Genomic DNA, 56,379 nt, shown 5'->3' on the forward strand with positions numbered 1-56,379 from the left:
GGCGTGCTCGGCGCGGTCACCCGTCATCGCCAGCGCCTGGCCGAACTCAAGCCGCGCCTGCTGTGCCTGCAGTTCGGCGGCGCCTCCGGCAGTCTGGCGGCGTTGGGCGACGCCGGCTGGGCCGTCAGCGGTGCGCTGGCGCAGGAGCTGCAATTGACCCTGCCCGAGCAGCCCTGGCACACCCAGCGTGATCGCCTGGTGGAGTTCGCCAACCTGCTGGGCATGATCGCCGGCAGCCTGGGCAAGCTGGGCCGCGACCTCAGCCTGTTGATGCAGACCGAGGCCGGCGAAGTTTTCGAGCCAGCGGCGCCCGGCAAGGGCGGTTCCTCCACCATGCCGCACAAGCGTAATCCGGTCAGTGCGGCGGTACTGATCGGCGCCGCCACCCGCGCGCCGGGCCTGGTGGCGACGATGCTGGCCGCCATGCCGCAGGAGCACGAGCGCAGCCTCGGCCTGTGGCACGCCGAGTGGGACACCCTGCCGGAGCTGTGCTGCCTGGTCTCCGGCGCCTTGCAGCAGGCGCTGGTCGTGGTGCCGGGGCTGGAGGTGGATGCCGCGCGCATGCGCGCCAATCTGGAATTGACCCAGGGCCTGGTGCTGGCCGAGGCGGTGAGCATCGCCCTGGCGCAGAAGATCGGCCGCGACGCCGCCCATCACCTGATCGAGCAGTGCTGCAAACAGGCGGTGCGCGAGGGCGTTCATCTACGCGCCGTACTCGGCGCCAACGCGGAGGTCAGCGCACAACTTTCCGCTGCCGAGCTGGATCGCCTGCTCGATGCGGCGCATTACCTGGGCCAGGCTCGCCGTTGGGTCGAGCGGGCCGTTGCCGAACACAAGCAATTTTCGCCTTAGGAGTCACTCATGCCTGCCTTACGTCTCGCCGATGGCGATTTGAACTACCTGCTCGAAGGCCCGGCCGCTGCGCCAGTGCTGGTGCTCTCCAACTCCCTGGGCACCGACCTGCACATGTGGGATGCGCAGATCCCGGCCTTCACCCAGCACTTCCAGGTACTGCGCTACGACACCCGTGGTCATGGCGCCTCGCTGGTGAGCAAAGGCCCGTACAGCATCGAACAGAACGGTCGCGACGTGCTGGCCCTGCTCGATGCGCTGGGCATTGCCAAGGCGCATTTCTGTGGCCTGTCCATGGGCGGCCTGATCGGCCAGTGGCTGGGCATCAACGCGCCCGAACGCATCGAGCGCCTGGTGCTGTGCAACACCGCTGCCAAGATCGGCACGCCGGAGGTGTGGAACCCGCGTATCGAAACCGTGCTCGCTGGTGGCGCGCAGGCCATGCGCGATTTGCGCGATGCGTCGATCTCGCGCTGGTTCACCGCCGATTTCGCCGAGGCCAACCCAGGCAAGGTCGAGCCCATCGTCGGCATGCTGGCGCAGACTTCGCCCGAAGGCTACGCGGCCAACTGTGCGGCGGTGCGCGATGCCGATTTCCGCGAGCAGCTTGGCAGCATCGTCGCACCGACGCTGATCGTTTGTGGCAGCGGCGACCCGGTGACCACTCCCGAGCATGGCCGCTTCATGCAGGAGCGCATCGCGGGTGCCGAGCTGGTGGAGTTCCACGCCGCGCACCTGTCCAACGTGCAGGCCGGTGATGAATTCAGCCAGCGCGTGCTGGATTTTCTGCGCGCCTGAACCTGCCATGGTGCGCACGGCGCACCCTACGGTTCCACGCACACCGTAGGGTGCGCTATGCGCACCGCTTCTTTTTTCGGAGTGATGCTATGGACGAGAAACAACGCTACGAAGCCGGCATGCAGGTGCGCCGCGCGGTGCTGGGCGATGCCCATGTCGACCGCAGCCTGCAGAACCTGACGCCGTTCAACGAAGAGTTCCAGGAGATGATCACCCGGCATGCCTGGGGCGATATCTGGACCCGACCGGGCCTGCCACGCCATACCCGCAGCCTGATCACCATTGCCATGCTGATCGGCATGAACCGCGAGGGCGAGCTCAAGCTGCACCTGCGTGCGGCAAAGAACAATGGGGTGAGCCGCGAAGAGATCAAGGAAGTGATCATGCAGAGCGCCATCTACTGTGGCATCCCGGCGGCCAACGCCACCTTCCACCTGGCCGAAGCGGTGTGGGATGAGCTGGGTGTGGAATCGCTGGAAAGCTGAGGGCATCAAGCGGCAGCAAGTGCTCAACTTCGTTGATCATGATGCCTTCGTCAGGTCGGGAAATTTCTGCTTGGCAAGGCGTTGCTCGATGCACTACTCTCCGGTGACCGGGCTAACGAAGTGGAACAGGCAGGACGCCGGCCCCATGCACTTCGTTAGCTCGGTACTCATTCCTACTCGAAGCCCTCCTCATGAGGGCTTCGTCGTTTCAGCGCGCTACGCTGACCCCTTCCAGGCTGGCGAAGGAAGTGTCCTTGGCCGTGAGCAGGAAGTCGCGCATGAAGGGCGCATCGAGCATGTCGGTGCGGATCGCAGCGTACAGCGTGGCGAACAGCCCTTTCTCCCCCAGGCGCTTGGCGCTGACATAGCCACGCGAGCTGTACTCGTGCAGCGCCCAGTTGGGCAGGCCGCACACACCACGACCGCTGGCCACCAGTTGCATCATCATCACCGTCAGCTCGGATGTGCGTACCTGCGCCGGCTCCACGTCGGCCGGTTCGAGAAAACGGGTAAAGATATCCAGGCGGTCGCGCTCCACTGGGTAGGTGATCAGGGTTTCCGTGAGCAGGTCATGTGGCTGGATGAAGGCCTTGTGTGCCAGGCGATGCTGGTTGGCCACGGCGAGCATGGCCTCGTAGGTGAACAGCGGCACGTAGGTGATGCCGGCCAGCTCTACGGGGTCGGAGGTCACCACCAGGTCGAGGTCGCCACGGGCCAGGGCTGGCAGCGGGGCGAAGGAGAAACCCGAGGCCAGATCCAGCTCCACTTCCGGCCAGGCGTCGCGGAACTGGTCGATGGTCGGCATCAGCCACTGGAAACAGCTATGGCATTCGATGGCCATGTGCAGGCGGCCCGCCGTGCCGCCGGCCAGGCGCGCCAGATCACGCTCGGCGGCGCGCAGCAAGGGCAGGGTGGCGTCGGCCAGTTGCAGCAGGCGCAGCCCCGCACTGGTGAAGCGCACCGGCTTGGTCTTGCGCACGAAGAGCTGCAGGCCGAGGCGTTCCTCCAGTTCCTTGAACTGGTGCGACAGCGCCGACTGGGTCAGGTGCAGGCGCTCGGCGGCCTCCACCAGGCTGTCGGTTTCGCGCAGGGCATGCAGGGTTTTCAGGTGGCGTAGCTCGAGCATGGCGGGTCTCTGGAAAGGTTTCACTCATCCAATATCGGGGTTGGATGAAAGTGGCTCATACAGCCTACATGAGTAATTTTGTAGATCAAGACGAAAATCTTGAGTTTGTCTCACTCGCTACCGCTGCCGAGAATGGCGCCATCTCGATTGATTCTGGAGTTGCTCGTCATGGCCCTGACCCATTCCCTCGGTTTCCCGCGCATCGGTCGCGACCGCGAACTGAAGAAAGCCCTTGAAGCCCACTGGAAAGGTGAGCTGGACGAAGCCGGCCTGCGCGCTGTCGGCCAGCGCCTGCGTGCCGAGCATTGGCAAGTGCAGAAGGATGCCGGCATCGACCTGCTGCCGGTGGGCGACTTCGCCTGGTATGACCAGGTGCTTGGTCATTCCCTGGCCTTCGGTGTGATCCCCGAGCGCTTCCGTTCGGCCGCTGGCAAGCCGACGCTGGATACCCTGTTCGCCATGGCGCGCGGCGTCAGCAATGACTGCTGTGGCGGCGCCCATGCACAAGAGATGACCAAGTGGTTCGATACCAACTACCACTATCTGGTGCCGGAATTCAGCGCCGATCAGCACTTCGCCCTGAGCTGGGAACAACTCTTCGAGGAGGTGGACGAGGCCCATGCCCTGGGGCATCGGGTCAAGCCGGTGCTGATCGGCCCGCTGACCTACCTGTGGCTGGGCAAGGTCAAGGGCGGCGACTTCGACCGGCTGGAGCTGCTCGAGCGCCTGCTGCCGGTCTATGGCGAGATCTTCCAGCGTCTGGCCGCGCAAGGCGTGGAGTGGGTGCAGATCGACGAGCCGATCCTGGTGCTGGACTTGCCGCAGGACTGGAAGAACGCCTTCGAGCGCGCCTATAACCTGATCCAGCGCGAGCCGTGCAAGAAGCTGATCGCCACCTATTTCGGCGGCCTGGAAGACAACCTCGGGCTGGCCGCCAACCTACCGGTGGATGGCCTGCATATCGACCTGGTGCGGGCGCCGGAGCAGTACCCGACCATCCTCGACCGTCTGCCGGCTTACAAGGTGTTGTCGCTGGGCCTGGTCAACGGCCGCAACGTCTGGCGCTGCGACCTGGAAAAGGCCCTCGACCTGCTGCGGCACGCTCACGAGCGCCTGGGCGAGCGATTGTGGGTGGCGCCATCCTGCTCGCTGCTGCATAGCCCGGTGGATCTGGCCCGTGAAGACCAGCTCGATGCCGAGCTGAAAAGCTGGCTGGCTTTCGCCGTGCAGAAGTGCCAAGAGGTGGCGCTGCTCGGCAAGGCTCTGGCTACTCCCGAGGCTGCTGAGGTGCAGGCTGCACTGCAGGCGAGCCGCGCGGTGCAGGCCGCACGTAATGCCTCGACGCGCATTCACAAGCCCGAGGTGCAGGCGCGCCTGGCCGCGATTCGTCCGCGTCATGCCCAGCGCCAGTCGCCGTTCGCCGAACGCATTGGCAAGCAGCGCGAGCGCCTGCAATTGCCCGTGCTGCCTACCACCAGCATCGGCTCCTTCCCGCAGACCTCGGCCATTCGCCTGGCACGCCAGGCATTCAGGCAAGGCAAGCTGAGCCAGGCCGACTACACCGAGGCCATGCATGCCGAAATCCGCCATGCCGTGCAGGTGCAGGAGCGCCTCGGCCTGGACGTGCTGGTGCATGGCGAGGCCGAGCGTAACGACATGGTCGAGTACTTCGCCGAGCAGCTCGACGGCTACGCCTTCACCCGCTTCGGCTGGGTACAGAGCTACGGTTCGCGCTGCGTCAAGCCGGCACTGATCGTCGGTGACCTGAGCCGGCCCAAGGCCATGACGGTGGAGTGGATCCGGTACGCCCAGGGTCTGACCGACAAGGTAATGAAAGGCATGCTGACCGGCCCGGTGACCATGCTGATGTGGTCGTTCCCGCGCGAGGACGTGTCCCGTGAGGTGCAGGCCAGGCAACTGGCGCTGGCGATTCGCGACGAGGTGCTGGATCTGGAGGCGGCCGGTATCCGAATCATCCAGATCGACGAGGCGGCGTTCCGCGAAGGCCTGCCGCTGCGCCAGGCGGCCTGGCCGCAGTATCTGGACTGGGCCACCGAGGCCTTCCGCCTGTCCGCCAGCGGTGTGCGCGACGAAACGCAGATTCACACCCACATGTGCTACAGCGAATTCAATGACGTGATCGAGTCCATCGCGGCGATGGATGCCGATGTCATCACCATCGAAACCTCGCGTTCGGACATGGAGCTGCTGGAGGCCTTTGAGCGCTTCGCCTACCCCAACGAAATCGGCCCTGGTGTGTACGACATTCACTCACCGCGTGTGCCCGACAGCGCCGAGATGGCCGGGCTGCTGCGCAAGGCGGCGCGGCGCATCCCGCTGGAACGGCTGTGGGTCAATCCCGATTGTGGGCTGAAGACCCGCGCCTGGCCGGAAACCGAAGCGGCGTTGGTGAACATGGTGGCAGCGGCCAGAAAACTGCGTGCCGAGCTGGCCTGATTTCAGCCCTGAGGCTGACCCATGTTCAAGCACTCCGCGTTACTTCTGGGTTACCTTAGGTTCAGGCGCGTGCAGAGCCCGCCCAGGAGGGCGAACGGAATCGTTGTGGAAGAGGTTGAGCGACATGGATGTCGCGAGAGCCGTGATGGGCCAGGGATGGCCCTTCGCGGCGGGCCTCTGGAACGGCGATGGAGTGAGCGAACCCTCGCGCAGCGAGGGCCGGATGACCGGGCGGAGGGTTTTGGTTACTTTTGCCCGTCAAAAGTGACTCGCCCGGGAGGGCGAAACAGGAGCTATCAGCAGAACGCCGATAAGCGGCTTGAGCATCGAAAATACCCCACGCACTCACACAAGCTTGCCAATCCGGTGTCAACCAAGCACTCCCCCTAAGATGTGACTCACCATGAAAAAGGCCGCCCGAGTGGGCGGCCCTGTTCGTGGGTGTCGTGGTCAGTTGGTATACACCGGGCCAACCCCCAGCCCCCAGAGGATCACCGAGCTGGCGATCATCGCCACCAGCACCACCAGACCTACCGCCAGCACTGAGCTGGAGAACATGAAACCCTCGTCCTCGGGGATGTTCATGAAGGTGGGGATGCCGACATACAGCAGGTACACCGTGTAGCAGATCGCCACCGTGCCGACGATCATGCCCAGCCACAGGTGCGGGTACAGCGCCGCCAGGCCACCGATGAACAGCGGCGTCGCGGTGTAGGCGGCGAACACCACGCATTGCGTCAGGTTGGGATTGGCGTCGTAGGTGCGCGCCATCCAGTGGATGAAGGCACCCATTACCGCCACGCCGGCGAGCATCGCCAGATAGGACATGAACGCCATGCTCATCGCGCTGGCTTCGGTGAGCATGACGGGTGGTCGGTCGCCGATGGCCCAGCCGACCTGAGTGGTACCAATGAAGGCCGAAATGGCCGGGATGGCTGCAAGCAGCAGTACGTGGGTCAGGTACATGTGGCTGATGCTTTCTTCCTCGCCACGGATTTCCTGCCACTCCTGATCGGGATGGGTGAAGAGCCCCCAGACGTGATGGATCATGCCAAACACCTCCTCTTGTAATGACGGTCGCTCCCATAGCGCCCGGCGCGCATGACCAGCGCCACCGGGTACCCAGGTCGAGTCTGTGCGACCTTATGTCGCAGTATAGGATGGGTCTGCAGGGGGCGTAGTGCCTGGCTTTAGAGTGAATCGCTCTCTACGGCTCAGTTGTAATAGCGGGTCAGAATTTCCATGGCCTTGTTGATCGACTGCAGGCGCTGCGTGCTGCCGCCTCGATCCGGATGGTGCAGGCTGACCAATTGCCGATAGCGCTGCTTGATCCGGGGCAGGTCGAGCGGCTGGTGATCATCGAGCTCGAACAGTTGCAGGGCGGCGAGCTTTTCCTCGCCACCTTGCATGCGCGTCCAGAAACTGGTCAGCAGGCGTTCGACGTCCTGCTCGTCGGTTTCGCGCAGGTGGCCCATATCCAGGTAGTAGTCGCGCAGCGCATCGCGTTCGCTCAGGGCCGCGTCGCCCGCATGGTAGGGCAGCAGGCGAATGCACAGCGGACTGATCTCGAGCAAGTGGCTCTGCTGCTGCCAGAGCGTATCGCGCAGGCGGTAGAGGGCGTTGAACAGCAGGAAGTGGGTGCGAAACAGCACCAGCTTGTCGGTCAGCGGCAGGTTGGGCAGGTGGCCACTGTGGCGGGCCTTGAGCTGCTGGATCAGGGCGTATTCGGCCAGGCCGTCTGGCGCGGCCTGGAGCAGTTGCAGCACCTGTTCGGCGAGATCCTGGCTGGGGTCTAGGTCGTCATTCATCGGCCCAGACTAGCATTTCATTGCGGGCGGGGTAGGGGCGCGGCGCCATTGTGCGTAAAATGTCGCGCTTTCGTTCCCACTCCCTCGGATTTCGACGCACCATGGGCACCCTTTCGGTCAACCAGAACAAACTGCAGAAGCGCATTCGCCGCCTGGCCGGCGAAGCCATCACCGACTTCAACATGATCGAGGATGGCGACAAGGTGATGGTCTGCCTGTCCGGCGGCAAGGACAGCTACACCATGCTCGACGTGCTGCTGTATCTGCAGAAGGTGGCGCCGATCAAGTTCGAGATCGTCGCGGTGAACATGGATCAGAAGCAGCCAGGCTTCCCCGAGCACGTGCTGCCGGCCTATCTGGAATCCATCGGCGTGGCCTACCACATCATCGAGAAGGACACCTACTCGGTGGTCAAGGAGAAGATCCCCGAGGGCAAGACCACCTGCTCGCTGTGCTCGCGCCTGCGTCGCGGCACCCTGTACACCTACGCCGACGAGATCGGCGCGACCAAGATGGCCCTGGGGCATCACCGCGACGACATCCTGGAAACCTTCTTCCTCAACATGTTCTACGGCGGCACGCTCAAGGCCATGCCGCCCAAGCTGCTGTCCGACGACGGTCGCAACGTGGTGATCCGCCCGCTGGCCTACTGCGCTGAGGCCGATATCGAGGCCTACAGCCAGCTCAAGCAGTTCCCCATCATCCCGTGCAACCTCTGTGGCTCGCAGGAGAACCTGCAGCGCCAGGTGGTCAAGGAGATGTTGCAGGAGTGGGAGCGCAAGAGCCCGGGGCGTGTCGAGATCATGTTCCGCGCCCTGCAGAACGTGCACCCCTCGCAACTGGCCGACCGCAACCTGTTCGACTTCAAGAGCCTGAAGATCGACGACAGCGCCACGCCGCGCTTTCTCGATGTGATGAGCCTGTAGGGTGGATCACGCTTTACCGATCCACCGTGCAGCGGATTGGTGGATGTAAAAGGCGACATCCACCCTACGCCCCACTCACGGGTTCGAGCCACTCGTGGGAGGGGCTTTAGCCGCGACGCTTGCCAGGCCACAAACGCCTGGAGTAAGGTTCGGCCATCGCTTTGGAGAATTCCATGTCCGCCAGCCTCAACCTCCTGTCCATGCTGCAAGCCGGTGCCACGCGCGCCGCGTTGGCGCGTGCGCAGTTGCTCGTGGCTGCAGCGTATTACTTCTTTGGGTATTGGTTTAGCCACAGGCGCGCCTGATACCCCACAGGCGGCCTGAGATGACAGGGTCGCCACCAGAGACGTTTTGCAGAAAACCCCCGGTCGGCAACCCGACCGGGGGTTTTGTTTTTTCCGGCCGAAAACGGCCACAGATCGAGGACTTACAGATGAACCGTTATTACCGCAACTACCGCTACGACTGGCGATTTAGCAGCGTCACCACCGCCCTGACACCTTTGCCACGAACACTCAGCTAGCGCCGCCGCGGCAACGACCGCGCCGGCCAAGGAACCGCCAGATCATGAATGCATCCGTCTCCGCTCAACTCGCTTCCAGCATCACCCCCATTACCCGCCGCAGCGCCCAGCCGCTGCCCAGCCCTGCCGTACTGCGCCAACGTCTGCCACTGTCCGCCGCACTGGCCGAACGCATCGCCGTCGACCGTGACGCCATCCGCGCCGTGCTCGATGGCACCGATTCGCGCCTGCTGGTGGTGGTCGGCCCCTGTTCCCTGCACGACCGCGCCAGCGCCCTCGAATACGCCGAACGCCTGGCCGAACTGGCGCCGCAGGTGAGCGACCAACTGTTGCTGGTGATGCGCGCCTACGTGGAAAAACCGCGCACCACCGTGGGTTGGAAGGGGCTGCTGTACGACCCGCATCTCGATGGCAGCGGTGACATGGCCGAAGGCTTGCGCCTGTCGCGGCAACTGATGCTGGACATCCTCGAGCGCGGCCTGCCGCTGGCCACCGAGTTGCTGCAACCCATGGCCGCCGGTTACTTCGACGATCTGCTTGGCTGGGCCGCCATCGGTGCGCGTACCAGCGAGTCGCAGGTGCATCGCGAGATGGTCAGTGGCCTGGATCTGCCGGTGGGCTTCAAGAACGGCACCGATGGCAGCATCGGCATCGCCTGCGACGCCATGCGCTCGGCGGCGCACCCGCACCAGCACTTCGGCATCGACGACCTCGGTCATCCGGCGTTGCTGCACACCGCTGGCAACCCGGACACCCATCTGGTGCTGCGCGGTGGCCACGGCGCACCGAACCATAATGCCGCCAGCGTCGCGGCCGCGCGTGAGGCGCTGCAGCGCCAGGGTATCGCGCCGCGCATCATGGTCGACTGCAGCCACGCCAACAGCGGCAAGGATCCGCTGCGTCAGCCGGCGGTGCTGGAAAGCGTGATCGACCAGCGCCTGGCCGGCGACACGAGTCTGCGCGGGGTGATGCTGGAGAGCCACCTGTTCGAGGGTTGCCAGGCGCTGTCCGGCGAGCTGCGTTACGGCGTCTCGATCACCGATGGCTGCCTGGGCTGGAGTGGCACCGAGCTGGCGCTGCGTCAGGCGGCCGAGCGTTTGCGCTCTTGAGTCTTGCGAGAGGTGAGCATCTGCGTGCAGGCTTCGTCGTCCGTTCCATGAAGGATTCGATTCATGCGTGATTACAAGTGGCTGCACGCGTTCTGCCTCAATCGCTTCGGCTCTGCCAAGGCCCTGGAAGCCATGCTGCCGCAGCCGCGCAGCGAGGCCGAGCTGCGCGCGCTGAGCGATGACCGCTACCTGTCCCTGATCAGCTTGCGCATCTTCCGCGCCGGCCTCAAGCACAGCCTGGTGGACGCCAAGTGGCCGGCGTTCGAGGAGGTGTTCTTCGGCTTCGACCCGGAAAAGGTGGTGCTGATGGGCGCCGAGCGTCTGGAGAACCTGATGCAGGATGCGCGTTTGATCCGTCATCTGGGCAAGCTCAAGAGCGTGCCGCGCAATGCCCAGTTCATCCTCGATGTGCGGGCGGGGCGTTTGTCGGGCAGTCCCTCTTCCGGCGCTGCGCGCCACCTTCTCCCAGAGGGAGAAGGCCATCAGACTCGGCCTGCGGCCGATTTTTCTTTCGGCGCCCTGATCGCCGACTGGCCGGTGAGCGATATCGTCGGACTGTGGAAGTACCTGGCCAAGCACGGCAACCAGCTCGGCGGGCTGTCGGCGCCGCGCTTTCTGCGCATGGTGGGCAAGGATACCTTCATCCCCACCGACGACATGGTCGCCGCGCTCAAGGCGCAGAACATCATCGACAAGGCGCCGACCAGCCAGAAGGATCTCGCTGCGGTGCAGGCGGCCTTCAACCAGTGGCAGGCCGAGAGTGGGCGGCCGTTGTGTCAGCTATCGGTGATGCTGGCGCATACGGTCAATCACTGAGTCGTTTGCCTGCGTAGCCCGGATGCAATCCGGGGCAGTTCGCGCAAGGGTTCCCGGATTTCATCCGGGCAGCAGACCTTTGTCGCCTCGCCGCGCCTCGCGAAACTCTCCCGGGGTCCGCCCGGTCCAGCCCTTGAAGCTGCGGTGGAAGGAGCGCGCCTCGGTGAAACCCAGGTAGCTGGCGATGTCCTGCACGGCCAGATCGCTGTGCAACAGATAGTGCTCGGCCAGCTCCTGGCGCAGTTCGTCGAGGATCTGCTGATAGCTGGTGCCAGCCTGTTGCAGGTGGCGCTGCAGGGTGCGCACGGTCATGGCGAACCTTTCCGCCACCCGTTCCTTGCGTGGCAGACCATCCTTGAGCAGCAGGCGCAGGGCGTTCTTCACCCGCTGCGGCAGCGGCTCATCGTCACCCAGCTCGGCCATCAGCGCCAGGGCATGTTCCTCCAGGGTACGCAGCAGGTTGGCATCGGCCTGGCGCAGGGGCAGTTCGAGGACGTCCAGCGGCACCAGCAGGGCGTTGCAGGGTTGGCCGAAGCGCACCGGGCAGCCGAACAGTTGCTGGTACTCCTCGAGGGCCGTTGATTCAGGTTGCGGGTGCTCGAACCAGACCGCGTGCGGTGCGCGTTCGCTGTTGCTGAGCCAGCGCGCATACAGCAGCCAGGATGCCAGCACGTTTTCCACCAGGTGTCGGCGCACCTCAGCCTGGGTCTGCTGGCAGCTCCAGATCAGGCGCAGATGGTCGCCGGCCATTTCCAGGCGGCTGCTGCCCATCTCGCCGACCAGCTTCTCGTAAGGCACGATGCGACTCATGGCTTCGCCGAGGGTGGCGCAGTTCATGGTGATGTAGCCGAGCACGCTCCATGAACCGGGCTGCACGAAGCGTGCGGCGTGAAGGCCGAACAGCGGGTCGACGGACTGGGCGAGCAGATGGGCCAGCAGACGTTCATGCTGGCTGCAGGGGATGCGTTGGCTGTGGTCATAGAGCAGGGCAGCGTCGAGCCCGGCCGCGTTCAGCGCCGCCTGGATGTCCAGGTCGAGATGCTGGGCCTGGCGCAGGTAGGTGCTCAGGCTGGCGATGGAGGTGGAGCCTGGGGTGTGCATGTGATCTTGTCGTTGTCGGCTGCCTGCTGCCAGGCATGTGCCGACGAACCCTAGCATGAATGCCTGGGCACGGGCAGCGCAGGATGGGCGGCTACCATCCTGCACTTCGCTCAGCGCAGATCCACCAGCACGATTTCGCTGTCTTCCTCGGCTTCGATGCGGATCGAAGTCTCATCGGCAATGGCCACGCCATCGCGCGCCTTGGCGGCGACGCCGTTGACCGCGAAACGCCCCGTGGCCCCCACCAGATAAGCCTTGTGCCCGGGTTGCAGGCTGTATTCGGCGCTTTGCCCGGCCTCGATCGTGGCAGCCACCAGACGGGCATCGGTGCGGATGGGCAGGGCATCGTTGTCGCCCGCGAAGCCGCTGGCCAGGGTGATGAAGGCGCCGGCGCGATCCCCCTTGGGAAAGGGCTTGGCGCCCCAGGAAGGCGGCAGGCCTGTCTGGGTGGGCTGAATCCAGATCTGGAAGATCCGGGTGGTTTCGTGCTCCAGGTTGTATTCACTGTGGGCGATGCCGCTGCCGGCGCTCATCACCTGCACGTCGCCGGCTTCGGTGCGGCCTTTGTTGCCCAGGTTGTCCTGGTGGGTGATGGCGCCTTCGCGTACATAGGTGATGATCTCCATGTCACGGTGCGGGTGCGGCGGGAAGCCTGATTGCGGGGCGATTTCGTCATCGTTCCAGACGCGTAGGCGGCCCCAGTTCATGCGCTGTGGGTCGTGATAGTCGGCGAAGGAAAAATGATGGCGGGCGTTCAGCCAGCCGTGATGGGCTGCGCCGAGTTGCTCGAACGGACGTACTTCGATCATGGTCAATCCTCTTGGCTTGCCAGGGAGAAGCCCCTTGGCAAGGGGCGATGACGCCATGATGATTTCGCTTGAATCGATTTAATAGAGCAAATTCTGCGCTATAAGAATCTATTGATTCGATATGTTGGTCACTGCAGCGCGCTACGGGGGAATGGCGATGAGCAAACGCAAGGCCTGGTTGATCCTGCATGGCAAGCAGGCGCTGAACGAGGAAGTCAGGGCGGCGGTGCATGGTATGCGCGAGCAGGGCTGGGAGATCGCCGTGCGCCTGACCTGGGAAGCAGGCGATGCCCAGCGGCTGGTCGGCGAAGGCCTGGCGGCCGGCTACCCGATATTGATCGCTGGCGGTGGTGACGGCACCTTGCGCGATGTCACCGAGGCTTTGATCGAGCACGGCGGCCAGGCCAGCCTGGCGCTATTGCCGTTGGGCACCGCCAACGACTTCGCCCGCTCGGCCGGAATAACCCCGACACCCGCCGCGGCACTGGCGCTGCTCGACGTGGAGCCGGTGGCGGTGGATGTCGGCCTGGCCGGGGAGCGCGTGTTCCTCAACATGGCCACCGGCGGTTTCGGCTCCAACGTCACGGCCCATACGTCGGAGGAGCTGAAGAAAGTGCTCGGTGGCGCCGCCTATCTGCTCACCGGGCTTAGCCGTTTTTCCGAGGTGCGCGCAGCGGCCGGGCATTTTCGTGGGCCGGATTTCGAGTGGCAGGGTGAGTTCCTCGCCCTGGGCATCGGCAACGGCCGCCAGGCCGGTGGCGGGCATGTGCTATGCCCGGAGGCTGTGGTCGATGACGGTCTATTGGATGTCTGCATCCTGCCCGCCGCCTCCGATGTGATCGGCACCTTCGGCACGCTGTTGTCCGGTGGCATTCTCGGTTTGCAGAGCGTAGCCATCAGCGCTCGACTACCCTGGCTGGAGGTGGATGCGCCAGAGGGGCTCGACCTCAACCTCGATGGCGAGCCCATGGTCAGCCGTGAGCTGCGTTTCGCCGCCAAGCCGAGTGCACTGAGTTTGCACCTGCCACTGCACTCGCCGTTGCTGCACGCTGGTCAGGCGCAAGGTGCTAAGGCATGATGGCTGGGCGCCAGCGATCTTCAGTCTGCCGGCTGCCTGCCGATATGCCGAAGGCAGGCTCGCAGGTCGCTGAAAAACTGCCTGCGTTGGCAATACTGCGGTAAAGCCGACCTGAAAATGCTCATTTACAGCAGGTAAACTGCGCTTTTTCGGTCGTCTTTGCCTTGTCTTGCCTGCCTCGTCTACGTTTTTCAACGGCCTGCTAGACTCAATAAACACCATGGGAGCGCGTGATGGCCGGCATTCTTGATTCAGTGGATCAACGTACACAGCTAGTCGGTGAAAACCGTCTGGAAATCCTCATGTTCCGTCTGGCCGGGCGTCAGCTCTTCGCGATCAACGTGTTCAAGGTGCAGGAAGTCCTGCAACTGCCCAAGCTGACGCTGATGCCACAGCGCCATCGCTTCGTCTGCGGGGTAGTCAACCTGCGCGGCCACACCCTGCCGGTGATCGACCTGTCCCAGGCCATCGGCATGCGCCCGCTGGTGCCGGACGAGCACAGCACCATCATCGTCACCGAATACAACCGCTCCGTGCAGGCCTTCCTGGTGGGCAGCGTCGACCGCATTCTCAACCTCAACTGGGAATCGATCCAGCCACCGCCCGGTGGTGCCGGGCGTCAGCACTACCTCACCGCCATCACCAAGGTCGACGACCAGATCGTCGAGGTGATCGACGTGGAGAAGGTGCTGGCCGAGATCGTGCCGATGAGCACCAAGGTGTCCGCCGAAAAACTCGCCGACCCCTTGCTGGAGAAGGCTCGTGGCCGCGAAGTGCTGCTGGTGGACGACTCCAGCGTGGCGCTGAGCCAGTTACGCGACACCCTCACTCAGTTGGGCATGCGTCTGCACATGGCCAGCGATGGCCTCAAGGCGCTCAACATGCTCAAGGCCTGGGCCGACAGCGGCGCGGTGATGACCGACAAGCTGCTGATGGTCTTCACCGATGCCGAGATGCCGGAAATGGACGGCTATCGCCTGACCAGCGAAATCCGCAACGATCCGCGCCTCAAGGATCTCTACGTGGTGCTGCACACCTCCCTGTCCGGCAGCTTCAACGAAGCCATGGTGAAGAAGGTCGGCTGCGACGGTTTCCTCTCCAAGTTCCAGCCGGACAAGCTGGTGGATGTGGTGCGCGCCCGTCTCGCCCTCGACGAGCCTGCCTGAGCGCTTGTGATCCCTGCCGGCAATTCGTATAAGGACGTTTTGCCGGCCGAGGGTCTGTTGCCGTTTCGACGCGAGCCGCGTTGCTGCATCAAATTGCGCCATGGCCGGGCGGCGTTCCGCGAGGCGCGGGATGCAGGTAATGGTCGTTCCCTTGCCAAATCCCGCAACGACGCATGGCGCAATTTGCCGCGCAACCCGAAGGGACGGGCCTGTTTTTGCGCGATGCCGCGTTACTCGTCGCTTATTTGGAATGACCAAACTTCGCTCCCCGCGCCTTGCCTCGCGCAAAAACAGGCTCCGTCGCGGCCGTGCGCGAAACGTCAACAGACCCTGGAGAACCCGATCATGTTGAGCCTTTCCGAGTTGTATCGCTATCCGCTCAAGTCCGGGCGGGGCGAGGCATTGCAGCGCAGTGCCGTCGATGGCCTGGGGCTCAATGGCGACCGCCGCTGGATGCTGGTCGAGGCCGCCACGGGCCGGTTCATCACCCAACGCCTGCTACCGCAGATGAGCCAGCTTTCGGCGCTGTACGACGCGCGCGGCGGCCTGAACCTGAGCGCCGCCGGGCATGGCGAGCTCAGCGTCGCGCTGCCCGACCCCGAGCAGGATCTGCGTGGTGTGACCGTCTGGCAGGACAGCCTGCGTGTGCCCGATGCCGGTGACGAAGCCGCCGCCTGGCTCAGCGACCTGCTGGGCCGCCCCTGCCGCCTGGTACAGGTGCCCGAAGCACGCACCCGTCAGGTGGATACCGCCTACGCCCAGCCGGGCGATCGCGTGGCTTTTGCCGATGGTTTTCCCTTGCTGCTGATCGGCCAGGCCTCGCTGGACGATCTGATGCAGCGCGTTGGCCGGCCGCTGTCGATGCTGCGCTTTCGCCCCAACCTTGTGGTAACGGGCAGCGAACCTTACGCCGAGGATGGCTGGAAACGCATTCGTATCGGCGCGGTGGAGTTCGAGGTGGCCAAGGGCTGCAGCCGTTGCATCCTGACCACCGTCGACCCGCAGAGCGGCGAGCGCAGCGCCGATCGCGAGCCGTTGGCCACCCTCAAGACCTACCGCGAGCGCGAAGGTGCGGTGTACTTCGGGCAGAACCTGCTGCCCCGTGGTGTCGGCGAGCTGCAACTGGGCATGCCGGTGGAAGTGCTCGAATAAGGCCTGGCCCCCTTCGCTCCTACAGGATCAGGCGCGCTCCACGCTGGCCGGCGTGCGGCGCATCAGCACCTTGCCGTGGCGCACCGACACCAGCGCGTGGCCCTGGCTGCGCACCATCTCGTAATCGTCCGGCGCCGAGAGGATCAGCAGGTTGGCCGGGCGATTCACTTCCAACCCATAACGATCACCCAACGCCAGCGCGCGCGCCGAGTTGTCGGTGATTAGATCCAGGCTGCGCTTGAGGTCTTCGTAGCCGAGCATGTGGCAGATGTGCAGGCCGGCTTCGAGGATACGCAGGATGTTGCCGTTGCCCAGCGGGTACCAGGGGTCGACGATGGAGTCCTGGCCGAAGCAGACGTTCATCCCAGCGCGGTCGATCTCCGCCACGCGGGTCAGGCCCCGGCGTTTCGGGTAGCTGTCGAAGCGCCCCTGCAGGTGGATGCTCTCGGTGGGGCAGGAGATGAAGCTGATGCCGCTCATCTTCAGTAGGCGGAACAGTTTGGAGCAGTAGGCGTTGTCGTAGGAACCCATGGCCGTGGTGTGGCTGGCGGTGACCCGCGCGCCCATGCCACGCACGCGGGCTTCTTCGGCCAGCACTTCGAGAAAGCGCGATTGCGGGTCGTCGGTCTCGTCGCAATGCACGTCCACCAGGCAGCCGGTGTGTTCGGCCAGATCCATGAGGAACTTGATCGACGCCACGCCCTGGTCGCGGGTGTTCTCGAAGTGCGGGATGCCGCCGACCACATCAGCGCCCAGTTTGATGGCCTGCTCCATCAGCGCGCGACCATTGGCATAGGACTCGATGCCCTCCTGCGGAAAGGCGACGATCTGCAGGTCGATCAGATGGCGGGTTTCCTCGCGCACTTCGAGCATGGCCTTGAGCGCGGCCAGTGTCGGGTCGGTGACGTCGACATGGGTGCGCACGTGCTGAATACCATGGTCGACCAGCATGTCGATGGTCTTCTTGGCGCGGGTCTTGGTATCTTCATGGGTGACCAGTGCCTTGCGCTCGGCCCAGCGCTCGATGCCCTCGAACAGCGTGCCGCTCATGTTCCAGGATGGCTCGCCGGCGGTGAGGGTGGCGTCGAGGTGGATGTGCGGCTCGACGAAGGGCGGCACCACCAGGTTGCCGGCGGCGTCCAGGTCGCCCTCGGCCATGGGATGCAGGGCGTGTTGGGCTTCGATGGCGGCGATGCGCTCGCCATTCAGGGTGATGCGGTGCAGGCCATCGCGGCCGCGCAGGCGGGCATTGTGGATGATCATGGAAGTTCCTCTCAGGCAGGCGCCGACAGGCGCCGGATCAACAGCGCGACGCTGATGTTCAGGCGGTCGTGCGGATCGTCGAACGAGCAGCCGCTCAGCGCTTCGATGCGCTGTAGACGGTAGCTCAGGGTATTGCGGTGAACCTCCAGGCGCTGCGCGGCCAGGGCCAGGTTGCCGTTCTCGGCGAACCAGGCTTCCAGGGTCGGCATCAGCACCGGTTGGTGGCGCGAGTCGTCGCCGATCAGCGGGCCGAGCACGCGCTCGACGAAGCGATCGAGCAAGCTGCGATCACGAATCGCGCCGAGCAGTTCCAGCACGCCCAATTCATTAAAACTGCACAGGCCCAGGCGCTCCGGGAAGCGCTGTGCCACGCCCAGGGCCTGGCGTGCCTCGCCCAGGCCCTGAGCGAAACGCGGCGTCTCGCAAGCGGCGCTGCCCAGGCCGAGGAACAGCCTTAGCGGGCCAAGCTGCGGGCGCAGTTCGTCGAGCAGCCGGGTCATGGCCTGGCGGTTTCGCCCTTCGGCCTGGGCATCGGAGCAGGGCAGCAGGGCGATCCAGTGCCGGCCCTGGCTGACCAGCGGCAGGGCGTCGCCCAGTTCGCCGAGGCATTGCTCCAGGCGTCGTTGCAGCAGTTGCTGGCGGCTTTGTAGCTGGCGCTCGGCGTCCTCGTCAGGCAGGTCGCCGAACAGTTGCTCGCTGCCATCGAGGCGCAGCAGCGCCACCTGACGTGGCACATGCAGTGCCAGACCGAGGCTGTCGCCGCGTTGCAGCAGCAGGTCGAGCGATTGGTAATCGCCGTCGAGCACCTGTTCCAGTACGTGCTGGCGCGAACGGCCGAGCTGCTGCGCCTGCACCAGCGCGGTGCCGATGGCCTGGGTGACCACCACCATCTTCAGCGCGTAGGGCTGCTCGATCAGCGGCAGGTTCAGGCGTTCGGCTTCTGCGATGACGCTGGGCGGGATGGCCTGGATGAATTCGGCGCCGGTGAGGATGACCAGGCCGGCGACCACCCGCTCATGGCCTTCGCGCACCAGGCGCAGCAGGTTGGTTTCGTCACGCGGGTGGTTGATGCCGGTGACGAAGATCAGCTCGCCGCCCATCACCCAGTCGGCGATGCCCTCGTTCTCGGCCACGTAGGGCCAGCGCACGGCATTATCGCGCCCGGCCTGGCCGGCACGCAGGCGCATGCTGGCCAGATCGGGCAGGGCGAGTACGTCGGCGACGGTCAGGCTCACGCGCCCGCTACCTGCTGACGGCCGACCAGGGCCTTGTTCGCCTCGAACAGCACCACGTAGGCCACGGCAGCCACGGCAATACCCACCAGCGGCGCGACCCAGGGCGAGAAGTAGGCGCTCAGCGCCCCGATCAGGTAGGCGCCCAGGCCGACCCAGTTGAACGCCGGCAGGCGCACCTCGGCCAGTTTCGGATAACGCGCGCGGTGGCCGTAGAAAAAATCGGCCATGATCACGCCACCAATCGGCGGGATGATCGAGCCGAGCAGGATCAGGAAGGGAATCAGCATCTCGTACATGCCGCCGATGGCCAGCAGCGTGCCGATACCGGCGCCGACCAGGGTAACGGTCTTGCGCTTGCCGGTGCGCAGCAGGTTGCAGCCGGCGGCGGCGAAGTTGTAGATGGTGTTGTCCTGGGTCGTCCACAGGTTGAGGAACAGCATGATCACTGCGGCCATGGACAGCCCCTGCAGCACCAGCACCTCGACCACGTCCGGCTGCTGGTAGACGATGGCGCCGTAAGCCCCGGTGACGATCATCAGGCCGTTGCCGATGAAGAAGCCGAACAGGCTGGCCAGCACCGCGACGCGGCCGCTCCTGGCGAAGCGCGTCCAGTTGGTGGCCTGGGTGGCGCCGCTGACGAAGGTGCCGAACACCAGGGTGATGGCCACGCTCAGGCTCATGCTCTCCTTGGGCTCCACCGCCAGCAGGCCGGCGAGGCCGCCGATATCACGGGTGGCGATCCACAGCGAGACCACCAGCAGCACCAGCATGGCCGGCACGGCGACGCGCGAAAGCAGATCCAGGCCCTTGTAGCCGACGAAGGCGGTGAGGCAGAAGCCGAAGCCGAACAGCACCATCAGCGGGATGGTCAGGCCTTCGGGCAGGCCGAGTATCTTCACCAGCACGATGGCGATGGTCGCCGTGCCCCAGGCGTACCAGCCGATCTGGGTGAAGCCGAGGAGCATGTCGGACAGTTTGCTGCCCACCTCGCCGAAGCAGAAACGGCCCATCAGCACCGAGTTCAGCCCGCTGCGGCAGGCGATAAGGCCCAGTACGGCGGCATACAGGCCGAGCAGCAGGTTACCGATCACCGCGGCCCAGAGCAGGGTGGTGAAGTCGAAGGCCATGCCGATCTTGCCGCCAGCGAACATGGTGGCAGTGAAGAAGGTGAAACCGAACAGCAGGATGGCGGTGGAAAACAGCCCTTGGCGAGCGCCGTTGGGCACCTCGCTCAGGGGGTAATCGCTATCGGGGGTGGCGTTGCTCATGGGCCTGGCTCCGGTGTGGGTGTTGAGGCCTTGGCGATAGCAGGGGGCGTGCCAGGTTTCACGGGCTTTTCACCCTGGGCGAGGTGATCAAGAGGTTTTGTGCAAAGCGCACAATAAAAAGCGCTCAGAGAGCGCTTGGGTCGTTCAGGTTTGTGAGTGTAGAACAAAAATGGTGCGAGGCGAGGGCGCCGCGCACCAGTCTGTGGCTGATCAGTTGACCGTCACCTGCGGCATCGGCGGCATGGTCACGGTTTGCTCGGCGCTGGGTGCGAGCACTTCGGCTTCGCCGTCCACCACTTGCTTGCCGTCCTGGTTGAACACGCGGGTGGCGATGCGCACGCGGTTCTTCGGCAGTTTTTCCAGCACTTCCAGCTTCACGGTGAGGGTGTCGCCGAGCTTCACCGGGCGGGTGAACTTGAGTTGCTGGCCGAGGTAGATGGTGCCCGGGCCGGGCAGGTTGCAGGCGATGGCGGCGCTGATCAGGGCGCCGGTGAACATGCCGTGGGCGATGCGCTCCTTGAACATGGTCTCGGCGGCGAAGGCGGCGTCCAGGTGCACCGGGTTGTTGTCACCGGACACGGCGGCGAAGAGTTGCACGTCGCGTTCCTCCACCTGCTTCTCGAAACTGGCCTGCTGGCCGACTTCGAGGGCCTCGTAGGGGATGTTGGTTACCTGGGTCATGCTTTGCTCCTTTCATCGCTAATAGGGTGTCGGTCGTGGCCCAGTACCTGCTCGAGCCAAGCGACCAAGTGTTCGCTGACCTCGTCACGGTTGAGCTCGTTGAACAGCTCGTGACGGGCCTCGGGGTAGATCTTCAACTGCACGTCACGCACGCCAGCAGCGTTCAGGGCCTCGGCCAGGTGCTGCAGGCGCTGGCCGTCGCTGACCGGGTCGCGGCTGCCGCCGATCACCAGCAGTGGCAGGTCGGCGTCGATCTGCGCCAGGTTGTCCACCGGGGTGATCTGTTGCAGGCCCTCGAGCAGGTCGCACCACAGTTGCGTGGTGCAGACGAAGCCGCATAGCGGGTCGGTCACGTATTTGTCCACTTCTTGCGCATCGCGGCTGAGCCAGTCGAAGGCCGTGCGGTTGGGCTTGAAGGCCTTGTTGAACGAGCCGAAGGAGAGAAAGTCGATGACCTTGCTGCGCCCCTTCGGCCCCAGGCGCCAGCGCTCGAAGCGGGCGATCAGCCGCGCGGCCTTGTACAGCGCCACCGGCTGGTAGTTGGAGCCGGAGAGGACAGCGCCCTGCAGGCTGCAGCTATGGCCCAACAGGTAGGCCATGCCGATGTAGCTGCCCATGCTGTGGCCGAGCAGGAAGATCGGCACCTGTGGATGCTGCTGGCGAATATGATGGTTAAGGGTGGCCAGGTCTTCGACCACCTTGTGCCAGCCATCCTCGTCGGCATAGTGGCCCAGGGTGCCCTGTTCGGCGCTGCGGCCATGGCCGCGCTGGTCATGGGCATAGAGGTCGAAGCCGGCGCTCACCAGGCGCTCGGCCAGGCGCGCATAGCGCAGGCTGTGCTCGGCCATGCCGTGAGCGAGCATGACGATGGCGCGCGGTGGCGTGTCGCCATGCCAGTGGTTGACGTGCAGGTGCACGCCGTCGCGGGTGGCCATGGGGAAGGCAGTGTGGCGCATGGCGAATCCTTGTGCCGGGGACTGGCGGCATTGTGCACGCTGCAGCCGATCCGGCATAGCGGCAAGGTATCGCCCATCCGGTAAAGATCGGTAACGAATCGCTGCATTTATATCGAGATTCAGGCCATCAATGACGCTTTCGAGCTATAGGCGCAGGGGCTCTGAACTGCTACTTTCCGGGCAGTCAGATCATTTCAGGGGAAGAGGACAACAACAATGCAGCCTGATTTCTGGAACGACAAACGCGCCGCTGGGGTACCCAACGACATCGACCTGTCCAGCTACAAGTCGGTGATCGAGGTGTTCGAGCGTTCCTGCAAGCGCTTCGCCGACCGTCCGGCGTTCAGCAATCTGGGCGTCACACTGAACTATGCCGAGCTGGATCGCCTGTCGGCGGCCTTCGCCGGCTATCTGCAGAAGCACACCGACCTCAAGCCGGGCGACCGCATCGCCGTGCAGATGCCCAACGTGCTGCAGTATCCCATCGCCGTGTTCGGCGCCATGCGTGCCGGGCTGATCGTGGTCAACACCAATCCGCTGTACACCGCCCGCGAGATGCGTCACCAGTTCAAGGACGCCGGCGTGCGTGCGCTGGTGTACCTGAACATGTTCGGCAAGCTGGTGCAGGAGGTGCTGCCGGATACCGAGATCGAGTACCTGATCGAAGCCCGGATGGGTGACCTGCTGCCGAGCCTCAAGGGCTGGTTGGTCAACACCGTGGTGAAGAAGGTCAAGAAGATGGTGCCGGATTACCACCTGCCGCAGGCTGTTCCCTTCAAGCAGGTGCTCAAGCAGGGTCATGGCCAGGCGCTGACGCCGGTCAAGACTGGCCATGACGACATCGCCGTGCTGCAGTACACCGGCGGCACCACCGGGGTAGCCAAGGGCGCCATGCTCACCCACGGCAACCTGGTGGCCAACATGCTGCAGGTCGATGCCTGCCTGTCGCAGCTCGGCGAGGACGGCACGCCGCTGATGAAGCCGGGCCAGGAAATCATGATCGCGCCGCTGCCGCTGTACCACATCTATGCCTTCACCGTGAACTGCATGTGCATGATGGTCAACGGCAACCACAACGTGCTGATCACCAACCCGCGCGACATTCCCGGTTTCGTCAAGGAACTGGGCAAATGGAAGTTCTCCGCGTTGCTGGGGCTCAACACCCTGTTCGTCGCGCTGATGGACAACCCCGAGTTCAAGAACCTCGATTTCTCTGCCCTCAAGGTCACCAACTCCGGCGGCACCGCGCTGGTCAAGGCCACCGCCGAGCGCTGGAAGCAGATGACCGGCTGCACAGTGGTGGAAGGCTATGGCCTTACCGAGACTTCCCCCGTGGCCAGCACCAATCCCTATGGTGAGAAGGCGCGCCTGGGCACCGTCGGCATTCCGATTCCCGGCACCGCGTTCAAGGTGATCGACGACGACGGCAACGAGCTGCCGCTGGGCGAGCGCGGCGAGCTGTGCATCAAGGGGCCGCAGGTGATGAAGGGCTACTGGCAGCGCGAGGAGGCCACGGCCGAGGTGCTCGACGCCGAAGGCTGGTTCAAGACCGGCGATATCGCGGTGATCGACCCGGACGGCTACGTGCGCATCGTCGACCGCAAGAAGGACATGATCATCGTCTCCGGCTTCAACGTGTATCCCAACGAGATCGAGGATGTGGTCATGGCCCACCCGAAGGTGGCCAGTTGCGCGGCCATCGGCGTGCCGGACGAGAAATCCGGCGAGGTGGTCAAGCTGTTCGTGGTGCCGCGCGAAGGGGGCGTCACCGTGGACGAGCTCAAGGCCTACTGCAAGGAGAACTTCACCGGCTACAAGGTACCCAAGCACATCGTGCTGCGCGATTCCCTGCCGATGACGCCGGTCGGCAAGATCCTGCGTCGCGAGCTGCGCGACATCGCCTGATCGCCCAGGCCCCTCCGTGCAATTCGGAGGGGCTTGCCTCACTTGCTGGTCATTTGTTGTGTTTTGGTAACGGCCAGTGGGTCGCGCCGACCATCATTCCCGCTTAGATCCCTCCATCGCCTCCACCGTCCGCCTGCTGTCATGTGCTGTAATGCTCAGCCTAGAGGCCTCTGCCAGGCTTTTCAGTTCATGCATCATGTGTGACTGTTTTCATTGGTTTGGTCATTTTATTGACCCGCTAGGCCATCCTTGGTGCTGGTGAGCCTCTGGTAAAGCTGCTACTCTCGGCGCGCTTCCGGCCTGAGGGGCAGTGGGCTGGTAGGCCAAATACACAACAAATAGCCGCCTGTGCGCGGTGAAGATCAGCTGTTGCTTAGGAGTGGGCTTCCATGACCGAAAATTTCTGGAAGGACAAGTATCCCGTTGGGGTGGCTGCCGAAATCGATCCCGACCAGTACCCGAACATACTCGCGGTGCTGAAGGAGTCCTGCCAACGCTTCGCCGACAAGCCTGCTTTCAGCAACCTGGGCAAGACCCTCACCTACGGCGAGATCTACAAACTCTCCGGTGACTTCGCCGCCTATCTGCAGAAGCACACCGATCTCAAGCCTGGCGACCGCATCGCCGTGCAACTGCCCAACGTGCTGCAGTACCCCATCGTGGTATTCGGTGCCATGCGCGCCGGCCTGGTGGTGGTCAATACCAACCCGCTGTACACCGTGCGGGAAATGGAGCACCAGTTCAACGACTCCGGTGCCAAGGCGCTGATCTGCCTGGCCAACATGGCCCACCTGGCCGAACAGGTGGTGCCCAAGACTGGCGTGAAGACGGTGATCGTCACCGAAGTCGGCGACATGCTGCCGACCTTCAAGCGTCTGTTGGTCAACTTCGTGATCAAGCATGTGAAAAAAATGGTGCCGGCCTACAATCTGCCGCAGGCGGTAAGGCTCAATGACGTTCTGGCCAAGGGGCGTGGCCAGAGCTTCAGCGAAGCCAGCCCGAGCAATGGCGATATCGCCGTGCTGCAATACACCGGCGGCACCACCGGGGTGGCCAAGGGCGCCATGCTCACCCATCGCAACCTGGTGGCCAACATGCTGCAGGTCAAGGAACTGATGGGCGCCAACCTCGATGAAGGCTGCGAGGTGCTGATTGCGCCGTTGCCGCTGTACCACATCTACGCCTTCACCTTCCATTGCATGGCGATGATGCTGATTGGCGGCCACAACATCCTGCTCACCAACCCGCGCGACCTGCCGGCGGTGGTCAAGGACCTGGCCAAGTATCGCTTCACCGGCTTCGTTGGCCTCAACACCCTGTTCGTCGCCCTGTGCAACAACGAGGACTTTCGCAAGTTGGACTTCTCCGCGCTGAAGCTCACCGTCTCCGGCGGCATGGCCCTGCAACTGGCCACCGCCGAGCGTTGGAAGCAAGTCACCGGCTGCGCCATCTGCGAAGGTTTCGGCATGACCGAGACCAGCCCGGTGGCCTCGGTCAACCCGTTCAGCGCCATCCAGCTCGGCACCATCGGTATTCCGGTGCCCTCGACCCAATGCAAGATCATCAGCGACGAGGGCCAGGAGCTACCCATCGGCGAGATCGGCGAGCTGTGCGTGAAGGGCCCACAGGTGATGAAGGGCTACTGGCAGCGCCAGGAAGCCACCGATGAAATCCTCGACGCCGACGGCTGGCTGAAGACCGGCGATATCGGTCTGATCCAGGAAGACGGCTACATGCGCATCGTCGACCGCAAGAAGGACATGATTCTGGTGTCCGGCTTCAACGTCTACCCGAACGAGCTGGAAGACGTGCTGGCGACCCTGCCGGGCGTGCTGCAGTGCGCCGCCATCGGCGTGCCGGACGAGAAGTCCGGTGAGGCGATCAAGGTGTTCGTGGTGGTCAAGCCGGGCGAGAGCCTGACCAAGGAACAGGTGATGGAGCACATGCGCGCCAACCTCACCGGCTACAAGGTGCCCAAGGCCGTGGAGTTTCGCGATGTGCTGCCGACCACCAACGTCGGCAAGATCCTGCGCCGCGAACTGCGCGACGAAGAGCTGAAGAAGCTGGGCAAGAAGTGATTCGGGCCTGCTGATGAAAACGCCACCTCCGGGTGGCGTTTTCATTGGTGCCACCTTTCCCGTAGGGTGCGCTGTGCGCACCGCGTTCTTGCTGGGGCGAATCGGTGCGCACGGTGCACCCTACGGCTCAGCACCATGGGCATGCCGGCAAGTCGTGTTGCCAGGCATGGCATGGTGGACTACTCGCCACGCTCGTGAGGCCGCCCTACAGGCCATGAATGGGGCGGGTGTGGAATTGCCCGCTACCCGGAGCGAAGCGGGCGGCCATGGCCATCAGCACCAGGGTGGCCACGGCCATCGCCAGCCAGCTCAGGCGCAGGTCGGCGGTGTACTGGCGTAGCAGGCCTGCCAGGAATGGAGCCGTGGCGGCGATCAGGTAGCCGCCGCCCTGCACGAAGGCCAGCAGGTCGCCGGTCTGCCTTGGGTCGTCCAGGTGATCCTGGGCCACCACCAGCGACAGCGGGAACAGCGCGCCGATGCCGATGCCCAGCAGCAAACAGATCGGCACCGCCAATTGCAGAGGCGCGAAGATCAGACCCAGCAGGCCAGCCAGCAGCGATAGCAGTACCACGCCCAGCAACACGCGACGATCCGGGTAACGTGGCAGCAGGCTCGATGCCAGCAGACCGGCGAACACCTCGCATAGCGTCAGTGCCGCCAGCAGCAGGCCGCTCGACTGCGCGCTCCAGCCCAGCGCCGTGTAGTAAGGCGGCAGCCAGGCCAGCACCAGGGTATAACCTGCCGTACCGACCCCGAAGAAGCTCATCAGCAGCCAGGCTCTGGGCGAGCGCCAGACGTTCAGGTGAGCCGCGTTGCCCGATGCCGCCACAGCTTGTCTCGGTGCGGCGCGTAGCCAGAGCGCGGCCGCCAGCAGAGCGGGCAGTGCCCAGCCAGCCAACGCCCATGACCAGCCCAGCGACTGCGCCAGCCAGGGCGTCAGCGCCGCACCGAAGGCCGCACCGCCCATGATCGCGCAACTGTAGAAGCCGATCAGGCGGCCACTGTCGGCCGCGAAGCGTGACTTGATCAGGCCCGGCAACAGGGCCTGCACGAAGGCGATACCGGCACCGGCCAGCAAGGCCGTCACGATTAGCGTGGAGGCGTCTGGCCGCAGGCCACGCAGCAGGCAGGCAAGGGCGATCAGCAGCACGCCGAGCAGTATCCCGTTGCCTTCTCCCAGACGTTCGCGCAACACCGCGGCGGTCAGGGCGCCGAGCCCCATGATCACCACCGGCAGGCTGGTCAGCAGGCTGGCACCGATATGATCCAGGCCGGTATCGAGCTGGATGCGGTCGAGCAACGGGCCGATGGCGGCCAGCACCGGGCGCAGGTTCAGGCCAAGCAGAACGATGGCGATCAGCAGCAGGCTCTGACGCTTCATGCCTGGGCCTCCTTCGCGCCACGCCAGGCCACCAGCAGCACGCCGCCGACGATGCACAGTGCCGCCAGCAACAGGCTCAGGCTGCCTTGTTCGCCGAGCAGGCCGATGGCGATAGCGGCGCCGGTGATCGCTGCCACCGAACCAATCTGGCTGAGGAATACCGTGCCGGCCAGGTTCTGCAGGATGAAGAACAGCGCGTAGACCGCTGCGAACAGCACCATCTGCGCTGCCAGCAGAGCTACCGCCAGTGTGCTGTCCAGGCGTGGCGAGAAATCTACGCCGAACAGCGTCGTGACGATCAGCAGCAAGGCACCGCCCAGCAACATGCCGGGCGCCAGCGACAGGGGCGTGGCGCCGCTCGGCCAGTAGCGGGCCCGGTAGATGTTGCCCAGCGCCAGGAACAGCGGCACGCTCAGCGCAGCGAGCACCCACAAGATCGGGCCATCACCGCCATGCAATTTGCCCAACGCCAGTATCAGACTACCCGACAAGCCGATGCAGATGCCCAGCAGGCGGATGCGGCTGAGCCCCTCCATGCGCAGCGCCAGGGCCAGCAGGTAGGTGAACAAGGGCGGGAAGGCCAGGCACATCGAGGCGAAACCAGCCCCGACATGGCCGATGGAGCTGAACAACAGAGCATTCGGCACGGCGATGCTGAGCAGCCCTGACGCCAGGTAATAACGCTGTTGCGGCAGGCTCATGCCGGGCCGCTCGCCGCGCCACCAGGCGAACAGCAACAGCAGCAGACCACCGCCGGACAAGCTCCACAGCAGATAGGCCATCGGCTGCCAGCCGATGCTGCCAGCCACCTTGACCAGATTGCTGGTCAGCCCCATCAGCGTGCCGATGCTGAACAGCAGGGCCAGGGCCAGAAGGGGTCGATTGGGGTTGCCGGACATGCAGATGCCTCCTTGGTGTAGATACGCTACGATGGCAACATTCTTTTTGAAAAGTATCTTGATGGCAAGATAAATTGAGGGCGACATGCAAGACCGCGCACAACTGGCCGCTGAACAGTGGCAACGACAGCGGCCCGACCTGGATGGCTTTTCCATGGCCGTGATCGGGCGTTTGGGTGAGCTCAGCCAGGTGATCAGCCGTGATCACCTGCTGCCGTTCTTCGCCGAATACGGCCTGCAGGCCGGCGAATTCGACCTGCTTGCCACCCTGCGCCGCGCGGGCGAGCCCTATGCCCTGATGCCCACTGCCTTGTACGAGAGCGCGATGATCTCCTCGGGCGGCATGACCAGCCGCATCGACCGCCTGGAAAAGGCCGGGTTGATCGAGCGGCGCAAACACCCCAGTGACCGCCGTGGCGTGCTGGTGGCGCTGACCCCGGCCGGTTTCGAGCTGATCGACGGCATGCTCGCAGCCCATGTGGCCAACCTGCAGCGCGTGCTCTCAGGATTGACCGCCGACGAGCAGCGCACGTTGCATGAATTGCAGGGCAAGTTGTTGGCGGGGTTGGCTGAGCGGGAAGGGGCGTAGTTCGATGGCTCCCACGTTCCGGTGTGGGAGCCAGCCCGTGACGCTCTGCGTCACAGCGCAGCACGCAACTGCGCGTGGCGGACGCAGAACGCGGGAACGATCAGCCAGTCTCCGTGCTAACGGTGTAGAGCCTTCTAAACCGTCGGCACCGTCCCGCCATCGATGACGAACTCACTGCCGGTGATGGCCGCGGCGCGTGGGGAGGCGAGGAAGGCGATGAGGTCAGCCACTTCGTCCGGTCTGGATGGACGGCCGAGCGGGATGCCGCCCAGGGCCTGCATGATAATTCGCTTGCCGCCTTCGTAGTCGGTGCCGGCTTCCTGCGCCAGCCGCTCGGCCAGGGCGACCGATGCTTCGGTTTCGACCCAGCCTGGCGACACCCGTACCACCCGAACGCCCTGGGGTGAAACCTCTTTCGACAGGCTCTTGCTGTAGGTGGCCAGCGCCGCTTTGGCTGCAGCGTAAGCGGTGGTGGCTTCCGCCAGGGGCAGGTGGCTCTGGATGGAGGTCACATGGATGATGACGCCCGCCTGGCGTGCCAGCATCGCCGGGAGCAGAGCACGATCCAGGCGTACGGCGGGCAGCAGGTTGAGATCGAATTCGCGCTGCCACTGGGCCTCGTCCAGCACCGCGAAGCCGCCGGCTGGGGCCGATGAGCCGCCCAGCACATGGACGATGATGTCCACCTTGCCCAGGCGTGTGCGGGCACCCTCGATCAGGGCATCGCAGCCTTCGCGCGTCGACAGGTCGGCCTGAATGAACAGCTCGTCCGGCAGATCCGTGTTCGCCTGGCGCGCCGAGGTCAGCACCCTGGCGCCTTCCTGAAGGAAGCGGCTCACTACCGCGCGGCCGACGCCCTTGGTACCGCCTGTGACCAGCACATGCTTGCCGCTCAGCTCGAGGTTCATCACGGTGCGATCTCCAGCGAGCTGATCCGGCCATCCGTTAGCGCGAATAGATGCTTGAGCAGCACCGGGCTGCCGGGGAAGTCACCCGTTACGCGCGCGGTGACGGTCAATGCCTCGTCTCGTTGCGAGGCATCCACGGGCTCGACGCGGTAGCTGAAAGCCTGTCGTGCCTCCCGTTGCCAGGCCACGATGGCATCGATGCCCTGGTGCGTGCGTTTTTCGTCAGTCACCCTGGCATGCGCATGGAAGCAGGTGGCAAGGCGCGTCGCGTCGCCGCCATTGCTGATGGCGAAATAGGTGTTCACGGCTTCGGGCAGGTGCAGGTTCATGGCCTGATTTCCTCTCGTAGTGGGTGGGGCGCTACGGGAGTGATCTTGCTGCCCGATGGATAATTTGCTCAACTGGGACAAAGTTAATGACCTGTCCCTGATTTCAGGATAATCCAATGGCAGACCCGCGCCTGGGCCTCAACGAGTTGGAAGCGGTGCTGGCCGTGGCGCGGCGGGCCTCGTTCCGCCAGGCCGCCATCGATCTCGATGTGTCCACCACCGCCTTGAGCAACACCATCGCCAAGCTGGAGGCCAGCCTGGAAACCCGCCTGTTCAATCGCACCACGCGCAGTGTGTCGCTGACCGAGGCTGGCGCGCTGTACCTGGAACAAGTCGGGCCGGCGCTGCAGGACGTGCGTGCGGCGCTTGATGCGGTGCGCTCGCACAACGCCGGGCCGGCCGGCGCACTGCGCATCAACGCGTTCGCCAGTGCGGCCCGCTCAACCCTGATGCCGCTGGTGCTGGAGTTTCTGCAGCGTTACCCGAACGTGCACATCGACCTGGTGACCGAAGGTCGCCTGGTCGATATCGTGGCCGGCGGGTTCGACCTCGGGGTGCGCGCGGCGAACCTCGTGCCCAGCGACATGATCGTGATCCCCCTCGGGGTGCCGCAACGCTACGCAGTGGTCGGCACACCGGGGTACTTCGAGCAACATGGGCGACCGTGCACCCCGGCGGACCTGCTGCGCCATGCCTGCATCCGCATCCGCCTGCCGAACGGTGCGATCTACCCCTGGCAATTCGAGCGGGCAGGGGAGGTGACGAGGCTCGATGTCAGCGGGCCGCTCACGCTCGATGAGCCCGGCGTGGCCAAGGCGGCGGTACAGGCGGGGGTAGGGCTCGGCTTCTTCATGGAGCATGACGTGCAGGGTGAAATCCAGGCTGGTCAGTTCGAGCGGGTGCTGGAAGGCTGGACACCACCTCGGGATCGGCTGTGCCTGTACTACCCGAACCGCCGTAACCCGTCTGCAGCGCTCAAGGCCTTCACGGCCCTGGCGCGGGAGAACTTGGCCGGCAAGGGCGAACGGGGCTGAGTGCCAGACGATAGAAGCAGCCTGTCTTGCCAAGGGCTATCGATGGCTCTTGGCCTGCGTCTTCGGGTGTGAAGCGAGGTGGACAAGCTTCGCGTTGTCCACCCTGCCCGAGACTTCGCCGTAGGGTGGATGGCGCCTTTTTCATCCACCGTTGCGGCGGATGGCCGAACGACTTCAGTCTTGACCGATTAGGATGAGTGTCCTAATCTCGCTTCATGATTAGGTCGTTTGTCCTATTGGCGCGAGGCTGATACTGAATGACAGGCATGACTACCCGCGAGCGCATCGTCAATGAGGCGGACAGGCTGTTCTATGAGCGGGGCTATGAACACACCTCCTTCGCCGACATCGCCGATGCCGTGGGCATATCCCGTGGCAACTTCTACTACCACCTCAAGAGCAAGGACGAGATTCTGGATGCTGTCATCGAAAAGCGCATGACAGCCATATCAGAGATGCTTCGGGCATGGGAGAACGAGAGCAGTTCTCCCTCCGAGCGCATCAAGCGCTTCATCCTCATCGTGATCACGAATCGGCCGCAGATCATTCGCCATGGTTGCCCAGTCGGCACGCTCTGTAGCGAGCTGGCCAAGCTTGGCCATCCAGCACAACCGCAATCCAACCAGCTATTTGCCCTGTTCCGCTCCTGGTTATGCCAGCAGTTCGTTCAACTGGGGCATGAGGCTGATGCCGATTCGCTCGCGATGCATGTGTTGGCATTCAGTCAGGGCGTTGCAGTGCTCGCCCATGCTTTTCAAGACGAGTGTTTCGTCGAGCGAGAGGCTGAGCGCATGTGCGCATGGCTGGACGCTGTCGCCGGCGAAGCAATGACCAAGACCGAGTGATCACTTCAGGGAGAGCAGTCCCATGTTCATCGTGTTCCTAAGGTTTTCAGCCAGGCGTGATCAGGCTGGTCAGTTGATGCAGGCTCACAAGGAGTGGTTGGCGCGCGGATTCGACGACGGCGTTTTTCTCTTGGCCGGCAGCCTGCAGCCGCAAGCCGGTGGGGTGATTCTGGCCAGTGGGGTTACGCTAGCTCAGCTCGAGGAGCGGCTCAGCAGCGATCCGTTCGTGGTGGAGGACGTCGTGCAGACGGAAATCGTAGCGATGACCCCCTCCAAGGCAGATCCTCGACTGCAGTTCTTGCTGATGGGGAGCTGAAGCCATGAACCAGACCATCGTTGGCGCCGACGGGCTGCATCGCTGCCGCTGGTGCGCTGCAGCACCTGAGTTTCTCAGGTATCACGACACGGAATGGGGCTTCCCTGTTGGCGATGACAGGCGCTTGTTCGAGAAGGTCAGCCTCAAGGCCTTCCAGTCGGGCCTTAGCTGGCGCACGATCCTGGCCAAGCGCGATAGTTTCCGCGCTGCATTCCATGGCTTCGATTTCAAGCGAATCGCCCAGTTCGATGACCGCGACGTGCAGCGGCTACTGCAAGACCCGGGTATTGTCCGCCATCGAGGCAAGATCGAGGCGGTCATCAACAACGCGCGCCGTGCCTGTGACCTCGTTGAAGCGGAAGGGGCGTTAGCCTCCTTCTTTTGGCAATACGAGCCCCGTACTGTCGGCTCGACCGAACCTCAGAGCGCCTCGTCATCTGCCGAATCGGTGGCGTTATCCAAGGAGCTGAAGCGACGAGGCTGGAAGTTCGTGGGGCCTACGACCGTCTATGCATTCATGCAGGCCATGGGACTGATCAACGACCATGCAACTGACTGTGCGATCAGGGCAGAAGTTGAGCGTGCGCGGCAATCCTTCAGCAGGCCCTAGCAGACCGTTGAAAAACCAGGCGAGGGAGCGAGCGGCGTTCCGATCCACTCTACTGGCTTCCTGTCGACATGGTCGGATATCTCCAGAAAACCTTGCTCTGATGCCGGCTCACGCCTTCGCCGCAGGGCTCAAGCGAAAGCTGACACCCATGCGGTTGAACGCGTTCATGGCTGCGATAGCTGCCGTGAGGTCGACCAGATCTTTCGGGGTGAATGCGGACGATGCTGCCGCATAGGCCTCGTCAGAAACATGCGTTTCGCTGACCATGGTCACCTCTTCCGTCCAGGCCAAGGCGGAACGTTCCTGGTAGGAAAACAGGTGCGCGGCCTCATGCCAGACTGGCACTAGCATCAGTTTTTCTACCGACATACCTCCCTTGATCAAGTCTCGTGAATGGATATCGATGCAGTGCGCGCATCCATTGATCTGCGATGCCCGCAAGAACACGAGATGTATGAGCTGAGGCGGCAGGTTCGTTCCGGTGGTGACGTAATGGTGCAGTCCTCCCAGCGCTCTAGCAGCACCGGGTGAAGCCTCAAACCAGTTAAGACGAGCCATAGAGCAGTACCTTTTGAAGATGGAGAAGTCAGTAAGGTCTGCTCCTATTAAGACAACTAAGAGGCTCAAGGTATTGATCCAATCAAAGACTTAATGAGTGGTCCACTTTGCGGAGTTCCCCTTGTGCGTGTTCTGATGATGCAGCGTGGAGCGGCTGCTCTTCTGTTCGGCGTCCATCGATCAGCCATCGGCTTAGGGTGAACGCCGTGATACTCGGGCTTGCGGCTGTAAGAAACGTCTTGTGCGTCGCCCGGTGCTTGCCCAGTCGTTGTGAGCGGTGCATGCAAAAAACGATGGCTCCCACGCTCCTGCATGGGAGCAATCCCGTGGCGCTCTGCGTCACAGCACAGCACGCAACTGCCCGTGGCGGACGCTGGAGCGTCGAGGGCGGAGCGTGGAGCGATCAATGGCTCTTGGGCCGTGTCTTCAAGTGAGGCGAGGTGGACAAGCTCCGCGTTGTCCACCCTACGCCTTGGTTTCACCGTAGGGTGGATGACGCTTTTTCATCCACCGTTGCGGCGAGTTTCTGGGCTAATTGTTCAGCTTTGTGAGCGGTGCACACAAAATTCGTTGCTAAATGAAGAGGCGAGGGCATGCCCTCGCCTGAGTCGTTACAGCCGCAACTCCGTCCGCAAGGCCTGATGCTCGCCGCCCAATGGCGAGCACAGGCGCTGGTGGATGCGGCTGAGAAAACCCAGCTCGAAGGCATGGCGCTGCGCACCTGGCGGGTATAGCTGCCGTTCCATTAACAGATTGGCCCACAGCCAGGCGCTATTGGCGTTGTCCAGCCAGGCCTGCGCGGTCTGCACACCATGGTCGAAGCTCACCTGGCAATCTGCATTCCAGCCGAAGCTGGCAGGCGGTTGCCCATCATGGCTGGGCAGGTGGGTGAGGTAGCGTTGCAGTTCAATCATGCTCGGCCCTCCCGGCTGCCTGGGTGATGGCTCGGCGGTAGAGCACGATCAACTCGCTGAGCAGCGCGCTGGTGGTGCTTGCCAGCTCTGGCTCCGGTATTCGACGCAGCAGCTTGGTCAGCAACGCTGCGCGGTACTCGGCTGCTGCCTGCAACGGGCACTCGTCGGCCACATGGCTATGCAAGGGATTGCGTGGTGTGGGGAAGGGGATAACGACGGATTCAGACTTGGTCATGCAGCACCTCCAAAACGGAAGTCGACACGACAGCCAGCAGCCCAGGGCGGAGCCCTTGGGTAAAAGGGGGATAGTGCATTTTCCTTATGCTCCTTCGTGGATTTAAGGAGCCGCGTTCCATTCGCTACCACACGAAATGGAGGCGGACCGTGCAAGGGTGGTAGACCGACCCACGAAGGACGCCGGCCAGGCCGAAGCCTGCCTCACACGGCCCGCCATAAATGCGCGAGAAAACAGCAGGCACAAAAAAAGCGCCTGCTCTCGACTATGGCGCTACCGCGCCTTCGTGTGAATCGGGCTACCACACCCGGTCACGGGATTGACCGTGACGGGGCGGACTGTAGCGCGGGTGAGGGGAGAGGGCAAGGTGGGGAGTGGCTGCCGTCGTGCGCTTAACCTCATAGCGTGTAGATACCGTCTTACCCGTCATCTCGCAATGGCTAGCTGCGGGTCAAAGGGTTTGCCGGATTTGAGTACGCCGTAAGCGATGCAAAGCAGCTTGCGCATGGCCGCGCAGACGATCTGTTTGCCGGCCTTGCCTCGTGCCTTTAGCCGCTTGGCCATCGCTCGGATCGCGGCGTTGTGGGTCAGGGAGACTACTGCTGGCAGGTAAAGCCCTGCACGTAACACTGAAGAGCCCATCCGCGATATGCGCACATGCCCTTTGTGCTTCCCCGAGTCCTGCAGCTTAGGGTTCAAACCTGCAAAAGCCGTAACATCGCGACTGTCACCGAAACGTTGCATGTCGCCCAGCTCTGCCAGCAGCAACGTAGCGGTTCTGTCGGCAATGCCATCGATGCTTTTAAGCAAGTCGCGCTGGCCTCGTAGGTCATCGTTGTCATCGAAGTGCTGCTTGATCGCTTTCAGCGTCTCAGCGATCTGCTGGCGAATATGCTCAAGTACCGACCGAATCGACGCAGCGACTTTGACATCGCTGGTCACGTCCAGACGGTTCTGTTCCATGCGCTCCAACTCCTGAAGATCCTTCAGACGATGATTCAGGGCTTTGAGGCGCTTGATCTCCGGTTGCTCGGGCTTCCAGGCACGCAACTTATGCTGATGCAGATGGCCATAATCGGCAATCAGCTTGGCGTCCACCTTGTCGGTCTTCACGCGCTGCAACTGGCTGCGGGCATAAAGCGCAATCTGCGTCGGATTCAATACGCAGATCTTATAGTCATGCTCGTACAACCATTCAGCCAGCGCTTCGTGATAGATGCCGGTCGCCTCCATCACGATCCAAGCCTGCGGTTCAGCATGCTTGCCCAACCATTGCAGCAGAACTTTAAAGCCCTTCGGGTCGTTGCTCAGCTTGGCCTTGGTGCGATGCTTGCCATTGGCCTGAAGGGTCGCGATGTCGAAGGTGTGCTTGGCGATGTCGATACCCACAACTGTGCTCATCTCCTCCTCCTTTGGGTAGCTGATCGTCACTGCATCCGTCCAACCTTGTTTATGCGAGCTCGAGGCTCTGGATACCGTTCGGACTTACTGGATGAGTGCGGAGGAGCGCAGCGCAATCTACGTTACAGGCTCAAGGCTTCAGGGCGTACTCGGCTTGCAACTCCTCCCCCGATGATCAGTCGGGAACCATAGCCTCACTGAAAGGCTTTGGTCGAGATACAAGGGCGTACTCGCGAAGCAGTACGCCAATGAAATTTCGAGCGCTCCTAGTGCTGTAAGGCTTGGCAGGCCTGGCGGACTGTTCGCCGTCGCTCCTGAGTCCAGCCTATGCGCGGTAACGCGGTGTGGAGAACAGGGCAAGGTGTGGGGTGGCTGCTATCGGCCAGAAGCGAGTGGGGACAGATAAATAAATCTATCCCCATTTTGCTTTTTTGAGTCCTTGGCCGTGAGATGTGTTGGCTAGAATGTCGCTTGCTCCAACTAACGGGGCTCTCTGCTAAGAGCTTGCATATTGAACGTTAGAGGTAATAGGTCGGCTCTTGTGAATCGATACCTCATATACGAGGAGATGTCATCTTCGTGAGATGAGACAATCAATTGCCTATCTTTGAGTTCGCAGCGTAGAAGATCTGTCAAAGATGCAATGTTTACCTCGTCCAGGGATTGAGATGGATCGTCGATCATGATTATGGGGACGCCTGAGTAGACTCTATTCAATGAGAGGAAAAAGGCGAGACTCAATGCCGATATCTGGCCAGAGCTCATGGATAAGATTGCATCGTGATCTGAATATTCAGCAGTCGCAAATCGAAGTTGATTGCCGTCTTTGCTTTCAATGAATAGCCCAAGTCCGCGCTGATAGTTCTGAATCAGTCTTCCGCTGTATACGTGGAAGACCAGTTCTATTTCAGATATTGTCTGGTCGGAGTAAGCTTTTTCTACTCGTTCCAAGGTTCCGCGCAAGGATGCAATTCGTTCCTTGATTCTGGTTGTCGCTTTATTCTCCTTTCGGATAGTGTCCAGTCTTTGGGTAATGCCTATCAGTGTTGTGCTCTTTGCTTCGTTTGCTTTAAGTGAAATGTACTTTAGTTTTGTCTCTAGCGCGTCGCGCTCCAGTACATAGAAATCAGTCTCGTCTTTGAAAGCGGTGGATATTACAGAGCTCCACTGATCTGGAATGTCTGCAACTTCTTCTTGCTTTTGAGCGCGAAACAAAGCAATCAAATCCGCTAACCGCTTCTCCTCCTCCTCAGGATCTACCGTGTACGTGTCTGGGTAGAGTATCCCTCTTTTGGTAAGCTGGTTGCCGAGATCTTGTATTCGTTGAATTATCTCTTTGTGCCGACGAAGCACCCGGTGAAGATCTGGATCATAGTTTGATTTTTCAAACTTTAGATCGCTATTTACACGCGCAGTCAAAACTGATATTGCCTTTGCTATCGATTCGATTACCTGTACAAGTTTTTTACCGTCCTCGCTTAGGCTTTCAGATAGCTTTTGGGCTCTTTTCTCTATTGCAGAGAGTAACTCTTCATGCGACTTCCAATCCTGCGAACAAAGTGGGCAGGTATTGTCATTAGGATAAATTTTGAAATGATTTTCGAGGAGTTCTTTTTTTAGCTTGCTAATTTCGGCAATAGCTGCGGCGTTCGCTGCTGAGGAAGAGTTTAGTAGGTCACGACTTTTAATCTGCTCTTCAAGGTCGAGAAACTCGTCAGGTTGCCAGCCAGGAGTTGTACGGATTTCATCAAATCCAATGCTTGCTGCACCCTTTTCCAGCGTTGACAGAGATAATGACAAAAAGTCGATATTGGATTTTGTTACTGATAGAGCAGCGAGCTCTCCTGTGGTCTTGCCAACTTGGATTAGAGCTCGTAACAGATTGTTGTTTTTGGAAATGTAGGTCTCGATTTTTTCATTGGATATTCTAATCTTGATGGCTTGCTTTAAAGGCAGTAAATCGATTATGTTGCGTATCTCTGTGACATAATTGTCGTGAATCTCTTTTGAGTATCCAGAAAATAATACTTCCTTGTCCCAGCTCGGTTGAATGTCGGCAGTGCTAAGCTTCTCGTATGTGACACCTTCTAGCCCGTTCTCTAGCATTGCGCGGAGTGCTTGACTTTCTCTATCAAGCCGAGACTCTTCTTCCAGGCGATCTTTGCTGAGTCTCTGAGTTAATTTCTTTTCCAGGCGCTTACACTTGTTAATTTCTGCAACTATAGCGCCTGATTGGATTAGGCTTTCAAGCGCCTTCTTTCGGTTATTTAGGCTGGTCGAAAAAAGATACTCATTCTGGCCTTGCTCTAGGTAGTTCAGAAAGGAGTAATTTTCTTGGAAATTTTGTCCAAAAAGCTCGGATATTAAATCATCGCTTTTCAGGTTCTTATCAGTGAAGTCGGTTGATTCAAAGTTGTCTAGCTTATAGAGTTTGAATAGCGAGAAATCGTTTGCCTTATTTTTGTCTTTTGGCCAGAGACTTTCGCTTGGCGCATGTCTGGCGAGAACTATTTTTTCATCGTTTGACTTAAATTCAATTTTTATGTGGAGGTCATTGCCTTGAGAGCGCGCATTCCAGAATAAGTTGTCCTCATACCTTTTCTTCGTTCCAATCATTACTTTATCGAAAAGGCGCTCAATTCTCGCTATTTTTCCTGTCAGGAGCAGTTCGATAGCATCGAAAATACTGGTCTTCCCGAAGCCGTTTGGGCCATCTAAAGTTAAGAGTGAGGCGGACTCTAGGTTCAGAGATATATGTTTAAATGCCTTAAAACTGGCAATCTCAATCCGGGATATTTTCCAGTTCATTTTTAATCAATTCCTTGATTAGGTCGTCTGTGGCAATGTCATCAGTGTTGTCTAGATCTTGCACTTTTTTATAAAGCTCTGTTAGGTCTGATTCTGCTACTGCAGCTTCTGCCTGAAGCTTTAATGGAACGAGCTCGCGCTTTTCATGGTTCAGTATGAGGAATGGGATCTTTATAAATATTTTTGCGGCAATACTGTAAGTGGATGAGGAAAGGGGAGAATTCTTGTAAGAGTCAAATTGGCTCTTGTCTGATATGGTTTGTAGGAGGTCGGCAAACTTAAATCCAGTTAAGCAATCCTCCTCCTCTTTAGTATAGTAAAGGACGTACTTCTTGTAGTGGTACGCGTCTTCTTCAATTGCAAAGATTCTATTTTCTAGCTCTTTGAATTCTGAGAGTTTCTCTAGTCGTAGTAGGCAAATTAAGTCGCAGTTTTTCTTGAAGGCGGGGTGCTCGACGAACTCTTTAGGGGCGCCAAGAGAGGCTGCTTCATTTAGTGATTCTGGAGGCTGCAACTCTGTCATTTCATGCACAATCGCGAAGCGGGCTGCTTCCCCATGCAGGCGAAGAAAATAAGAAGAGTGCTCTGACTCATGAACTAAAGAGAACGCCTGCTCAGTTAATGCATTGCTGATTATTCCTTTAAGCATTTAGCTTTCCTTCTGCCTCCGGTTTTGTTATTACATTGATGGTTAGTTCGCGAGTGATCTTGTTGTCTTGGTCTTTCGATTCGTACTTTGGGTCTGAACCATCATTCTCTATGATCTTTGTCTCGACGCAGAATGAATTGAGAGCGGAAAAGGCAATCAAATTGCGGTATTCGAAAAGGAGGGGTTGCAACCTTCTGTTGTTCTTCATCTCCTCCCTGATCCTGTCTACGCATGCGCGGCATTCACGATCGCTTAATAATGTTAGCGCTGTCGGTAGATAGAAGTTTGAGTCAGAGTCCATATAGTGCGGCAGACGCTGGAAAATGGGGTCGATACAAAAACCCTGTATTAACTCAGAATATCTTCCGATGTCTTCGTGTTGTATCTTTGAAAAATTTTCGGAAGGCTTCATGACCTGGCAGAGACGTTGGAGGTCTTCTGAGTTTAAGTTGTGCAGGTATGAGAATAGATCTTGAGCTCGAAAATACTGCTTATCATTTATTTCTGGTAACAGGTCGTCAAGTGTTTTTTCGAGGTGGTCGAAGAGGTTCTTTCTTAATTCTGTTGCAAAGTATTCGATATCATTTTGAAGTCCTTCGGATAAGAGAGCGGCTAGAAGTTTGGAAGCGTGTATACGGTTCTCGAAAGCCGCCTTGTTCTCAGAAATTCCATCGTTCTGATTTATCTTATGTATTTCTATGGCCTTGCTACTGATGCTTTCCGAAACTAGGCTATAATTTTGGTCGGTGAGGCGTTCGCTTGGTGGAAAGCCCTTGGTGTCATTAAATATAGTTCTTATGAGCTGTTTTGTGAATTCTTCTATTTCACTGAGTCCGCAGTGCCTTTGGCCGTTGTACTCATAAAATTTTACTGTTTCACCGTTTTCTGGTTTGTAGTCCGACGTGTCGTCTATGCTTACGGATACATGGAAGTACCGATTGGTTCCGGCTTTTCTATGATCATCAATCTCTGCGGATTTTTTTAGTGCTTTGGTGTAGCTGCCTCTGGTTGATCCAACTTTGGCTTTAACTTGATGGGCGCTAAGAAGTTTACCGTCTTTATATATTGCAAAGTCATCGGTACTATCTAGCTGCAGTTCGAAGTCTCTCTCGCCCTCAATTATCAATTTCAAAGAGTGATAAAGCGCGACCTTTCCCTGATATACAAACCCACTCCATGAGGAAATTGCGCTATTTGGCTCAGTTAATTTGCTCAACATGGAATCCCTTCGGTGGCTGTCTGATGTCGCGATGATATCATTATGGGTGTGCGTGCCAATTACCGCTTTGGTTGTAGATCAGGAAGAGAAGCTTGGTCTTCAAGGCGGCGAGGAGGTCATCAGGTTAAATCGTGACGGGTTTCGCTCCACTCAACCTTTCCTACAATTGATCGAAACCGTCAACGTTGCATACTCGCTAAGCAGTACGCCTTTGTTCTGGCCGGTGGACTGTTCGCTGGCGCTCCTGAGTCCACCCTACGAGCGTGCTCCCGGCAGCGGGCAGGGCTCGAATCTGCGACAATCCCGCCTTTGCCCTGATTGCCCCGATCCAGATGACTGACCTCGCCACGCTGCAGAACAACCTCGACCACGTGATGATAGCCGAGCGCCATCGCTTGCGCCGGCAGTTGCATGAGCTGCAGAAGCACCCCGACGAGGCCAAGCTGGCGCAGTGGCTGGAGCGTTTTCAGGCGTCCAGCGACAAGGTGGCGGCGCGGCGTAGCAGTATCCCGGCGATGCGCTATGACGATGCGCTGCCGATTGCCGCCAAGCGCGACGAGATCAAGGCCGCGCTGGAAAAGAGCCAGGTGGTGGTGATCGCCGGTGAGACCGGCTCGGGCAAGACCACGCAGTTGCCTAAGATCTGTCTGGAAATCGGCCGGGGCGTGCATGGCTTGATTGGCCATACCCAGCCGCGCCGGCTGGCGGCGCGGAGTGTGGCGACGCGGGTGGCCGAGGAAATCGGCACGCCGCTGGGCGAGTTGGTCGGCTATCAGGTGCGTTTCGAGGATCAGAGCAAGGACGGCACGCTGATCAAGCTGATGACCGACGGCATCCTGCTCGCCGAAACCCAGCACGACCGCTTTCTGGAAAAGTACGACACGATCATCGTCGACGAGGCGCACGAACGCAGCCTCAATATCGATTTTTTGCTCGGCTACCTGAAGACTCTGCTGCCGCGTCGCCCGGATCTGAAGCTGATCATTACCTCGGCGACCATCGATCTGGAGCGTTTTTCCAAGCACTTCAACGACGCGCCGATCATCGAGGTGTCCGGTCGTACCTACCCAGTGGAAACCTGGTATCGCCCGCTGGCGGCCGAGGTGGACGAGGAGGGGGAGCGTCTGCTCGATGACCTGTCCATCGACCAGGGTATTCTCGCCGCGCTGGACGAGATCGCCGAGCACGAGCGCAGCGTGGGCAAGCGCCCCGGCGACGTGCTGGTGTTCCTGCCCGGCGAGCGCGAGATTCGCGAGGCGGCGGAGGTGCTGCGCAAGGCCAATCTGCGCCACACCGAGGTGCTGCCGCTGTATGCGCGGCTGACGCCGGCCGAGCAGCAGAAGATTTTCGCGCCCATGGCCGGGCGCAAGATCGTGCTGGCCACTAACGTCGCCGAAACCTCGCTGACCGTGCCGGGCATCCGTTATGTGATCGACAGCGGCACCGCGCGCATCAGCCGTTACAGCTACCGCGCCAAGGTGCAGCGCCTGCCCATCGAGCCGGTGTCGCAGGCCAGCGCCAACCAGCGCAAGGGCCGTTGCGGGCGGGTCGAGCCGGGTATCTGCATTCGGCTGTACAGCGAGGAAGATTTCCTCGGGCGCCCGGAATTCACCGACCCGGAGATTCTGCGTACCAACCTGGCGGCGGTGATCCTGCAGATGCTGCACCTGCGCCTGGGCAGCATCGAGGACTTCCCCTTTATCGAGCCGCCAGACGGCAAGGCCATCAGCGACGGCTTCAACCTGTTGCAGGAGCTGTCGGCGGTCAACCGCGAAAGCCAGCTCACGCCCATTGGCCGGCAACTGGCGCGCCTGCCCATCGACCCGCGCCTGGGGCGCATGGTGCTGGAAGGCGCCAAGCAGGGCAGCCTGGAGGAAATCCTTATCGTCGCCGCCGCGCTGTCGGTGCAGGATCCGCGTGAGCGACCGATGGATCGCCAGCAGGCCGCCGACCAGGCCCATGCGCAGTGGAAGGATGTGGACTCGGACTTCGCCGCGCTGATCAACCTGTGGCGCGGCTTCGAGGAGAAACGCCAGGAGCTGGGCAGTAACCCGCTGCGCACCTGGTGCAAGAAGAACTTCCTCAACTATATGCGCCTGCGCGAGTGGCGCGACGCGCACCGGCAATTGGTGCTGATCGCGCGTGACCTGCAGTTGATGGGCAAAGGTGCAGGTAAGGTGGATAACGCGTCCGCCAAGGTGGATGGCTCCGGCCATCCACCCTACGAAAAGGCTCAAAACCCGGCACCGACCAAGGACACCCGCGTCAACGCCATCGCCCGCCAGCAGGCCGAGGCCAGCGAGGCGGCGGTGCGGGCGAAGAACTACGCTGCCGTGCACAAGGCGATTCTCGCCGGTCTGCTCAGCCAGATCGGCCAGAAGACCGAGGAGGGCGACTACCTCGGCGCGCGCCAGCGGCGTTTCTGGATTCACCCGTCCAGCGTGATCGGGCGCAAGAAGCCCAACTGGATCATGGCCGCTGAACTGGTGGAAACCACCAAGCTGTTCGCCCGTATGGTGGCGAAGATCGAGCCGGACTGGATCGAGCCACTGGCGGCGCATCTGGTGAAGAAGAACCATCTTGAACCGCATTGGGAGAAGAAGCGCGGCCAGGTGGTGGCCTACGAGCAGGTCACCCTGTACGGCATGATCATCGTCGGTCGCCGCCCGGTGCATTACGGCCCCATCGACCCGCCGGTGGCGCGCGAGATGTTCATTCGCGAGGGCCTGGTGCGTGGCGAGATCAACAGCCGCGCACGTTGCCTGACCGCCAACCGCCAGTTGCTGGAACGCCTCGACGAGCTGGAGGCCAAGTCGCGCCGCCGTGACATTCTCGCCGACGAGGAAACCCTGTTCGGCTACTACGACGCGCGCATCCCGCAGGACATCTACCAGGCCGCCAGTTTCGAGAGCTGGTACAAGAAGGGCAGCGCGGCCGATCCGCAACTGCTGATCATGCGTGAGGAGGACGCCCTGGCCCGTGATGCCAGGGAGGTTACCGCTGCGCAGTACCCGGACACCCTGCGCATCGGCGAGCTGCAACTGCCGCTGTCCTATCACTTCGAGCCCAACCACCCGCGTGACGGCGTGACCCTGCGCGTGCCGGCGCCGCTGTTGCCGCAACTGCAGCCCGAGCGCTTGGAATGGCTGGTGCCGGGCCTGCTGGAAGCCAAGTGCGTGGCACTGGTGCGTGGCCTGCCCAAGGCGCTGCGCAAGAACTTCGTGCCGGTACCGGACTTTGTCGGCGCGGCGTTGGACAAGCTGGTATTCGGCCAGGGTTCGTTGCCGCAGGCGCTCGGCCAGGAGCTGCTGCGCATGACCGGCGCGCGAGTGTCCGACGAGGCCTGGGCGGAGGCGGCTGAAAGCATCGAAAACCATCTGAAGATGAATATCGAGGTGGTGGATGCGCGGGGCAAGTTCCTCGGTGAAGGCCGCGACCTGGCCGAACTGACCGCACGTTTCGCCGAGGCCAGCCAGGCCGCGTTGGCCATCCCGCAGCAGAGTGACAAGCCGAAAGCGGTGGAGGCCAAGGCCTTCGCCCAGGTGGCCGAGAAGGCGCAGCAGAAGATCGCCGGGCTTTCCATGACCGTTTACCCGGCGTTGGTAGAGGAGGGTGGGGTGGTCAAGGAAGGGCGCTTCCCGACCCAGGCCGAGGCCGACTTCCAGCATCGCCGTGCGCTGCAACGCCTGCTGCTGCAGCAACTGGCCGAGCAGGCCAAGTTCCTGCGCGGCAAGCTGCCGGGGCTGACCGAGCTGGGTTTGCTGTATCGCGATATCGGCCGCGTCGAGGCGCTGGTGGAGGACATTCTGCTGGCCAGCCTGGATGCCTGCATCCTCGACGGCGAAGCCACGCTGCCACGCGATGGCGCGGCCCTGGCGCAACTGGCCGAGCGCAAGCGCGGCGAGTGGACGGCGCATGCCGAGCGTATCGCTCGCCTGGTGCTGGAAATTTTCAAGCTCAACCATGGCCTGCAAAAACGCTTCAAGGGCAAGATCGACCTGGCCCAGGCCATGGCGCTCAACGATATCAAGCAGCAACTGGCCAATCTGGTCTATGCCGGCTTCGTGCGCGAGACGCCGGGCGAATGGCTCAAGGAGATTCCGCGTTATCTGAAGGCCATCGAGCAGCGCCTGGATAAGGTCGGTGCGCAGGTGCAGCGCGACCGCGTGTGGACGGGCGAGCTGACTGGCTACTGGGAACAGTACCAGGCACGTGCTGCCAAACATGCCCAGGAAGGCAAGCGTGACCCGCAGCTCACGCTGTATCGCTGGATGCTGGAGGAATACCGTGTGTCGCTGTTCGCCCAGCAACTGGGGACGAAGATGGCGGTATCGGACAAGCGCCTGAACAAGCAGTGGACGCTGGTTGAAGGTTGATGATCGGCGCTCGTCCCGGCGCTGGGGCGAGCCAACCACTGATGAATGCGGAAACCGAGAAAGATGAGTGCAAGTGAAGAAAAATCGGGGCTGGGGCGCCGTGGCTGCCTGGGCCTGTTTTTGGCTGGCCTGGCCTTCGTGGTGCTGATATTCGCCGGGCTCATCTACATCATGACCCGCCCCCAGGATGGCGAGATAGAGGCCGGCGAGCATGCGGCCATCGAGGCCTGCTGGAAGAGCGCGCAGGCCACCGAGCGCAGCTTCACCGAGGAAAGTTGCCAGGAGATGGAGAAGCAGTTCCTGCGCAAGTTCGGCCATCAGCCATGAAGGTGCTGCAACGCCTGAGCTTCAAGCACCTGGTGGTGGGCTTCTGCGTGCTGGCGCTGGGGATCGTGGTGCTGATCTGGTGGCTCAGCGGCGCCGCCTATCTGCGGCCTTATGCCGAGCAGACGGTGATCTTCGGTCAGGGCGAGTTGAAGCTGCCGCCCGAGCTGGCCGGGCCCGGCTCCATCCGCGTGGTGCACTTCTGGGACCCGGACTGCCCCTGCAACGCGGAAACCGACGCGCACCTGCGTTACCTGATCGGACTGCACCGCAATGCCGATGTGGCGTTCTACAGCGTGCAGAAGCCGGGTAGCCAGGGTGAGATCGCACCCTTCCTGCGCGGGCGGATGCAGCCCTTGCCCGGCATCGAGGGCATGGAAGCGCTGCCGGCCAGCCCGGCCCTGGCCATCTGGGATCGCGACGGCAAGTTGGCCTACGCCGGCCCCTACAGCGAAGGGCTGGTGTGCAACTCCAGCAACAGCTTCGTCGAGCCGGTACTCGATGCCCTGACCCAGGGGCGCCATGTGTCCCTGGCCAGCGGCCTGGCGGTGGGCTGTTACTGCGCCTGGCAGTAGCTGGGGCTGCCTGCACCTCGGGTGGTGGATGTTGTGGCCCGGATGCAATCCGGGGCGCTTTCAGGTGTGCTCCTCGGAGGCCAAAGCCTATCGCGAACGAATTCGCGCCTACACAAGCGCAACGCTTGCATCTGGTAAATTTCGATTCCCATATTTCTTGTAATGTCAAGAGGCGTGGCTGTTCTCGACGCCGGCAAATTACATGTCATTGATTCCTGTCAATTCGCTGACAAAAGGCTCTAAATCGAGGGTGTGATCATTTGTCGCACCCTTGGCTTGTTTGCGGGGTACTTGCCGGCAAGTGTTTCAAAACTTTGCGCATATGTTGCGAAATATGTATTCCAGGAGCCGGCAGCAGCCTCATGAATAGGCTGCTAATCAATTGTGCGAGGGATTCACAGCCTTCAACATCGGTCTATCCCACGGTTCTACCGCTTCGCTTGCACGGATGCTCGAGTTCTTGAGCATCCGTTGGCGGCCTTTTGCTCGATGGGCCGCACGGCGTTGGCGCCGAAAGTGGGCATCACTCAGTTGAAGGTCGTGACATGAAAGAAGAGAAGTACCATCGTTTGGTGCGCTGGTTGGCGATGGCGATTGCCTGCTCAGCGCTCGGTGGATGTGACTGGGCACTGTTCAACTCGAAAGGGCAGATCGGTGTCGAGCAGGGCAACCTCATCCTGATCTCCATTGGGCTCATGCTGATCGTGGTCATCCCCGTGATCGTCATGACCTTCTGGTTTGGCTGGCGCTATCGCGAGTCGAACGAGAAGGCCACCTACATGCCCGACTGGGCGCACTCGCACAAGATCGAACTGATCGTCTGGGGTGTTCCGCTGATCATCGTCGCGGTTCTGGCGGTCATCATCTGGAAAACCTCGCATTCGCTCGATCCCTATCGCCCGATCGATTCGGACAAGCCGGCGCTGAACATCGAGGTGGTCTCGCTCGATTGGAAGTGGCTGTTCATCTACCCGGATCAGGGCATCGCCGTGGTCAATGAACTGGTCATCCCAGAGAAGACCCCGGTGACCTTCCACATCACCTCCGACACGGTGATGAACGCGCTGTCGATCCCGCAACTGGGCGGCATGATCTACGCCATGGGCGGCCAGCGCACCCAGCTCAACCTGATCGCCAACGAGCAGGGCGAGTTCTTCGGCCAGTCCGGCAACTTCAGCGGCGAAGGCTTCTCGGCCATGCGCTTCACCACCCACTCGGTCAGCGACGATGCCTTCGCGCAGTGGGTCGACAAGGTCAAGCAATCCCCCGAGGTCATGGACTTCGCCACCTTCAAGCAGGTGGGGGAGCCCGGCGAGATGGTCAACCATCGCTATCCGATCTACCCGGTTCGTTACTTCGGCCAGGTCGAGCCGAACCTGTTCAACAAGGTGATCGGTCAGTACGTGGACCTGAAAGATTCTCACAGCACGGCCATGACTGATGGCGCTGCGGAGGTGCAGGAATGAATATCCTTGGAAAACTGACTCTGGATGCGGTGCCGTATCACGAGCCGATCATCATGATCACCCTGGCCGTGGTGGCACTGGGTGGTCTGGCGCTGTTCGCGGCGGTGACCTACTTCAAGAAGTGGGGCTACCTGTGGAAAGAGTGGCTCACCTCGGTGGACCACAAGAAGATCGGCGTGATGTACATCCTCGTCGGCCTGGTCATGCTGGTGCGGGGTTTCGCCGACGCCATCATGATGCGTACCCACCTGGCGATGGCCCACGGCGACGGCCAGGGCTACCTGCCGCCCGAGCACTACGACCAGATCTTCACCGCGCACGGCATCATCATGCTGATCTTCGTGGCCATGCCGCTGGTCACCGGCCTGATGAACATCGTCGTGCCGCTGCAGATCGGCGCGCGTGACGTGGCCTTCCCCTACCTGAACTCGCTGAGCTTCTGGCTGTTCGTCGGTGGCGCGCTGCTGATCAACCTGTCGCTGGGCCTGGGCGAGTTCGCCAAGACCGGCTGGGTGGCTTATCCGCCGTTATCGGGGATTCAGTACAGTCCAGGCGTGGGGATGGATTACTACATCTGGAGCATGCAGCTATCAGGCCTGGGGACGACCCTGACGGGGGTCAACTTCATCGCCACCATCCTCAAAATGCGTGCCCCAGGCATGAGCCTGATGAAGATGCCGATCTTCACCTGGACCATCCTGGTGACCTGCGTGCTGATCTGCGGCGCCTTCCCTCCGCTGACCGCGACCCTGGCGATGCTGTCGCTGGATCGCTACCTGGATTTCCACTTCTTCACCAATGAACTGGGCGGCAACCCGATGATGTATGCCAACCTGTTCTGGGTCTGGGGTCACCCGGAGGTGTACATCCTCATCCTGCCGGCGTTCGGCGTGTTCTCCGAAGTGGTGGCGACCTTCTCGCGCAAGACCCTGTTCGGCTATGCCTCGATGGTCTGGGCGACCGCGGCCATCGGCGTGCTGTCGTTCGTGGTGTGGCTGCACCACTTCTTCACCATGGGTTCGGGGGCCAGCGTCAACGCCTTCTTCGGCATCATGACCTCGATCATCGCCATCCCCACCGGGGTGAAGATCTTCACCTGGTTGTTCACCATCTTCCGTGGCCGTCTGCAACTGAACGCCATGACCTGGATGACCCTGGGCTTTCTGGTGACCTTCTCCATCGGCGGTATGACCGGCGTGCTGATGGCGGTGCCGGCGGCGGACTTCGTGCTGCACAACAGCCTGTTCCTGATCGCCCACTTCCACAACGTGATCATCGGCGGTGCGGTGTTCGGTTACCTGGCCGGCATCATCTACTGGTTCCCGAAAGCCTTCGGCTACAAGCTGATCGACCGCTTTGGCCGTTACTCCTTCTGGTGCTGGCTGATCGGCTTCTACTTCGCCTTCATGCCGCTGTACGTGCTGGGCTTCATGGGCATGACCCGTCGCCTGAACCACTTCGACAACCCGGCCTGGGTGCCGTGGATCGAGGTGGCCGTGGTCGGCGCCGTGCTGATCGGTATCGGCATCGTGTTCACCATCGTGCAGTTCGTCACCAGCTACCTCAAGCGCAAGGAAAACCGCGATGTGACCGGCGACCCCTGGGATGGCCGTACCCTGGAGTGGGCGACGTCCTCGCCGCCGCCGTTCTACAACTTCGCGGTCATCCCGACGGCGGACAAGATCGACGCCTTCTATGAAGCGAAGAAGAACGGTGTCGAGCTGATGCCGGTGCCGGAGCAGTACGAGCCGATCCACATGCCCAAGAACACCGGCAACGGTGTGGTGGTGGCCGGTTTCATCATCGCCTTCGGCTTCGCCATGATCTGGCACATCTGGTGGCTCGCCATCGTCGGCCTGGTCGGTGCCGTGGCCAGCTTCATCGTGCGTTCCTACGACGAGGACATCGACTACTACGTGCAGCCCGAGGAAATCGCGCGCATCGAGCAGGCGCATCGTCAAACCAAAGCAAACGCAGTCGTACAGGCATAACCATGAGCGCTTACGAACCCCATTATTCACACGACGCTCATGGCCACGATGGTCATGAGCACCACCACGACACCAGTGGCATCAAGCTGTTCGGCTTCTGGGTCTACCTGATGACCGACCTGCTGATCTTCGCCACGGTGTTCGCCACCTTCGCGGTGCTCAGCAATGCCTTCGCCGGTGGCCCCACCGCCAAGGAGATGCTGCGCCCCGGCCTGCACCTGGTGCTGGTGGAAACCTTCGCCCTGCTGTTCTCCAGTATCACCTACGGCATGGCCATGCTAGCCACCTACCGCGGTGACAAGGGCGCGGTGCTGCGCTGGCTGGCGGTCACCTTCCTGTTCGGTGTGAGCTTCATCAGCATCGAGCTGTACGAGTTCCGTCACCTGATCCATGAAGGGGCAGGGCCGCAGGTCAGCGCCTACTGGTCGGCGTTCTTCACCCTGGTCGGCACCCACGGCCTGCACGTCAGTGCCGGCCTGCTGTGGATGCTGGTGCTGATGTTCCAGGTCGGCACTCGCGGCCTGACTGACACCAACAAGACCCGCGTGGGGCTGCTCAGCCTGTTCTGGCACTTCCTCGACGTGGTGTGGATCTGCGTGTTTACCGTCGTCTACCTGATGGGGGTGCTGTAAATGGCTCACCAAGACAATCACGCCGCCCACGCCGTGGGCTTCAAGGATTACCTGACCGGCTTCATCCTCTCGGTGATCCTCACGGTGATTCCCTTCGCCCTGGTCATGCACCCTGAGCTGCTGGGCCTGAGCCGTGGCGTCACCCTGATCACCGTGGTGCTGTTCGGCCTGGTGCAGGTGCTCGTCCACCTCGTGTACTTCCTGCACATGAAGACCGACGCTGAAGGCCGCTGGAACGTGATTTCGATGATCTTCACTGTGCTGATCATCGCGTTCGTGGTCGGCCTGTCGGTGTGGATCATGTGGAGCATGCACTATCACATGATGATCAACTGATGCGTGCGCTCCTGAAGCAGTACCTCAACCTCGCCAAGCCGGGCATCGTCTTCGGTAATCTGATTTCCGTGACGGGCGGTTTCTTCCTGGCTTCGCGCGGCGATGCGAATCTGGCGCTGTACCTTGCGACAGCGCTGGGGGTTTCCCTGGTGATCGCCTCAGGCTGCGTGTTCAACAACTACATCGACCGCGACATCGACCAGAAGATGGAGCGCACCCGCAACCGGGTGCTGGCGCAGGGGCTGATTTCCCCTGTGCACGCCATCGTCTATGCCTGCGTGCTCGGGGTGGCGGGGGTGGCGTTGCTGTACACCGCCACCAACACCCTGGCGGTGATGCTGGTGCTGATGGGCTTTGTGGTCTACGTCGGCCTCTACAGCCTGTGGCTCAAGCGTGGCTCGGTGTACGGCACCCTGGTCGGCAGCCTGTCCGGGGCGGCTCCGCCCGTGGTTGGCTACTGCGCGGTGAGCAACGAGTTCGATGCCGGCGCGGCCATCCTGTTGTTGATCTTCAGCCTGTGGCAGATGCCGCATTCCTATGCCATCGCCATCTTCCGTTTCAACGACTACCAGGCCGCGAACATCCCGGTGCTGCCAGTGATCAAGGGCATCTCGGCTGCCAAGCGGCAGATCGTGCTGTACATCGCCGCCTTCGTGGTGGCGACCTTGATGCTGACACTCAGCGGCTACGCCGGCTATAGCTACTTCGTGGTGGCTGCCTTGAGCGGTGCCTACTGGCTGTGGATGGGCGTTTCGGGCTACAAGGCCGCCGATGATCGCGTGTGGGCGCGCAAGCTGTTCATGTTCTCCATCGTCACCATCACCATGCTTAGCGTGATGATGTCGGTGGACTTCGCCGCCACCCCCGACCAGGTGCTGATGACCTCCATCAACCACCTGTGCAGCCAGTTCGCCAGCAGCGCACAGGGCTTCTGCGCGGTGGTCGCCGGTATCTGAGAGCGTAGGGTGGATGTCGCTCTTTACATCCACCACATGGTGGATCGGTGAAGCGTGATCCACCCTACGGTTGCACTGTCATGGCCGTCGTAGCCGCGATCGTCGCCGCTGAAGCTCCTCCCACGGTGTTTGGGGTCGCGCTTTACATCCCCCGTCGGTGGACATGTAGCCTGGGTAGAGCACCGCGAAACCCAGGTAATTCGCTCCCGGGTTTCGCTTCGCTCTACCCAGGCTACGTGCTGGCGCTCGGCTGGCACAGCGCCTCGACCATTCCTACTAGCGTCTCGATCACCTCGTCCTGGCCGAGCATCGAGTGTTCCTCGCTCAGGTAACGCGCGGTGGTGTATTGCACCGCATTGATCAGCACGAACAGCAGCGCCGGCAGGTTGTCGATGCGGTATTCGTCGATATGGCGCATCAGGTATTGCCGGCACAGCTCGGTCATCTGTCGCTCCAGGGTCTGGAACACGGGCGCCGCGTTGAGTGTGTGCCAGTGGCGTAACAGCTCGCGCTGCGCCTTGTCCTCGGCCACCTGCTCGAAGATGCCGAGCAGGATGGCGCGGGTGACGGTGGCGATGTCCTGACCCAGTAGCGGGCTCAGGCGCTCCTGCACCCCCTTCAGCAGTTGCTCGGCCTTCTGCATCAGCAGCGCTTCGACGAGCATTTCCTTGTTGGCGAAGTACTGATAAAGCGAGCCGATGCTGACGCCGGCCCGTTGCGCGACGTGGTTGGTGGTGAGCCGATCCAGGCCACGGTCGGCGATTTCCAGGGCCGTGGCCTCCAGCAGCAGGGCGATCATCTGGTTGGCGCGTTGTTGCTTGGGCTGCTTTCTCATGCACTGGGCATCCGCGAGTTGTTTGCGAGCAATTAGTCGCAATAGCGTAGAGCGACTTCCTCAGCAGACAGCCAACCAAGGTATGAAAATGTCCAACAAGCCCATGTTCGTGCCGGGGCGCCATGGCGCCGACCTGCAGCGTGCTCGTCAGGTGGCGGCGCCGGTGCGACGCTTCATCCAGGGGCCGGCCGAGCCCAGCCCTGCGCAGTGGCAGGCCATCGGCGAGTCGCTCATGCAGGGCGACGCTGCCATGGATGCACTGCTGGACTGGATGAGCGAAACCGGCCTGGCAAAGGCCATGCCGCTCTACAACCGGGCGCTGGAGCAGGGCATAGCGGCCATCGACGAGGCTCCGCAGCCGTTGCAGCGCTTCTTCGCCCAGGTCGAGGCCACACCGGATTGGCTTGATGCCGAGCTGCTTGACGAGGGCGCGCGGGTCTGCTGCCTGTCCGGGCTTACCGGCATGCGTGTGCTGCGTGACCTGGGGTTGCTGGCGGGCTATCAGGCCTCGGCCATCAACCGCACCCTGGTGCTTACCGGCGCCCTGGAGAAGGGCGCGCAGCGGCGCATTGCCGAAACCAGCAAATGGTGGATCGATTGCACCCGGCCCGGCGGCATGGCCCGTGGCGCCGCCGGTTACCGGGGCACGCTGCACGTGCGGCTGGTGCATGCGCTGGTGCGCCGACGTGTGTCGAGCATGCCCGAGTGGGATGCGAGCTACTTCGGCCTGCCAGTCAACCAGGGCGACATGCACGCCACCTACCTGGCGTTCTCGGTGATCTTCCTGATCGGTCAGCGTCTGCTCGGCGTGCCCTTGAGCAAGGACGAGCGCCGGGCGGTGCTGCACCTGTGGCGCTATATCGCCTGGCTGATGGGCGTGGATGAGCGCTGGCTGCATGCCGAGGAGAACGCCGCCATCTGCGCGCTCTATCACAACCTGCTGTCTCAGGCGCCGGCCGATGCCAGCAGCCAGCAACTGGGCAGGGCGCTGATCGATGAGCCGTTGCAGCGCCATTACCCGAATCTGCAGTGGCTGCGCGGAAGACTCAATCGAGCCATTCATCTGAGCATCGCGCGCACCTTCATCGATGCCCAAGGGCGCCGTGCACTGGGATTGCCAGGTGGGATCCTGCCCTGGTACCCGCTGCTGACGGCGCCGCCACGCTACCTGCTGCAGCGCCTGGTGCTCTGTCTACCGGGTGGCCGGCAGTGGCTGAGCGAACGCGGCGACCGGCAACAGCAGGCGTACCTGCTGACGCTGTTCGGTGAGGATCATCCGCGTCTGCTTGTGGCCATGCCCGTGGCGTCGGCTGATCCCCAAGGCCACTGAGGCAGGTGGCCCTGGGGTCAGGCTCTCCCGGGTTTCACGTTGCTCAGCCCAGGCTACGGGGTTACAGGCGGAAGCGCGCCACCAGGCTGTCCAGCTGCGTGGACAGCGCCTGCAGGTCGCTGCTGGCCTGGTTGAGCTGATCAGCGATATGGGTGGTGCCGACGGTCAGTTCGTTGATGTCGACGATGTTGCGGTTGATGTCTTCCACCACGCTGGACTGCTCTTCGGTGGCGGTGGCGACCTGGATGTTCTGGTCGCTGATCTGGCCGATATGGCTGTTGATCTGTTCCAGCGCCGCCGACGCCTTGCTCGCGTACTCCACCACCAGGGCGCTTTGCCGCTGCCCCTTGGCCATGGCCTCGACGGCCGAGCGCGATTCGTTCTGCAGGCGGTCGATGACCTGCTGGATTTCCTCGGTGGAGGCGCCGGAGCGGCTGGCCAGGGTGCGCACCTCGTCGGCCACCACGGCGAAGCCGCGACCCTGTTCGCCAGCACGCGCGGCCTCGATGGCGGCGTTGAGGGCGAGCAGGTTGGTCTGCTCGGAAATGCTGCGGATGGTATTGAGCGTGGTGCTGATGGCTTCGGTCTGCGCGGCCAGCGCGCCGATTACCTTGGCGGCCTGCTCCAGCTCGCCGTTGAGGGCATCGACCTGCTGCTGCGCCTGGCTGACCACCGCGCCGCCTTCGCTGGCATGCTGGGTCGCTTCTCGGGCGACATCGGCGGCGTTCTCGGCATTGCGGGCGATCTCGTTGACCGTCGAGCCCAGCTCGTTGATGGCGGTGGCCACCTGTACCGTGCGATCGCTCTGCGACGCGCAGTTGCTCTGGGTCAGACGGGCGCGTTCAGCCACCTCACGGGCCATGCCGGAGAGTTGCCGTGAGTTGTCGGCGAGCTGGCGCATGGCACCATGCACCTTGTCGATGAACTGGTTGAAGCTGCTGGCGATATCGCTCAGTTCATCCTTGCCGGGCAGCTCGATGCGGGTGTTCAGCGCCAGGTTGTCGGCAGCCTGGCCCAGGCTGTTCTGCAGCACGCTGACGCGGCGTCGTAGCTGTACCACGATCAACCAGGACATGACGATCGAGACCAGCAGGCCAACGGCGATGATGGCGAGTTGGCGGGTCAGGCCCTTGTCGTAGCTTTCTTCGCTGTGCAGATAACGCTGTTCGGCTTGCTGCAACAGGACATCGAGCAGGTCGTTGGCGCCCTGGCGCATCACGCCGTAGCTCTTGGCGTACTGGTCGCGGTAGATCTGCTGGGCCTTGGCCATGTCGCCGGCATCCAGGGCGTTGAGCATCGGCTCCAGTTCGTTGCTGACCATGGCCTCGAACTGATCGAGCAGCTTCTGCGCCTGCGCCTTGCGCTCCGGGTCGACCTGCGCGGCCACAGCCTGGCGCATGGCATCGCGCATGCCGGGCACATCCTCGTTACGTGCGTCCTGCACGCGCGATTTCACCCCACGCTCGTCACGCAGCGGTGTTTCCTGCAGCAGCATCATGTCGATGCCCACCCGCATGCGCGGAATGCGCGACGCCGCCTCGGCCATGGCACGCATGGGCTCGGCTGTATTCAGATAGAGTGATTGGGTGTCCCTGTGCATGCTGCTCAGGCTGCTCAGACTGGCCAGAGCCACCAAAAGCAGGGCGATACAAGGTATGGCCACTGCAACTACAAGGCGTGTTTTCAAGGAGAGAGCGTCTAGACGCATGGTAGGGCTCCGATTTATTAGAATAAGGCGCAGCACATCGGCGAGTATAGTGAGCGGGAGCGAACGGTACTGTGCTGCTTCTCCTATCGGCAGCGATGGCCTGGAGCATTAGGCCATCGTTTTGATTTAAGCGAAACTCCACTCAGGTTTCACAAATATGTCAGCGGGAAGCGGGCTGGTTGCCCCTTGCTGATGCCGAATGAAGCAATGGCCGACCCGAGGGCCGGCCATCCGGTTTCAGGCCTGCAACAAGGCGTCCAGTTGTCCACCGCGTTCCAGCGCGGCCAGGTCATCGAAGCCGCCGATATGCCGTTCGCCGATGAAGATCTGTGGCACGCTGCGGCGATGGCTGCGTTGCAGCATTTGCGCCAGCCGCTCGGGCGAGTGGCTGACGTCTATCTCCTCGTAGGCCACGCCCTTGTGCGCTAGCAGAGCCTTGGCGTTGATGCAGTAAGGGCAGTGTGCGGTGGTGTAGAGCGTAACGGCTTGCATGATGAACCTCCGGCGGCGTCAGACGGTTACTGATGGAAAGTCGACATCGGTTTCGGCCAGATTGTTGAGGTAATTGGTCAGTGTCATCAGGGCGACATTGGCCACCACTTCGACGATGGCTGCATCGCTCAGCCCGGCATCGCGTGCAGCCTGCAGTTGCGCATCCTCAAGGCGGCCACGGCTGTCGATGATCTGCCGGGTCAGGCGTGCCACGGCGTCGAGCTCGCCGTCGCGGGCACTGCGGATCTCTGCCTCGCTCAGCCCGGCTTTGCCGGCGAACAGGCTGTGCGCGGCCAGGCAGTAGTCGCAGCCGTTGATCTGCGAGCTGGCCAGCGCCACCACTTCACGTGCCCTGACATCGAGCGTGCCCTTGCCGAGGGCTTGGGACAGCGCCAGGTAGCCGCTCAGTGCGGCCGGTGCATGGGCCAGGGTGGCGAAGGTGTTGGGGATGAAACCGAGGCTCTTGCCGATGCCGGCCAGTTGCGCCTGGGCGCTGGCAGCGGTTCGTTCGAGCGGCAGTGCGGTAATACGGGGCATGGCGATTCTCCAGTCTTGGGTGGGGGCTTGTCGTTCAAGCCTGGAGCCATGCTAAGGATTCGATCTGGCTTTTCGGCGGCAGATCGTCGATGTTATGCGACAGATCGTCCAAGATTGCGAGATGCCCATGGATCGCCTGACCAGCCTGCTGCATCACTTCAACCTGCACGCCAGCACCTTTCACCGTGGCGGCTTCTGCGGCGCCAGCAGCCATGGTGAGCAAGAGCCACATGGCTACATCCACCTGCTGCGTGCCGGTCGCCTGTATTTTCGCGAAGGCGATGGTCGCGAGCTGCGCCTGGAGGAGCCGAGCCTGATGCTGGTGCCCCGGCCACGTCAGCACTGGATGAGCGCCAGCGAGGCCGACGGTGCCGAACTGGTGTGCGCCACCCTGGCCTTCGACGGCGGCACCGACAACCCGCTGTCGCGCGCGCTGCCTGGCGTCATCGTCAGACCCCTGCGCGAGCTGCCGAGCCTGAGCGGCTGCCTGGACTGGCTGTTCGCCGAGGCGACGGCCGATGACTGCGGACGCGA

General features: G+C 61.9%; 53 protein-coding genes (2 of these 53 running past the window's edge). 28 read left to right on the top strand and 25 right to left on the bottom strand.

The window, feature by feature from the left end:
- From OU800_RS08175 to pcaC, 3 genes are all read left to right on the top strand, one after another.
- Positions 1 to 852, top strand: partial view of a 3-carboxy-cis,cis-muconate cycloisomerase gene (locus OU800_RS08175; protein WP_268184239.1) — the 3' portion only. It extends 459 nt beyond the left edge of the window; only the last 852 of its 1,311 coding nucleotides appear in the window; the start codon falls outside the window, past its left edge; the stop codon is at positions 850 to 852.
- Positions 853 to 861: 9 nt separating this feature from the next.
- Positions 862 to 1,650 carry a 3-oxoadipate enol-lactonase gene (gene pcaD / locus OU800_RS08180; RefSeq protein WP_268182726.1) on the top strand — a complete coding sequence of 263 codons (789 nt, stop codon included), beginning with the start codon at positions 862 to 864 and terminating at the stop codon, positions 1,648 to 1,650.
- An 89-nt stretch (positions 1,651 to 1,739) separates the two neighbouring features.
- The gene (gene pcaC / locus OU800_RS08185; RefSeq protein WP_268182728.1) at positions 1,740 to 2,135 is read left to right on the top strand and encodes a 4-carboxymuconolactone decarboxylase; all 396 of its coding nucleotides are present in this window, start codon (positions 1,740 to 1,742) and stop codon (positions 2,133 to 2,135) included.
- 208 nt (positions 2,136 to 2,343) lie between these two features.
- Here pcaC and metR read toward each other — a convergent pair whose 3' ends face one another.
- Positions 2,344 to 3,261, bottom strand: a complete 918-nt coding sequence (gene metR / locus OU800_RS08190) for a transcriptional regulator MetR (protein WP_268182730.1) — start codon at positions 3,259 to 3,261, stop codon at positions 2,344 to 2,346.
- A gap of 168 nt (positions 3,262 to 3,429) precedes the next feature.
- On the opposite strand from metR, the gene metE reads away from it, so the two are divergent.
- Entirely contained in the window at positions 3,430 to 5,718 is a 2,289-nt protein-coding gene (gene metE, locus OU800_RS08195) for a 5-methyltetrahydropteroyltriglutamate--homocysteine S-methyltransferase (RefSeq protein ID WP_268182732.1), read from the top strand.
- Positions 5,719 to 6,168: 450 nt separating this feature from the next.
- Here the strand turns inward: metE and OU800_RS08200 are convergent, their stop codons facing one another.
- Positions 6,169 to 6,768, bottom strand: a complete 600-nt coding sequence (locus OU800_RS08200; RefSeq protein WP_268182734.1) for a Yip1 family protein — start codon at positions 6,766 to 6,768, stop codon at positions 6,169 to 6,171.
- 164 nt (positions 6,769 to 6,932) lie between these two features.
- On the bottom strand, positions 6,933 to 7,526 hold the full coding sequence (locus OU800_RS08205) for a DNA-J related domain-containing protein (RefSeq protein WP_268182735.1): 594 nt from the start codon (positions 7,524 to 7,526) through the stop codon (positions 6,933 to 6,935).
- Between the two features lie 101 nt (positions 7,527 to 7,627).
- On the opposite strand from OU800_RS08205, the gene ttcA reads away from it, so the two are divergent.
- From ttcA to OU800_RS08225, 4 genes are all read left to right on the top strand, one after another.
- Positions 7,628 to 8,452 carry a tRNA 2-thiocytidine(32) synthetase TtcA gene (ttcA, locus tag OU800_RS08210; RefSeq protein ID WP_268182736.1) on the top strand — a complete coding sequence of 275 codons (825 nt, stop codon included), beginning with the start codon at positions 7,628 to 7,630 and terminating at the stop codon, positions 8,450 to 8,452.
- Positions 8,453 to 8,625: 173 nt separating this feature from the next.
- Complete coding sequence (locus OU800_RS08215; RefSeq protein WP_268182738.1) at positions 8,626 to 8,757, top strand: hypothetical protein; 132 nt, start codon at positions 8,626 to 8,628, stop codon at positions 8,755 to 8,757.
- Between the two features lie 262 nt (positions 8,758 to 9,019).
- Positions 9,020 to 10,084 (top strand): 3-deoxy-7-phosphoheptulonate synthase, encoded by a 1,065-nt coding sequence (locus tag OU800_RS08220; protein ID WP_268182741.1) that lies wholly within the window; start codon positions 9,020 to 9,022, stop codon positions 10,082 to 10,084.
- Between the two features lie 63 nt (positions 10,085 to 10,147).
- A complete protein-coding gene (locus OU800_RS08225; protein WP_268182743.1) occupies positions 10,148 to 10,900 on the top strand; it encodes a DNA-3-methyladenine glycosylase I in 753 nt (250 codons plus the stop codon).
- Between the two features lie 60 nt (positions 10,901 to 10,960).
- Here the strand turns inward: OU800_RS08225 and gliR are convergent, their stop codons facing one another.
- Positions 10,961 to 12,001: an AraC family transcriptional regulator GliR gene (gliR, locus tag OU800_RS08230; RefSeq protein ID WP_268182745.1), complete on the bottom strand. Its 1,041-nt coding sequence runs from the start codon at positions 11,999 to 12,001 to the stop codon at positions 10,961 to 10,963.
- Positions 12,002 to 12,111: 110 nt separating this feature from the next.
- Positions 12,112 to 12,810 carry a pirin family protein gene (locus OU800_RS08235; RefSeq protein ID WP_268182746.1) on the bottom strand — a complete coding sequence of 233 codons (699 nt, stop codon included), beginning with the start codon at positions 12,808 to 12,810 and terminating at the stop codon, positions 12,112 to 12,114.
- A 157-nt stretch (positions 12,811 to 12,967) separates the two neighbouring features.
- Here OU800_RS08235 and yegS point away from each other — a divergent pair, with 157 nt between their 5' ends.
- From yegS to OU800_RS08250, 3 genes are all read left to right on the top strand, one after another.
- A complete protein-coding gene (yegS, locus tag OU800_RS08240; RefSeq protein WP_268182747.1) occupies positions 12,968 to 13,888 on the top strand; it encodes a lipid kinase YegS in 921 nt (306 codons plus the stop codon).
- A gap of 233 nt (positions 13,889 to 14,121) precedes the next feature.
- Complete coding sequence (locus OU800_RS08245; RefSeq protein ID WP_268182750.1) at positions 14,122 to 15,054, top strand: chemotaxis protein CheV; 933 nt, start codon at positions 14,122 to 14,124, stop codon at positions 15,052 to 15,054.
- 345 nt (positions 15,055 to 15,399) lie between these two features.
- A complete protein-coding gene (locus OU800_RS08250; RefSeq protein WP_268182751.1) occupies positions 15,400 to 16,206 on the top strand; it encodes an MOSC domain-containing protein in 807 nt (268 codons plus the stop codon).
- A gap of 27 nt (positions 16,207 to 16,233) precedes the next feature.
- Here OU800_RS08250 and codA read toward each other — a convergent pair whose 3' ends face one another.
- The 5 genes from codA to OU800_RS08275 form a co-directional block, all read right to left on the bottom strand.
- Complete coding sequence (codA, locus tag OU800_RS08255; RefSeq protein ID WP_268182753.1) at positions 16,234 to 17,469, bottom strand: cytosine deaminase; 1,236 nt, start codon at positions 17,467 to 17,469, stop codon at positions 16,234 to 16,236.
- An 11-nt stretch (positions 17,470 to 17,480) separates the two neighbouring features.
- Positions 17,481 to 18,704, bottom strand: a complete 1,224-nt coding sequence (locus OU800_RS08260) for a PucR family transcriptional regulator (protein WP_268182756.1) — start codon at positions 18,702 to 18,704, stop codon at positions 17,481 to 17,483.
- Positions 18,701 to 19,972: a cytosine permease gene (gene codB / locus OU800_RS08265; RefSeq protein ID WP_268182759.1), complete on the bottom strand. Its 1,272-nt coding sequence runs from the start codon at positions 19,970 to 19,972 to the stop codon at positions 18,701 to 18,703. The genes OU800_RS08260 and codB overlap by 4 nt, the downstream gene beginning before the upstream one ends.
- A gap of 210 nt (positions 19,973 to 20,182) precedes the next feature.
- Positions 20,183 to 20,653, bottom strand: coding sequence for a MaoC family dehydratase (locus OU800_RS08270; RefSeq protein ID WP_024307460.1), 471 nt, complete (start codon positions 20,651 to 20,653; stop codon positions 20,183 to 20,185).
- Positions 20,650 to 21,609: an alpha/beta hydrolase gene (locus tag OU800_RS08275; RefSeq protein ID WP_268182762.1), complete on the bottom strand. Its 960-nt coding sequence runs from the start codon at positions 21,607 to 21,609 to the stop codon at positions 20,650 to 20,652. Before OU800_RS08275 ends, OU800_RS08270 begins: the two co-directional genes overlap by 4 nt.
- A gap of 216 nt (positions 21,610 to 21,825) precedes the next feature.
- Between OU800_RS08275 and fadD2 the strand changes: the two genes are divergently transcribed.
- Together fadD2 and fadD1 are read left to right on the top strand one after the other, a co-directional pair.
- On the top strand, positions 21,826 to 23,514 hold the full coding sequence (gene fadD2 / locus OU800_RS08280) for a long-chain-fatty-acid--CoA ligase FadD2 (protein ID WP_268182765.1): 1,689 nt from the start codon (positions 21,826 to 21,828) through the stop codon (positions 23,512 to 23,514).
- Positions 23,515 to 23,903: 389 nt separating this feature from the next.
- On the top strand, positions 23,904 to 25,592 hold the full coding sequence (fadD1, locus tag OU800_RS08285; RefSeq protein WP_268182767.1) for a long-chain-fatty-acid--CoA ligase FadD1: 1,689 nt from the start codon (positions 23,904 to 23,906) through the stop codon (positions 25,590 to 25,592).
- Positions 25,593 to 25,797: 205 nt separating this feature from the next.
- Here fadD1 and OU800_RS08290 read toward each other — a convergent pair whose 3' ends face one another.
- Both OU800_RS08290 and OU800_RS08295 read right to left on the bottom strand, forming a co-directional pair.
- A complete protein-coding gene (locus tag OU800_RS08290; RefSeq protein ID WP_268182770.1) occupies positions 25,798 to 26,973 on the bottom strand; it encodes a cyanate transporter in 1,176 nt (391 codons plus the stop codon).
- On the bottom strand, positions 26,970 to 27,872 hold the full coding sequence (locus tag OU800_RS08295; RefSeq protein ID WP_268182772.1) for a DMT family transporter: 903 nt from the start codon (positions 27,870 to 27,872) through the stop codon (positions 26,970 to 26,972). Before OU800_RS08295 ends, OU800_RS08290 begins: the two co-directional genes overlap by 4 nt.
- A gap of 85 nt (positions 27,873 to 27,957) precedes the next feature.
- Here OU800_RS08295 and OU800_RS08300 point away from each other — a divergent pair, with 85 nt between their 5' ends.
- Positions 27,958 to 28,461, top strand: a complete 504-nt coding sequence (locus OU800_RS08300; protein ID WP_268182774.1) for a MarR family winged helix-turn-helix transcriptional regulator — start codon at positions 27,958 to 27,960, stop codon at positions 28,459 to 28,461.
- 134 nt (positions 28,462 to 28,595) lie between these two features.
- Here OU800_RS08300 and OU800_RS08305 read toward each other — a convergent pair whose 3' ends face one another.
- Both OU800_RS08305 and OU800_RS08310 read right to left on the bottom strand, forming a co-directional pair.
- Complete coding sequence (locus OU800_RS08305) at positions 28,596 to 29,369, bottom strand: SDR family oxidoreductase (RefSeq protein ID WP_268184240.1); 774 nt, start codon at positions 29,367 to 29,369, stop codon at positions 28,596 to 28,598.
- Positions 29,369 to 29,698: a nuclear transport factor 2 family protein gene (locus OU800_RS08310; protein WP_268182776.1), complete on the bottom strand. Its 330-nt coding sequence runs from the start codon at positions 29,696 to 29,698 to the stop codon at positions 29,369 to 29,371. Before OU800_RS08310 ends, OU800_RS08305 begins: the two co-directional genes overlap by 1 nt.
- A 116-nt stretch (positions 29,699 to 29,814) precedes the next feature.
- Here OU800_RS08310 and OU800_RS08315 point away from each other — a divergent pair, with 116 nt between their 5' ends.
- The 4 genes from OU800_RS08315 (at position 29,815) to OU800_RS08330 (ending at position 32,503) form a co-directional block, all read left to right on the top strand.
- Positions 29,815 to 30,732, top strand: a complete 918-nt coding sequence (locus OU800_RS08315) for a LysR family transcriptional regulator (RefSeq protein ID WP_268182779.1) — start codon at positions 29,815 to 29,817, stop codon at positions 30,730 to 30,732.
- A gap of 266 nt (positions 30,733 to 30,998) precedes the next feature.
- Positions 30,999 to 31,577, top strand: a complete 579-nt coding sequence (locus OU800_RS08320) for a TetR/AcrR family transcriptional regulator (RefSeq protein ID WP_268182782.1) — start codon at positions 30,999 to 31,001, stop codon at positions 31,575 to 31,577.
- A 22-nt stretch (positions 31,578 to 31,599) separates the two neighbouring features.
- Positions 31,600 to 31,893: a YciI family protein gene (locus OU800_RS08325; protein ID WP_268182785.1), complete on the top strand. Its 294-nt coding sequence runs from the start codon at positions 31,600 to 31,602 to the stop codon at positions 31,891 to 31,893.
- A gap of 4 nt (positions 31,894 to 31,897) precedes the next feature.
- Positions 31,898 to 32,503, top strand: a complete 606-nt coding sequence (locus tag OU800_RS08330) for a DNA-3-methyladenine glycosylase I (protein ID WP_268182787.1) — start codon at positions 31,898 to 31,900, stop codon at positions 32,501 to 32,503.
- Positions 32,504 to 32,611: 108 nt separating this feature from the next.
- On the opposite strand, the gene OU800_RS08335 is transcribed toward OU800_RS08330, so the two are convergent.
- From OU800_RS08335 to OU800_RS08365, 7 genes are all read right to left on the bottom strand, one after another.
- Positions 32,612 to 33,061: a carboxymuconolactone decarboxylase family protein gene (locus OU800_RS08335; protein WP_268182790.1), complete on the bottom strand. Its 450-nt coding sequence runs from the start codon at positions 33,059 to 33,061 to the stop codon at positions 32,612 to 32,614.
- Positions 33,062 to 33,672: 611 nt separating this feature from the next.
- Positions 33,673 to 33,975, bottom strand: a complete 303-nt coding sequence (locus OU800_RS08340; RefSeq protein WP_268182793.1) for a LasR-specific antiactivator QslA — start codon at positions 33,973 to 33,975, stop codon at positions 33,673 to 33,675.
- A complete protein-coding gene (locus tag OU800_RS08345; RefSeq protein WP_268182795.1) occupies positions 33,968 to 34,210 on the bottom strand; it encodes a hypothetical protein in 243 nt (80 codons plus the stop codon). Before OU800_RS08345 ends, OU800_RS08340 begins: the two co-directional genes overlap by 8 nt.
- Before the next feature lie 426 nt (positions 34,211 to 34,636).
- Positions 34,637 to 35,611, bottom strand: a complete 975-nt coding sequence (locus OU800_RS08350) for an IS110 family transposase (RefSeq protein ID WP_268179870.1) — start codon at positions 35,609 to 35,611, stop codon at positions 34,637 to 34,639.
- 480 nt (positions 35,612 to 36,091) lie between these two features.
- Positions 36,092 to 38,419, bottom strand: coding sequence for an AAA family ATPase (locus OU800_RS08355; RefSeq protein WP_268182796.1), 2,328 nt, complete (start codon positions 38,417 to 38,419; stop codon positions 36,092 to 36,094).
- Entirely contained in the window at positions 38,394 to 39,068 is a 675-nt protein-coding gene (locus OU800_RS08360; RefSeq protein ID WP_268182798.1) for an ABC-three component system middle component 1, read from the bottom strand. The genes OU800_RS08355 and OU800_RS08360 overlap by 26 nt, the downstream gene beginning before the upstream one ends.
- On the bottom strand, positions 39,061 to 40,287 hold the full coding sequence (locus OU800_RS08365) for an ABC-three component system protein (protein ID WP_268182800.1): 1,227 nt from the start codon (positions 40,285 to 40,287) through the stop codon (positions 39,061 to 39,063). Before OU800_RS08365 ends, OU800_RS08360 begins: the two co-directional genes overlap by 8 nt.
- A gap of 332 nt (positions 40,288 to 40,619) precedes the next feature.
- Here OU800_RS08365 and hrpA point away from each other — a divergent pair, with 332 nt between their 5' ends.
- The 8 genes from hrpA to cyoE all read left to right on the top strand — a co-directional run bounded on the left by hrpA (position 40,620) and on the right by cyoE (position 50,943).
- Positions 40,620 to 44,663, top strand: coding sequence for an ATP-dependent RNA helicase HrpA (gene hrpA / locus OU800_RS08370; RefSeq protein WP_268182802.1), 4,044 nt, complete (start codon positions 40,620 to 40,622; stop codon positions 44,661 to 44,663).
- Between the two features lie 63 nt (positions 44,664 to 44,726).
- The gene (locus tag OU800_RS08375) at positions 44,727 to 44,990 is read left to right on the top strand and encodes a hypothetical protein (protein ID WP_268182804.1); all 264 of its coding nucleotides are present in this window, start codon (positions 44,727 to 44,729) and stop codon (positions 44,988 to 44,990) included.
- Positions 44,987 to 45,562: a DUF6436 domain-containing protein gene (locus OU800_RS08380; protein ID WP_268182806.1), complete on the top strand. Its 576-nt coding sequence runs from the start codon at positions 44,987 to 44,989 to the stop codon at positions 45,560 to 45,562. The genes OU800_RS08375 and OU800_RS08380 overlap by 4 nt, the downstream gene beginning before the upstream one ends.
- A 545-nt stretch (positions 45,563 to 46,107) precedes the next feature.
- Complete coding sequence (gene cyoA, locus OU800_RS08385; RefSeq protein WP_268182808.1) at positions 46,108 to 47,028, top strand: ubiquinol oxidase subunit II; 921 nt, start codon at positions 46,108 to 46,110, stop codon at positions 47,026 to 47,028.
- 2 nt (positions 47,029 to 47,030) lie between these two features.
- Entirely contained in the window at positions 47,031 to 49,019 is a 1,989-nt protein-coding gene (gene cyoB / locus OU800_RS08390; protein WP_268184242.1) for a cytochrome o ubiquinol oxidase subunit I, read from the top strand.
- A gap of 2 nt (positions 49,020 to 49,021) precedes the next feature.
- Positions 49,022 to 49,651, top strand: a complete 630-nt coding sequence (gene cyoC / locus OU800_RS08395; protein WP_268182810.1) for a cytochrome o ubiquinol oxidase subunit III — start codon at positions 49,022 to 49,024, stop codon at positions 49,649 to 49,651.
- The gene (cyoD, locus tag OU800_RS08400) at positions 49,652 to 49,987 is read left to right on the top strand and encodes a cytochrome o ubiquinol oxidase subunit IV (RefSeq protein WP_268182813.1); all 336 of its coding nucleotides are present in this window, start codon (positions 49,652 to 49,654) and stop codon (positions 49,985 to 49,987) included.
- Complete coding sequence (gene cyoE / locus OU800_RS08405) at positions 49,987 to 50,943, top strand: heme o synthase (protein ID WP_268182816.1); 957 nt, start codon at positions 49,987 to 49,989, stop codon at positions 50,941 to 50,943. The genes cyoD and cyoE overlap by 1 nt, the downstream gene beginning before the upstream one ends.
- Positions 50,944 to 51,175: 232 nt before the next feature.
- Here cyoE and OU800_RS08410 read toward each other — a convergent pair whose 3' ends face one another.
- Positions 51,176 to 51,778 (bottom strand): TetR/AcrR family transcriptional regulator, encoded by a 603-nt coding sequence (locus OU800_RS08410; RefSeq protein ID WP_268182817.1) that lies wholly within the window; start codon positions 51,776 to 51,778, stop codon positions 51,176 to 51,178.
- Positions 51,779 to 51,866: 88 nt separating this feature from the next.
- Between OU800_RS08410 and OU800_RS08415 the strand changes: the two genes are divergently transcribed.
- A complete protein-coding gene (locus OU800_RS08415; protein ID WP_268182819.1) occupies positions 51,867 to 53,108 on the top strand; it encodes an oxygenase MpaB family protein in 1,242 nt (413 codons plus the stop codon).
- A gap of 61 nt (positions 53,109 to 53,169) precedes the next feature.
- Here OU800_RS08415 and OU800_RS08420 read toward each other — a convergent pair whose 3' ends face one another.
- The 3 genes from OU800_RS08420 to OU800_RS08430 all read right to left on the bottom strand — a co-directional run bounded on the left by OU800_RS08420 (position 53,170) and on the right by OU800_RS08430 (position 55,845).
- Positions 53,170 to 54,816 (bottom strand): methyl-accepting chemotaxis protein, encoded by a 1,647-nt coding sequence (locus tag OU800_RS08420; protein WP_268182820.1) that lies wholly within the window; start codon positions 54,814 to 54,816, stop codon positions 53,170 to 53,172.
- Between the two features lie 237 nt (positions 54,817 to 55,053).
- Positions 55,054 to 55,308, bottom strand: coding sequence for a glutaredoxin 3 (gene grxC, locus OU800_RS08425; RefSeq protein WP_268182821.1), 255 nt, complete (start codon positions 55,306 to 55,308; stop codon positions 55,054 to 55,056).
- 18 nt (positions 55,309 to 55,326) lie between these two features.
- Positions 55,327 to 55,845 (bottom strand): carboxymuconolactone decarboxylase family protein, encoded by a 519-nt coding sequence (locus OU800_RS08430; RefSeq protein ID WP_268182822.1) that lies wholly within the window; start codon positions 55,843 to 55,845, stop codon positions 55,327 to 55,329.
- A gap of 121 nt (positions 55,846 to 55,966) precedes the next feature.
- On the opposite strand from OU800_RS08430, the gene OU800_RS08435 reads away from it, so the two are divergent.
- Positions 55,967 to 56,379, top strand: the 5' end (the start) of a protein-coding gene (locus OU800_RS08435) for an AraC family transcriptional regulator (RefSeq protein ID WP_268182823.1). It continues 418 nt past the right edge of the window; the window shows 413 of its 831 coding nt (coding positions 1-413); the start codon lies at positions 55,967 to 55,969; its stop codon lies off the right edge, out of view.

Origin of the sequence: Pseudomonas sp. GOM7, assembly GCF_026723825.1 — a bacterium.
Lineage (GTDB): Bacteria > Pseudomonadota > Gammaproteobacteria > Pseudomonadales > Pseudomonadaceae > Aquipseudomonas.

Coding starts and splice junctions, on each gene's coding strand:
- ttcA (WP_268182736.1), top strand. CDS start 7,628: ATGGGCACCCTTTCGGTCAACCAGAACAAACTGCAGAAGCGCATTCGC.
- cyoA (WP_268182808.1), top strand. CDS start 46,108: ATGAAAGAAGAGAAGTACCATCGTTTGGTGCGCTGGTTGGCGATGGCG.
- grxC (WP_268182821.1), bottom strand. CDS start 55,308: ATGCAAGCCGTTACGCTCTACACCACCGCACACTGCCCTTACTGCATC.
- fadD2 (WP_268182765.1), top strand. CDS start 21,826: ATGCAGCCTGATTTCTGGAACGACAAACGCGCCGCTGGGGTACCCAAC.
- OU800_RS08325 (WP_268182785.1), top strand. CDS start 31,600: ATGTTCATCGTGTTCCTAAGGTTTTCAGCCAGGCGTGATCAGGCTGGT.
- OU800_RS08340 (WP_268182793.1), bottom strand. CDS start 33,975: ATGATTGAACTGCAACGCTACCTCACCCACCTGCCCAGCCATGATGGG.
- OU800_RS08375 (WP_268182804.1), top strand. CDS start 44,727: ATGAGTGCAAGTGAAGAAAAATCGGGGCTGGGGCGCCGTGGCTGCCTG.
- yegS (WP_268182747.1), top strand. CDS start 12,968: ATGAGCAAACGCAAGGCCTGGTTGATCCTGCATGGCAAGCAGGCGCTG.
- OU800_RS08360 (WP_268182798.1), bottom strand. CDS start 39,068: ATGCTTAAAGGAATAATCAGCAATGCATTAACTGAGCAGGCGTTCTCT.
- codA (WP_268182753.1), bottom strand. CDS start 17,469: ATGATCATCCACAATGCCCGCCTGCGCGGCCGCGATGGCCTGCACCGC.
- OU800_RS08380 (WP_268182806.1), top strand. CDS start 44,987: ATGAAGGTGCTGCAACGCCTGAGCTTCAAGCACCTGGTGGTGGGCTTC.
- OU800_RS08335 (WP_268182790.1), bottom strand. CDS start 33,061: ATGGCTCGTCTTAACTGGTTTGAGGCTTCACCCGGTGCTGCTAGAGCG.
- OU800_RS08330 (WP_268182787.1), top strand. CDS start 31,898: ATGAACCAGACCATCGTTGGCGCCGACGGGCTGCATCGCTGCCGCTGG.
- OU800_RS08365 (WP_268182800.1), bottom strand. CDS start 40,287: ATGTTGAGCAAATTAACTGAGCCAAATAGCGCAATTTCCTCATGGAGT.
- OU800_RS08215 (WP_268182738.1), top strand. CDS start 8,626: ATGTCCGCCAGCCTCAACCTCCTGTCCATGCTGCAAGCCGGTGCCACG.
- OU800_RS08310 (WP_268182776.1), bottom strand. CDS start 29,698: ATGAACCTGCACCTGCCCGAAGCCGTGAACACCTATTTCGCCATCAGC.
- OU800_RS08410 (WP_268182817.1), bottom strand. CDS start 51,778: ATGAGAAAGCAGCCCAAGCAACAACGCGCCAACCAGATGATCGCCCTG.
- gliR (WP_268182745.1), bottom strand. CDS start 12,001: ATGCACACCCCAGGCTCCACCTCCATCGCCAGCCTGAGCACCTACCTG.
- hrpA (WP_268182802.1), top strand. CDS start 40,620: ATGACTGACCTCGCCACGCTGCAGAACAACCTCGACCACGTGATGATA.
- OU800_RS08275 (WP_268182762.1), bottom strand. CDS start 21,609: ATGCGCCACACTGCCTTCCCCATGGCCACCCGCGACGGCGTGCACCTG.
- OU800_RS08320 (WP_268182782.1), top strand. CDS start 30,999: ATGACTACCCGCGAGCGCATCGTCAATGAGGCGGACAGGCTGTTCTAT.
- OU800_RS08250 (WP_268182751.1), top strand. CDS start 15,400: ATGTTGAGCCTTTCCGAGTTGTATCGCTATCCGCTCAAGTCCGGGCGG.
- metR (WP_268182730.1), bottom strand. CDS start 3,261: ATGCTCGAGCTACGCCACCTGAAAACCCTGCATGCCCTGCGCGAAACC.
- OU800_RS08430 (WP_268182822.1), bottom strand. CDS start 55,845: ATGCCCCGTATTACCGCACTGCCGCTCGAACGAACCGCTGCCAGCGCC.
- cyoC (WP_268182810.1), top strand. CDS start 49,022: ATGAGCGCTTACGAACCCCATTATTCACACGACGCTCATGGCCACGAT.
- OU800_RS08235 (WP_268182746.1), bottom strand. CDS start 12,810: ATGATCGAAGTACGTCCGTTCGAGCAACTCGGCGCAGCCCATCACGGC.
- OU800_RS08420 (WP_268182820.1), bottom strand. CDS start 54,816: ATGCGTCTAGACGCTCTCTCCTTGAAAACACGCCTTGTAGTTGCAGTG.
- pcaD (WP_268182726.1), top strand. CDS start 862: ATGCCTGCCTTACGTCTCGCCGATGGCGATTTGAACTACCTGCTCGAA.
- OU800_RS08205 (WP_268182735.1), bottom strand. CDS start 7,526: ATGAATGACGACCTAGACCCCAGCCAGGATCTCGCCGAACAGGTGCTG.
- pcaC (WP_268182728.1), top strand. CDS start 1,740: ATGGACGAGAAACAACGCTACGAAGCCGGCATGCAGGTGCGCCGCGCG.
- OU800_RS08245 (WP_268182750.1), top strand. CDS start 14,122: ATGGCCGGCATTCTTGATTCAGTGGATCAACGTACACAGCTAGTCGGT.
- fadD1 (WP_268182767.1), top strand. CDS start 23,904: ATGACCGAAAATTTCTGGAAGGACAAGTATCCCGTTGGGGTGGCTGCC.
- OU800_RS08220 (WP_268182741.1), top strand. CDS start 9,020: ATGAATGCATCCGTCTCCGCTCAACTCGCTTCCAGCATCACCCCCATT.
- OU800_RS08270 (WP_024307460.1), bottom strand. CDS start 20,653: ATGACCCAGGTAACCAACATCCCCTACGAGGCCCTCGAAGTCGGCCAG.
- metE (WP_268182732.1), top strand. CDS start 3,430: ATGGCCCTGACCCATTCCCTCGGTTTCCCGCGCATCGGTCGCGACCGC.
- OU800_RS08350 (WP_268179870.1), bottom strand. CDS start 35,611: ATGAGCACAGTTGTGGGTATCGACATCGCCAAGCACACCTTCGACATC.
- OU800_RS08200 (WP_268182734.1), bottom strand. CDS start 6,768: ATGATCCATCACGTCTGGGGGCTCTTCACCCATCCCGATCAGGAGTGG.
- OU800_RS08415 (WP_268182819.1), top strand. CDS start 51,867: ATGTCCAACAAGCCCATGTTCGTGCCGGGGCGCCATGGCGCCGACCTG.
- codB (WP_268182759.1), bottom strand. CDS start 19,972: ATGAGCAACGCCACCCCCGATAGCGATTACCCCCTGAGCGAGGTGCCC.
- OU800_RS08295 (WP_268182772.1), bottom strand. CDS start 27,872: ATGTCCGGCAACCCCAATCGACCCCTTCTGGCCCTGGCCCTGCTGTTC.
- OU800_RS08225 (WP_268182743.1), top strand. CDS start 10,148: ATGCGTGATTACAAGTGGCTGCACGCGTTCTGCCTCAATCGCTTCGGC.
- cyoD (WP_268182813.1), top strand. CDS start 49,652: ATGGCTCACCAAGACAATCACGCCGCCCACGCCGTGGGCTTCAAGGAT.
- OU800_RS08290 (WP_268182770.1), bottom strand. CDS start 26,973: ATGAAGCGTCAGAGCCTGCTGCTGATCGCCATCGTTCTGCTTGGCCTG.
- OU800_RS08305 (WP_268184240.1), bottom strand. CDS start 29,369: ATGAACCTCGAGCTGAGCGGCAAGCATGTGCTGGTCACAGGCGGTACC.
- OU800_RS08345 (WP_268182795.1), bottom strand. CDS start 34,210: ATGACCAAGTCTGAATCCGTCGTTATCCCCTTCCCCACACCACGCAAT.
- OU800_RS08315 (WP_268182779.1), top strand. CDS start 29,815: ATGGCAGACCCGCGCCTGGGCCTCAACGAGTTGGAAGCGGTGCTGGCC.
- cyoE (WP_268182816.1), top strand. CDS start 49,987: ATGCGTGCGCTCCTGAAGCAGTACCTCAACCTCGCCAAGCCGGGCATC.
- OU800_RS08355 (WP_268182796.1), bottom strand. CDS start 38,419: ATGAACTGGAAAATATCCCGGATTGAGATTGCCAGTTTTAAGGCATTT.
- OU800_RS08300 (WP_268182774.1), top strand. CDS start 27,958: ATGCAAGACCGCGCACAACTGGCCGCTGAACAGTGGCAACGACAGCGG.